The following is a 48893-nucleotide window of genomic DNA, read 5'->3' as shown; positions in this document are numbered from 1 at the left end:
CTCACTGCATCAGCCGGGATGCGCATCCCGGCTGATGCAAGCAGTAAAGCAAAAATCATCCACACAAGCCCGAGGGCAGCAAAGTGCTTGTGTGGGCAACAAATATCGATCCAGGAAGGTCCAAAGTAAACACTCCCCCTCAAGGGGGAGGGAGCGCCGATCGCCGCTTCCGTCAAAATCTGAAGGCCTCCAGTCTGGACGCTCCTGGTTTGATCGTTGTTGTCCACACCAACGTTGCCCGTGTGGGGATAAATTGAGCCGAGAGCCCTAATGAGCGCTTCGCTTCAAGTGCCTGCGCTCGGGAGCATGCAAGCGCTGCCCGAGTGGGAGGGGAACAAAACGGTGCCCTTTACGCGGTCCGTCGCAGCCGCCGGTCACATCAGCTTCAGCGCGCGCAGCGAGGCGTGGCCGGACCGGCCCACGATCAGATGGTCGTGCAGGGTGATGCCCATGGGCCGGGCGATCTCGGCGATCTCGCGGGTCATGCGCACATCGGCGGCGGAGGGGGTCGGGTCGCCCGAAGGATGGTTGTGCACGAGGATCAGCGCGGTGGCCGAGAGCTCGAGCGCCCGCCGGATCACCTCGCGCGGATAGACCGGCGTGTGGTCGACCGTGCCGGTCTGCTGCACCTCGTCGGCGATCAGGCGGTTCTTCTTGTCGAGGAACAGGACGCGGAACTGCTCGATCTGCTCATAGGCGAGGCGGCTGCGGCAATAGTCGATCAACTGCGTCCATGACGACAGGATGGGCTGTTCGGTGTCGATCCGGTCGCGGCCATAGCGCTGGGCGGCGGCCTGCATCACCTTGAGATGGGTGATGGAGGTGGCGCCCAGGCCCTTGACCTCGGCCAGCCGGGCGGGCGGCGCCCCCAGCACCTGCGAAAAGGACCCGAACCGGGCCAGCAGATCCTTGGCCAGCGCCTTGGTATCGCGCTGCGGCAGGACGATATGCAGCAGCAATTCGAGCAGCTCGTAATCGGCGAGGGCGTCCCCGCCGACGGTGTTGAAGCGTTCCCGGGCCCGCTCGCGATGGCCCAGATAATGCGGCTTGGCCGCCTCGGACAGACCTTTGGCCCTGCGCTTTTCGCTCACGTCGCGGCCCGGCTCGCCAATGGGTTGAACAGGCCCGCGGGCGAGAGCGTGAAAATCTCGCATCCGGTTTCGGTGATGCCGATGGCGTGCTCGCACTGGGCCGACAGGGTACGGTCCCGCGTCACCGCGGTCCAGCCATCCGAGAGGATCTTGACGTGCGGACGGCCCAGATTGATCATTGGCTCGATGGTGAAGATCATGCCCGGCTTGAGCGGCACGCCGGTGCCGGCGGTGCCGAAATGCAGGATATTGGGCTCGTCGTGGAACAGGCGCCCCAGCCCGTGGCCGACGAAATCGCGCACCACGCTCATGCGCTCGGCCTCGGCGACGGCCTGGATGGCGGCGCCGATATCGCCGGTGGCGTTACCGGGCCTGGCGGCCGCGATGCCGGCCTCGAGCCCGGCATAGGTCACCTCGATCAGCCGCTCGGCCTTGCGCGAGATTTCGCCCACCGGATACATGCGGCTCGAATCGCCGTGCCAGCCATCGACGACCAGGGTGAGGTCGATATTGACGATGTCGCCCTCGCGCAGGGGCCGCTCGTCGGGGATGCCGTGGCACACCACATGGTTGATGGAGGTGCAGACGGAGTGGCGGAAGCCCTTGTAGAAGATGGTCGCGGGCACGGCGCCATGATCGCGGGCGAATTCGTAGGCAACCCTGTCTATGGTGGAGGTGGGCACGCCGGGCTCGACATATTCGGTCAGCACGTCGAGGGCCCGGGCCGTCAGCGCGCCGGCCCGGCGCATACCCGCAAAACCGTCCTCGCCATGCAGCGGGATGATGCCGGGGGTGCGGCGGGTCCTGGTGGCGGCATCGACATAGGTAATCATGTGTTTTCGTCTCCTGCCGGCAAAATAGGGCCATGGCGGCGTGATTGGAAGGGCGGCCGGCCCTTCCGGCGCATCGCCGCATAACCCGAAGGGGCCCCTTGACTCGGCGGCGCCCGCAAGGGCATCCAGAACAGTCTACGGAACCGGAACATGACCCAGCAAGAAAACCGCGTAACCGCCGGAATGGTCGTCATCGGCGACGAGATTCTTTCCGGGCGGACCAAGGACGTCAATATCGGCGCCGTCGCCGATTTCTGCACCGATCTGGGCATCGACCTCATCGAGGTTCGCGTGGTCCCGGACGAAATGGACACCATCGTCGAGGCGGTGAACGCGCTGCGGGCGCGCTGCACCTATGTGTTCACCTCGGGCGGCATCGGCCCTACCCATGACGACATCACCGCCGATGCCATCGCCCGGGCCTTCGGGGTGAACCTGCCGATCAACGCCCAGGCCCGCGCCATGCTGGAAACGCGCTGGAAACAGGCCGGCACCGAGGTCAACGAGGCGCGCCTGCGCATGGCGCGTATCCCGGAAGGGGCCGACCTCATCGTCAATTCGGTCAGCGCCGCGCCGGGCTTCCGCATCGGCAATGTGCATGTCATGGCCGGCGTGCCGATCATCATGCGCGCCATGCTCGAAGCGCTGGCCCCCACCCTCAAGGGCGGCAGGAAGGTCATGTCGGTCACCGTCAGGGCCGGGGTGGGGGAAGGCACGATCGGCGGCCCGCTGGCGGCGCTGCAGGCCGAATATCCCGATGTGAAGATGGGCAGCTATCCCCAGATGGGGAACGAAAAGGTGATGACGGAGCTGGTGCTGCGCTCGGCCGACCAAGCGCTTTTGCACGAAGCGGCGGAAAAGGTCCGGGCCATGGTCGCCGCCGCCCACGAAAAGGCCGGCATCGGGCCGCCCGAATCGGCCTGACCGGCACCATAATCCGCCCCAACCGCCCGCCAGGAGAGCAGCGTTGAGCATTTCGAGCCAGAAGTCGTTTCCCGTCACCTGGGACCAGTTCCACCGCGACAGCCGGGCGTTGGCCTGGCGGCTGACGGGGCTGGGCAATTTCGATGCCGTGGTGGCCATCGCCCGCGGGGGGCTGGTGCCTGCCGCGATCGTGGCGCGCGAGCTCAATATCCGCACGGTGGAAACCGTCGCCGTCAAGAGCTACGACCACCAGAACCAGGGCGGCATCAAGGTGCTCAAGGAGGTCAGCGGGCCGCTGCTGGAGCTGGCGCGCAATGGCGGCAAGGTGCTGATCGTCGACGACCTGGTGGACACGGGCAATACGGCGCGAGTGGTGCGCGACATGCTGCCGGGCGCCCATTTCGCCACCGTCTATGCCAAGCCCAAGGGGCGCGAGATGGTGGACACCTTCATCACCGAGGTCAGCCAGGACACGTGGATCTTCTTCCCCTGGGACCTCGACGTCGCCTATGTGGCGCCGATTTCCGGCGGCACCGACTGAGGCACGATCGCGGGCGTGGTGGAATGGTAGACACACCGGATTTAAAATCCGGAGGGGGTATCCCCGTGCGGGTTCGAGTCCCGCCGCCCGCACCATGAATTTTCTAATAAAATATTGAAATCATTGATCTTTTTTACTTAGATCTGAAAAGTTTGTTGCGGTCTGCGAAGATGTGTGACACAAAATAACCCCCTGAATGCGACACAGCGGGGCGGTTCTGGTCGAACGTCTCGGAGCCGGAGCCGAAATTGCGCGAGCGGCTGCAAAAGATCTACGACAATTCCGAATCCGAATTCGTCAAGGAAATGTCGCTCCCTTCATCGCCATGACGCCTGAAACATTCTCCGGCCTCTAGGCCAATGCGGTCAAGGAGACCCATTGGCTGAGCTATCCAAACTATGCCATCGCCGAGGGCAAGACCGACATTTTCGTCAATCTCGATCTCAAGGCGCTGGAGACGCATCCGGGCTTGGCGCGCACGATCATCGGCGCGTTGCTGAACGCGGTCTACAACCGGAATGGACAAATGAAGGGCGGATCCTGCTCGATGAGGTGGCGCGGCGCGGCTATCTGCGGATCCTCGAAACCGCCCGCGATGCCGGGCGCAAATTTGGCATCAGCCTGGTGCTGCTGTTCCAGTCTATCGGCCAGATGCGCGAAGCTTATGGTGGGCGCGACGCGGCAAGCAAGTGGTTCGAAAGCGCATCCTGGGTCTCGTTCGCCGCGATCAACGATCCCGAAACAGCCGACTACATCTCACGCCGATGCGGCAACACCACCGTCGAAGTCGATCAGTTGAGCCGGTCTTCGGCTATGTCCGGATCGTCCCGAACGCGGTCGAAGCAATTGGCGTCGCGACCGCTGATCTTTCCCGAGGAGATCCTGCGCATGCGCGGTGATAAGCAGATCGTCTTCACGGTCGGAAATGCACCACTGCGGTGGGACGTGCGATCTGGTTCCGGCGAAACGATATGAAGTCGGTCGTCGGCGAAAACCGATTTCACCGGTAGTAGGGATAGGCATGAGGCTAGGCGCGCTACTAACGGGCGCCGGGGATGTCGGCGGGCTGGCTTTCGGCGATGCGGTTGCCGCAGATATAGCCCCAGGTGAGGCAGGGGCCGATGGTGGTGCCGGGGCCGACGGCGCGGGTGCCGATGGGGTTGGCCATGGTGAGGCCCGCCGCGAACAGCCCGGGAATGGTCGAGCCGTCGCCCCTGAGGACCTGCCCGTGCGCATTCGTGCGGGCGCCGCCTTTGGTGCCCAGGATCGAGCGATTGAAGGGCACCGCGTAGAACGGGGCGGCATCGATGCCGCCAAGCGCCGGGTTGCCGGCGAGGCCACGCCGCGCCCCGGATTTGTGGCGCTCCCACAGGCCTTCGCCGCGCTGGAAATCTTCATCCTTGCCGTTTCGGCAGAGGGCGTTGAAGCGTTCGATGGTTTGCGCGAGCGCAGGTGCCGGTATGCCCATCCGGCCGGCAAGCGCCTCGATGGATGGGGCCTTGATCAGCCAGCCTTGCTGCTGCCGGGCGAAGTAGCGGAAGACGGGCAGGGTGGCGAAAGAGCGGGAATCCGCCACCAGCCACACCGGCAGGTTGACGGGCGCGCCCGTGGCCGGGTCGCGGGCATCGAGCGCCTCGAAGAAGTTGAAGTCGTATTCGCTCGCGAAGCGCTTGCCCTCGGCATTGACCGCAATGGCATGCGGGTCGGCCTGGATCGTCATCGGCAAGCCCTGCAGGCGGCCTTCATAGGTGGTGGGAATGGTTGGGTAGACATTGGCCTGGTCCATCCGCGCCAGCGCCGCGCCCGCCTCCTGAGCGATCCGCTGGCCGTCGCCGACATTGCCGTTGGGGCTGCCGGAGCGGTCATAGGGGCCGGGAAAATATTGTTCGCGCCAGGCGGTGTTCCACTCAAAACCGCCGCTGGCCAGCACCACACCCAGCCGGGCGCCGAGGCGAAGCGGCTTGCCGCCCTGGCTGGCCCGCACGCCCACGACGCGGTCCGTCGCATCGAGGATCGGCGCTTCCGCCGGCGTTTCCCGGTAAAAGCGGCAGCCGGCCGCCTGGCATCCGGCCAATAGGCCGGCAATCAGCGCATTGCCCTGGGCCCGCTCGTCGAGCAGGTAGCGCCGGACGAAACGCGGGGCGAAGGCGATGGCCGACCGCAGCGGCTGGCGGAAGAAATTGAGGCTTTGCGCTTCCTTATAGGAGAAAATCTGCGGCCAGGGCGGGCGGCGGATATGGCGCCGCAGCCCCGCGGCCACACCCCGCCGGATTGGCTTTGTCGACAGCATGCGGCCATATTCGATGCCGCCCTCGCGCTCGGCGAAAATGTCGGGCTCGTCGATCATCTCGAATTCGAGCGGCGTGTTGGCCTCGAGAAATGCGAGCATCTTTGGGGCATGGTCGGCGAACGCCTTCCAGAGCGTGTCTTCGTCCTCTCGCCAGCCGTCGCGCGCGGTGGCCCGCAGATAGCGCCAGGCGTTGTCCGGAGAATCCTCGATGCCGGCGGCCAGCATGTGGTGATTGGCGGGTACCCAGGTGCCGGCGCCGGACATGGCGCTGGTGCCGCCTAGATAAGCGGTTTTTTCAAGCACCAGAACGCGCTTGCCGCGCCGGGCCGCAGTCAGCGCCGCGGAAAGCGCCGCGCTGCCCGAGCCGACCACGATCACGTCCACGATTTCGTCGAAGCTGGTCATCGATAAAAATTCCGAAGGCAAAATCTGAGGCGCCGGCCGCAGCGGCCGCGCCAGGGGTATGAGGCGGGCTCAGGCCGAAAGGGGCATGGTCCGCTCGATCAGCCGCGCCCAGAGCGACACGCCATAGGGCACGGCCTCGTCGTTGAACTTGTATCTGGGGTGATGGTGGGGGGCGGAGGGGCCGATGCCGAGGAAGATGTAGGCGCCCTGGCGCTCCTGGAGCATATAGGCGAAGTCCTCGGCGCCCATTACCGGGGTGAGGTCGGTATCGACGCTGTGCATCCCGCCCACGTCCCGCGCGGTATCGGCCAGGATTTCGGTCGCTTCCGGCTCGTTGACGACCACCGGATAGCCGCGCTCATAGCTGATATCAGCCGTGGCGCCGTACGCCGCGCAAAGCTGATGAGTCATGGTTTCGATCCGCTGCTGACAAAGATCCCGCACCGCCGCGTCGAGGGCACGCGTCGTTCCCACCAGCCGGGCCGTTTCGGGGATGACGTTGAAGGCTTCTCCGCCCTCAATCGCGCCCACGGTGACCACCGCCGATTGCAGGGGGTCGACATTGCGGGCGGCGATGGTCTGCAGGTTCATGACGAGGCTGGCCGCGACCACGACCGGGTCGATGGCTTCGTGCGGCCGTGCCGCGTGCCCCCCACGGCCGGAAATGGTGATGGTGAACTTGTCGGTCGAGGCCATCATGGCGCCGGGGCGCAGGGCGAACTGCCCCACCGGCAGGTTGACCATGTTGTGCAGGCCATAGACCTGCTGGATGCCGAAGCGGTCGAGCAGGCCGTCCTCGATCATGGCGCGCGCCCCCGCTCCACCTTCCTCGGCGGGCTGGAAGATGATCACCGCCGTACCGTCGAAATTGCGCGTTTCGGCGAGGTGGCGGGCCGCGCCCAGCAGGATGGCGGTATGCGCGTCATGGCCGCAGGCGTGCATGCGCCCGGGAACGAGCGAGGGAAACTCGACATCGGCCTCCTCGTGGATCGGCAGGGCGTCCATGTCGGCGCGAATGCCGATAACCTTGCCCGAGGCGGTGCTGCGCCCCTCGATCACCGCCACGACGCCGGTCCTGCCGATCGCCTCGACCACCTCGTCGCAGCCGAAGCCCCGCAGCTTTTCCGCCACGAAGGCCGCGGTTTGCGGCAGGTCGTACATCAGTTCGGGATGCTGGTGCAGGTGCTGGCGCCAGGCGACGACGTCCTTGCTGATCTCGGCGACGCGATTGATGATCGGCATGTTATTTCTTCCTTCTACCGGCGCGCTTCGAAGCAGAGGTTGACGCCATTGGCGTGGGCGGCAGCGACGAGGAGCCGCCCTTCCGCGCGTGTGGCCAGATCGCCGATGGCCGCCTGGGCCTGCTCGAGGCTGGCGGTCACGAGGCGGACGACGCAATCGTGGATTTCGAGCCCCGGCCGCACGGTGACATCGGGATAAAGCGCGGCGAAGGACTGCATGCCGATAAAGACCAGGTCGGCGCGCTCGCCACCGGGGCGGACGATCCAGCGGTCCCCGGCTTCGCGCCCGAGCTCGGCATCGGCCAGAGCAGCCAGGCGGCGCGCCTCGCCTTCCGGATCGGCGCTGGGAATGTCGAGGGCGGCAATCGCCTCGGCACCGTTGGCGTGCGTCAGCAGTTCGGGCAGCCACACCATTTGCGGCGTCAGGTGCTGGCAGGCGAAGAGGCGCATGCCTTCGGGGCGGCTATCGTTGTCCCAGTCGACGACGTTGAACGACACCATGCCGGTGCTGCCGTCGGGGCGGGTAACCGGTCTTTCGATGAATTTGGGGCCGTGCGTCAGCAGGTCCTGGCCGGACCAGAAGGCCGCCGACGCCTGCGCGTCGCTGGTGCCCAGGGCCACCCGTTGCAGGCCCTCGCCCACGGTTTCGAGGAAGGCGCGGCCGGCGGCGTTGTTCGGGGTCGGGCGCAGATTGCCCAAAAGTTCGAGATAATCCCGCTCGAACATCATGGTGTAATTGGCGGTGCCGCTTTCGCCGCTGTGAAAACCCTTGGGCGACAGCGTGAAGCCGAGCCGGCGCCATTGCGCGGCGGCGGCGTCCAGATCGTTGACCATGAAGACGAGGTGTTCGAGGCCGGTAAAGGCAGGCATTGGTTCCTCCTGGGCGCGAAGCCCTTATTTTTCCCAGTCGTCGGTCCAGTCATGGACCAGGTGATCGTCGCCCACGACGCGATAGCGCCGTTCCGGCGGCTGGAAGTTCAACGGGCGGATGGGGCTGCGCAATTCGAAACTGGCCATCTTCCGGCGCCGATGACGCTGGCTGGGGTCGGGCACCGGAACGGTGGAGAGCAGCCGGCGGGTATAGGGATGCTGGGGATTGCCGAAAATGGCGGCACGCGTGCCGATCTCAACGATCTCGCCCAGATACATGACCGCGACGCGGTGGCTGAAGCGCTCGACCACCGCCATGTCGTGCGAGATGAACAGATAGGCCAGGCCCAGCTCCTGCTGCAAATCCAGCATCAGGTTGATCACCTGCGCCTTGATGGAGACGTCGAGCGCCGAGACCGCCTCGTCCGCCACCAGGAGCTTCGGATTGAGAGCCAGGGCCCGCGCGATGCAGATGCGCTGGCGCTGGCCGCCCGAAAATTCATGCGGCAGGCGGTCGGCCATGTCGCGGTTGAGCCCGACCTTGTCGAGCAGGTCGAGCGCCTTTTCCCGTGCCCCGGCGCGGGTAGCCAGGCGGTGCGTCAGCAGCGGCTCGGCGATGGTGTCGCCGATTTTCCGCCGCGGATTGAGACTGGCGAAGGGGTCCTGAAACACCATCTGGATGTCGCCGCGCCGCTTGTGCAGTTGCGCCCCGTCGATGCGGGCGATGTCCTCGCCTTCCAGCAGCACCGCGCCCGATTGCGGCTGGTTGAGGCGCATGATCGTGCGCCCGAGCGTGGACTTGCCGCAGCCTGATTCCCCGACGAGGGACAGGGTTTCGCCGGCCCTGAGGTCGAGCGACACCTTTTCCACGGCGTGAACGCGCCCGCCGACCCGGCGCAGCAGGCCCGACCGGACGTTGAACCGCACCACCAGGTCGCGAACGCTCAGGAGCGGCGTATCGGCAGCCGGTTTTCGCGCCGGGTGGTCGGCAGCCAGCGGGGCGGCGTCTTGCTCGGCCTCGTCGCCCAGGTTGAAACGCTGCGGCTGGGTGACGCCCGCCATGGAGCCGATCCGCGGCACGGCGTTGAGCAGGCGGCGCGTATAGGCCTCGCGGGGCGCCGCGAAAATCTGCGCCGTCGGACCCTGCTCCACGACATTGCCGTGATACATCACCACCGTGCGGTCGGCCATCTCGGCCACCACGCCCATGTCGTGGGTGATGAACAGGACCGCCATGCCCTCGTCGGCCTGCAATTCCTTGATCAGCTCGAGAACCTGGGCCTGGATGGTCACGTCGAGCGCCGTGGTCGGCTCGTCGGCGATGAGCAGCTTGGGCTTCAGCGCCAGCGCCATGGCGATCACCACGCGCTGGCGCATGCCGCCCGACAATTGATGCGGAAACTCGTCGAGCCGCCGCCGCGCGGCCGGAATGCGGACTTTTTCCAAGAGCCGCAGGGCTTCGGCACGGGCCTGCCGCTGCCCCATCGCGTGGTGGGCGGTGAGCACCTCGGCCACCTGATCCCCGATCTTGAAGACGGGATTGAGGCTGGTCATCGGCTCCTGGAACACCATGGCGATGTCGCGCCCGCGCAGCGGCCGCATCCGCGATTCGGTGAGGCCCACCAACTCCCGGCCATCGAACTGCACCGAGCCGGCAATGGCGGATTGTCCCCTGGGCAACAGACCCATGGCCGCCAGCGAGGTGACGCTCTTGCCCGAGCCCGACTCTCCCACCAGCGCCACGGTTTCGTTGCGTGCCACGTCGAACGAAACCTTGTGCAGCACCTGGCGCCAGGCGTCGCCGTTCCAGAAAGCGACCTCGAGGTCGCTGACCTTGAGCACGGGCGGCGGGGTGGCGGGTGCAGGGGAGTCAGGGCCGCCCGTCATGACTGGTTCTGCCGCGCAACGAGATTGCCGTAAAGGTCGACGGTGCAATGCCAGCCGGGCAGGATCCAGATGGTGGTATCGTTCTGCTCGACCAGCGCCGGGCCGGTGAAGAACTGGCCGGCCAGCAATTCCGGCCGGCGATAGACCGGCACATCGGCGAGGCGCCCGTCATTGAAGACCCGGCGGCTGCCGCTCGCCGTCGCCGGGCCGTCGCTCCGGGCCGTGCGGGGCATGGGCACGGAGGGAACGGTTCCGACGACGCGGACGCGTTCGGCATTGACGATGATGGCGCTGTCATCGTCGCTATAGCCGTATTTGGCCAGGTGCGCCGCCTCGAACACCTCGCGCACGCGCGCGGTATCGAGCGCCTGGCGCAGGCTGGCAGGCAGGGTAACGGACAGGTCGAAACCCTGGCCCACATAGCGCATGTCCAGAATGTACTCGTAGGCGACCGTTTCGAGGAAGTCGCCTTCACCGGCGATCCAGTCGCCGGCTTCGCTTTCGAGGCCGGTAAAGATGGCATCCAGCTCGGCCAGGGCGCCCGGCTCGCTTTCCAGCTGCAGCCGGCGCGACACGACATAGTCGCGCTTGACGTCCGCGAGGATGGCGCCCAGCGCGCAGAAGGTCGCCGGTAGGGCCGGGACGATGAGGGTGCGGATGCCGGCTTCGTCCGCCACCAGATTGGCAGTGGTCGGCCCGGCGCCGCCAAAGGCGAGCAGCGAATAGTCCCGGACGTCGCCGCCATGCTGGGCGAGCTCGCGCGACATTTCGGAAGCCATGACGGCGGCGGCGACCCGTAATGCCGCCTCGGCGACGCGCTCGGGCGCGGCCTCGCCTTCATAGCCCAATTTGGCGGCGATCCCGGCCAGCGCCGCGCGCGCCAGGTCGCGCTGCAGCTTGACGCGGCCACCCAGGAAATTGTCGGCGTCGAGATAGCCGGCGACGAGGAAGCAGTCGGTGATGGTGACGTCGGTGCCGCCATTGCCGTAGCAAATCGGCCCGGGATGGGCGCCGGCGCTGTGCGGGCCGATCTTGAGCATGCCGTGCTCGTCGACCCAGACCACCGAGCCGCCGCCGGCGCCGATGGCGTTGACGCCGATAATGGGCATGACGAGGGGGAAGTCCCCCACCCGGGCATGGGTGGTATTGGCCGAGCGGCCGTCGTGCACCATGGCCATATCGGCGCTGGTGCCGCCCATGTCGACGGTGATGATGTGGCCCTCGCCGGTCTGCTGGGCGATGGTCATCGCCGCGACGACGCCGGAGGCGGGGCCGGAAAGAATGGTGTCGATGGGGCGCTGCCTTGCCGTTTCGAGGCTGAGGATGCCGCCATTGTTGGAGGTGATGTAGATGGGCGCGGCAACGCCCAGCGTGGCGACGCGCTGCGCCAGCCGGTCGAAATACTGGTTCATCAGCGGTTGGGTGTAGCTGTTGAGCAGCGCCACCATGGCCCGCTCGAATTCGCGCTGTTCGGGCCAGATATCGGAGGACGCCGATACCGCGATGCCGGGCAGGCGCGCCTGCAGTTCCGCCACCACCTCGTGCTCCAGCGCCGGGTTGGCGAAGGAATGCATGAGCATGACGGTGATGGCCTCGACCCCCGCCCCGGCATAGGCGGCGGCCAGCGTGTCAAGCTCGGCGGCGTCGATGGGGATGAGCACATTGCCGTCCCGGTCGGAACGGGCGCCGATCTCGCGGACCAGGCTGCGCGGCACCAGCGGCTCCTCGCGGTCCATCATGAAATCGAAGGCGGTCGGCATCTGCGAGCGGGCGATCTCCAGCACGCCGCGCAGCCCGCGGCTCACCACCAGCCCGAGCCGCGAGCCCTTGCGCTGGATGGTAGCATTGAGCGCCAGGGTGGTGCCGTGCACGATGAGCTCGACATCGCCGGCGGTGACGCCGGCCATTTCGAGCAGTTTGGGCACGCCGCGCTCGATCGACATGGAGGGGTCGGCGGGAACGCTGGGTTCCTTATGGCGCAGAATCTGGCCGGTGGCCTGGTTGGCCAACACGAAATCGGTGAAGGTGCCGCCGACGTCGATGCCGATGCGGCATGATGCTGAAGAAGAATGGGTCATAAGAACGGGTCCTGATCAGGCAACGGCGCGGCCGGGCAGGCCGGCTTCGGAAAGAATGGTGTCAAGGGCGTGGCGCAGGCGCAGCCGCGCGGCCGCCACGTCGCCGATCAACCGGTCGAGCGGCGTCATGGTGTCGTGGCTGATGCCCGGCACGACCGCGTCGAAAAATGCCCGGCGCACGCCGTAGCGGCGCGGCTGCGGCAGCAGATAGAGCCGGCGGTTGATTTCCAGCATGGTCGCGTCGTCGAACACCGCTTCCCAGGCGTCGCGCTGCGCGCCGAAAGCGAACAGGGCTGGCGCCAGATGCGGACGGGCGCGCAGCGTCGCCGTCGCCTCGGCGTCGACGGCGCCGTCGATGATGACGACGCCGTAGTCGCGAGCCGCGCCCGCCACGGAGATGAAGCCCTGCTCGGCGTCGTGCAGCACGGCCTGTTCATCGCGCATGAGCGGGTCGCCAAAGCCGCCGCCGCCCGGCATGCGCAGCGTCACCGTATCGCCCCTGGCCAGGTTGAGCGGCAGGCCCTTGGTGACGGGGCGCTCATCGGCGCGGCCTTCGTTGATGATTGCCGCGACCAGCGCGCCGGGACGACCGCCCTCGAAGCCCCAGGGCGCCATGCGGGAGCGTTCGAGGCCGCTGATCAGGATCTCGCCGCCATTCTCGCCCACCAGCTCCACCGTCAGGGCCTGGCCGACGCCGCCGCGCCACTGGCCGGGGCCGCCGGAATCGGGATTGATGTCGTAGTTGAGCACCCGCAGGCCCAGCTCGCGCTCGACCAGCTCGGCTGGGCGGTTGCGCATGTTGTTGACGCTGTTGTCGCGCGCATCCACGCCGTCGCGGCCACGAATGGCGCCCATGCCGGAACGCAGCGGCTCGACCACCTCCACTTTGAGCTGGCCATGCGCATCGGTCTCGGCGAACTGGAACGTCGCCATCGACCCGCCCATGGCGGCGGTCATCATCTCGGGATTGGCCTTGAGGATGGCGCCGCTGACGCAGTCGAACAGGCGGAACGGCGCGCTGTGGCGCATGCCGACTGCGGTATGGCCGCGCGCGTCGAACACGCAACCCGGCTGGTTCTTCACCTCGATATGGCGATAAAAGCCGGCATTGCGCGGGATTAGCGGATCGAAAGTAGTGAGGAACCCGGTGAGGCGGAAGGAGAGCCAGTACATGCGGCGCCCGAGCGAGGCCAGATTGAACGAGGAGTCCGAGAGCGGATCGGTGCCGGTCAGGTCCAGCAGCACCTGGCCATCATTCACCTCCAGTCGCAGGCGGACGCGCAGCGGAATGCCGCTGACCACGTCGTCGTCCAGATAGTCCCAGAAATCGTAGCTGCCGTCGGGAATGCGGCGGAAGACCTCACGGGCCCGGTCGGCGGTATAGTCCTGGATATCCTGCGTCGCCTGCACCATGGTATCGGTGCCATAGCGGGCCACGATCTCCTGCAGGCGGCGATTGCCGATTTCCAGGGCGCCCATCATCGCCTTGAAATCGGCGATGGTGACGTCCGGCACGCGCGTGTTGAGGCGGATGAGGGTGAGCAGTTCCTCGTTGAACTTGCCGGCCTTCATCAGCTTCATCGGCGGAATGCGCAGGCCTTCCTGGAAGATCTCGGTGTTGATCGCGGAGACGCTGCCGGAGACGGCGCCGCCGAAATCGAGCGAGTGAATAAAGGCCCAGCCGTAACCGATGAGCCGGTCGCCGTCGAAATAGGGCTGGATGAGGTGCACGTCCGGCAGGTGCGTCGACAGCCCGTTGGAGGTGTAGGGGTCATTGGTGATGATGATGTCGCCGGGCACCAGGTCCGGCACGGCCTCGATGGTCGAATAGAAATTCGTATCCATGAGGAAGTTGAAGCTGGCCGAGGGCGGATAGGCGAAGACGTCTCCCTTGACGTCAAGGAAGGCCACGGCGAAGTCGGCAACTTCATTGACGAAGCTGGAGCGCGCCGTGCGCTGGACGGTGAAATACACCTCGTCGGTGATCGCCACCATCTTGCGGCTGAGAATCTCAAGGGTAATGGGGTCGAGTTTCATGAGGTCTGCCTTGAAGAAGGAGTGGACTGGAAGGCGTTCTTGATGGCCTTGCGGGAGGCCTTGCGCGTCACTTGGCCGGGATCGAGATAGTCGCGGATGCCGTCGCCCAGAAGGTTGAAGGCGAGGACCGCGAAGGTGATAGCGAGGCCCGCCGCCGTGGACATCCACGGCTCGGCGCGCAGGTATTTGAGGCCATAGGCCAGCGACCAGCCCCAGGTCGGGGTGGGCGGCTGCACGCCGAGGCCGAGAAAGCTCATGCCGCTTTCCGCGACGATGGCGGTGCCCATGCCGAAAGTGGCCAGCACCACCAGTGGCCCAGAGATATTGGGCAGAATGTGCACCAGCAGGATCTTGAGGGGCGACACGCCGATGGAGCGCACCGCAAGAATGTAGTCCTTGTGTCGCTCGGTCATGGTCATGGCACGGCTGACGCGGGCATATTGCGTCCAGGATACGGCGGCCAGCGCCACGATGAGGTTGACGGGGCCGGGCCCGAGCACGGCGATGATCGCCAGGGCCAGGATGAAGGCGGGGAAGGCGAGGAAGATATCGGCAAAACGCATCAGCACGGCATCGAGCCAGCCGCCGAAATAGCCCGCGAGCATGCCGACACCGATGCCCAGGACCGACGACACCAGGACGGTGCCGAAGCTGATGAACAAGGAAATCTGTGCCCCGGAAGCGAGCCGCGTCAGCAGGTCGCGGCCGAAATTGTCGGTGCCGAACCAATGCTGTGGCCCGGGCAGGGCGAAGCGGTTGGGCATGTCCATCTGCTCGACGCCATAGGGGGAGAGGGCGGGCACGAAGCAGGCGAGGCCGACCAGCAGCAGCACCATGACGGCGCCCAGCACCAGATAGGTGTTCTTGTAGAAGCGTTTCATTCGTCACGGACCCGCGGATCGATGGCGCCGTGGATGAGGTCGGTCACCAGGGTAATGAGGCCGAACAGGACGGCGAAGCACAGTGCCAGCCCCTGCACCAGCGGAAAGTCGCGCTGCGAGATGGCGGCAACCGTCAACTGACCCAGCCCGGGCCAGCCGAATATGCCTTCCACCAGCACGGCGCCGCTCAGCAGCCCGCCGAACTGCAGCCCGACAATGGTGACGGTGGGCACCAGCGCATTGCGCAGCGCATGGTGCCAGACGACGCGGCGTTCGGAGACGCCCTTGGCGCGGGCGGTGCGCACATAGGGCTGGTCGAGCACTTCGAGCATCGAGGCGCGCACCATGCGGCAGATCATGGCGGCCCCCTGCAGGCCCATGGCGACGGCGGGCATGATGAGATGGGAAAGGGATTTAAGCAGCGGCTGCGGATTGCCGGTCAGCAGCAGCCCGAAGGCCTCGAGCAGCGGCGTGCCCCGGCCGATGGCTGGCAGCCAGTTCAGCTGCACGGCAAAGACGTACATGAAGACGATGGCGAGCCAGAACACTGTCAGCGCCACGCCGAGCTGGGAGAAGACCAGGGCCGCGGCGTCGATCCAGGTGCCGCGGAACCAGGCGGCGACGACGCCCAGCGGCAGGCCGATTACGATCGATACCAGGATGGCGCCGAACGCCAGCTCCAGCGTCGCCGGCAGGCGGATCATGATCAGCTCGAACACGCCCTGTTTCTGGAAATAGGACTGACCGAGATCGCCGTGGAACAGGCCCACGACGTAGTTGTAGAACTGCACCCAGGGCGGGTTGTCGAGCCCCAGGGCCTGGCGCACGGCCGCGATCTGCTCGGGCGTGGCGCTCTGGCCGATCAGGGCTCGTGCCGGATCGCCCGGCACGAGCTGCACGAGCAGAAAGGCGACCACGACCACGCCCGCCAGCATGGGAATAAACTGCGCTATTCTCTTGGCGACAAAGCCGATCATGGTCAGCCTCCCTGATGACGCGGTTAGTCTTTGGTCAGGCTGCGCAGATTGCCCAACACGTCCGGGTCGAAGCCGGTGACATCGGCCGCCGCGAAGGCGTCGAAGCCGGCATTGGTGAGGACGTAGTAAGGCATGTCCTCGACGAGCAGGCGGGCAGCGGCCTTGTAGGCCTCGCCGCGCTCCTGCTGCGTCTGGGCGGTGCGGGCGAGTTCGAGCTGGGCGTCGGTTTCGGGGTTGGAATAGGCGCCCCAGTTGCGCGATTCGCCGGTATGCAGGGTGACGTACATGAGCACGTCCGGATCGACCAGATTGTCCCAGCCGAGCAGGGCCGCGTCATAGGAGCCGCCGATGACCTCGCCGATAAAGGCGGGGAAGTCGGAAATGGAGACGTTCGCCTGCACGCCGGCCGCCATCATCAGGTTCTGGATATATTCGACTGACTGGATGCGGGCGGAGTCCTCGCTGTGGGTGGCGAGCGTGAAGGCCAGCTTGACGCCGTCCTTTTCCCGGATGCCGTCGGCACCCACGACCCAGCCCAGTTCGTCGAGCGCGGCCGATGCCGCGGCGATGTCGAAGGCGGGCTGGGTGATCGAGGCGTCGTAGGCCCATTCGAAGACCGGCATCAGGATCGAGGTGGCGGGGGTCTCGACGCCGCCGAAGATGTCGTTGCCGATGGTCTGATTGTCGATCAGCATGGAGAGCGCGCGGCGCAGCGCCGGATCGGACAGCAGCGGGCTCCTGGTGTTGAAGTTGACATAGGTGATCTTGATGCCGGGCTTGGAAACGGACTGGAAGCGGTCGTCGGCGCGCAGGCGGATCGTGTCGTCGGCGTTGAGCGGCGCCATGATGATGTCGAGGCTGCCGGCCTCGAGGGCCTGGGCGCGGGCGCTGTTGTCGGCCAGTGGCACGAACACGACCTGCGCGGTCGCCGAAACGCCGCCGTAATAGTCGGCATTGGCGTTGAGAACGATCTGCGAGCCGCGATCCCACTGGCCGAAGGTGAACGGGCCGCTGCCGACCGGCTGGGTGGAAAGGTCATTGCCGGCTTCGGCCAGGTGCTTGGGCACGATGCCCAGGTCCATATAGCTCAGCAGCGGCGCGAAGGGCACCTTGAGCTTGAAGACCACGGTGTTGTCGTCCCCGGCAGTGACGCTTTCGATGGCGTTGAGGTTGGAGGCGTGGTTGGAGGCGAGGGCCGGATCGACGACGGTTTCGTACGTGTAGATCACGTCGTCCACGGTGACGGGCGTGCCGTCGTGGAACTTGGCATCGGTGCGGATGTCGAAGATCAGTGTCGTCGCGTCCGGCTGCTCCCAGGACAGCGCCAGGTTGGGTTGCGGGGTGAGGCTCTGGTCGAGCGAGACGAGACCGTCATAGAGAAGGTCGAGGACGCGCACGTCGGTGGTGTTGCGCTGGGTGCGCGGATCGAGCGACTGGGCGTCGACGTCCATGCCGACGCGTACCACGTCGTTGGCCGCATAGGAGGGGACCACGGCAGCCACCATGGCCGCCGCAACCAGCCCATGGTTGATGAGTTGATTGATCTTCACTGTTTTTCCTTCCTTTTATGAGTGATGGTCAGCCGACCACCAACAGCTCCCGGGGCAGGGTGCTGAAGCTCTCGCATCCCTTGTCAGTAATCAGCACATCGTCCTCGATGCGCACGCCCACGCGGCCCGGCCGGTAAAGGCCCGGCTCGATGGTGAAATAGTGGCCCGGCGCCAGCGGGGTATGGTTGCCGCGCATGATCTGGGGGGCCTCGTGCACGTCGAGGCCGAGGCCGTGGCCGGTCTTGTGCACCACGAAATCCGCGTAGGGGCTGGCTTCGAGATGACCGCGCACGGCATCGTCCAGCGCATGCGCGGTAAGGCCGGGTCGCGCAGTGTCGCGGCCGAGCGCATTGGCCGCCAGGACGACGTCGTAGAGCGCCCGGTCCTCATCGGCGACGCCGCCGACAAAAACCGTGCGGGTGATGTCGGAAGAGTAGCCGTGATGGGTCACGCCGAAATCGAACAGCAGGGCATCGCCCTGCTGGATGGCGTAGTCGCCCGAATGGCCGTGCGGCAGGGCGGAATTGAGGCCGGCCAGCACCAGCGGGGCCCCGATGGGCCCGACCACGGGCTGCTCGAGGAAGGCCTGCATCATGCGGCGCTGAACCTCGAGCTCGGTCATCCCCACGCGGACCTGGGCGAGGGTCTGGTTGAAGGCGGCCTCGGCGTAGTGGACCGCCTCGCGCAGCCGGCCCAGTTCGTCGGCTTCCTTAATCGCCCGCATGGCATTGGTGTGCTGCTGGACATTGGCGAAGGTGGCGGCGGGGAAGGCCGTTTCGAGGGCGCTAAACTCGGCGTAGCGCATGGCAAAGCCCTCGACGCCAAGGCGCCGCGCCGATACGGCTCGTGCCGCGGCGGCGAAGGCGTCGGCAAAGCCTTCCTCATCCTTCCAGCGGCAGATTTCGGCGTCGATGCCAAGCGCCTGCCAGGACTGGAATTCCAGGTCCGGCAGCACGATGGCGGGGCGCCCCTCGACCGGCACGATGAGGACCGTGGGGCGCTCCATCAGGTGGAACTGCGCCCCGGTAACGTAAAGGAAGGTGCTGCCGGGGATGATGGCGATGGCATCCACGCCAGCCCGGCTGGCGACGCCGCGCAGGCGGTTAAGACGAAGTGCTGGGGTCACGGGGGGAAACTTCTTGGTGTTGGAAACTAGGCCGCCTCGTCGGCGAGCGCGAAATCGAAGGCCGCATCGGCATGCAGCAGGGTGGAATCGAAGGGCGGTACGGCCGTCGGCAGATTGCCGATAAGCAGGCCAATCTCGGTGCAGCCCAGGATGACGCAATCGGCGCCCTGCGCCGCGCCCTTCTCGATAATCCGCTGGTATGTCGCCTGCGATTGGGGCGAGATGGTGCCTTGGCAGATCTCGTCGAAGATCACGTCGTGGACGATGGTGCGATCCGCCTCGTCGGGCACGAGCGCGTCGAGACCGTATTTCTGCTTGAGGCGGCCCTTGTAGAAATCCTGCTCCATGGTGTAGCGGGTGGCCAGCAGCAGCGGGCGGCCATAGCCGGCCGCGACGATCTTTTCAGCAGTCGCATCGACGATGTGCAATAGGGGTATGGTGGTGGCCGACGCGACCTGACCGGCCAGCCGGTGCATGGTATTGGTGCAGATGATGATGACCTTGGCCCCGGCCGCCTCGAGGCCGCAGGCCGCCTCCGCCAGGGTTTCGCCCGCCTCGTCCCAGGCACCCTTTTTCTGCAGGGCCACGATCCTGGCAAAGTCGAACGAGCGCACTACCAGTTCGGCGGAGGCCAGGCCGCCGCGCAGGTCACGCATCCGTTCGTTCAGGTGCCGGTAATAGACCGCCGTGCTCTCCCAACTCATGCCACCCAGCAAACCAATAGGCTTCATCGACCTTGTCCTCAGCGATAGCACGCCCATTTCGGAGGAACAGATTGCCTGTTCATGGCGACAATGAGCAAAACCGTGCCATTTTGTTGCGTAGACAGAGAACATGATGCTCAAAACTTGAGCAATACGACAAAATGACTATCGCGTATGACATTGCCGTGACCAACAGTCGGAGTCAATCTGTCTAATGAAGGCAAAAATGCTCAATTAGTATACAAAGATAGCATATTTTTCTAATAAATGATTATGATGCGCGATGTTGTGCTTATTATTGCCTTATATGTGGAATCGTGCAACTTGGCCGTTCGTGCTCGAAAGGCGGGCCGCCCGTCTGTTAGCAGGTGGGCCGCATACTGGAGATAAAATGACCGTTACCGTGGAAATCGAAACCGAGCTCGGCACCTTCGTGCTGGCCGTCGAAGAAGACGCGGCGCCCGTGACGGCCGCCAATTTCCTGGCCTATGTGGATGGCGGCTTCGTGCGGGAGATGTCGGCCTATCGCATCGTCACCCACGCCAACCAGCCGGCGGAGACGGTACATCGCATCGAGGTCATCCAGTGGGGCTGGCGTCCATCGAACTCGGCGCTGCCCGCCCCGTTTCCGGCGATCGCGCACGAGCCGACCTCGAAAACGGGACTATTGCACCAGCACCTTACCCTGTCGATGGCGCGCGACGCGCCGGGAACGGCCACGGGCGGCTTTTTCATCTGCATCGGCGAGCAGCCGGAACTTGATGAAGGAGGACGCCGAAATCCGGACGGCGCCGGGTTCGCGGCATTTGGCCGGGTGGTTGCGGGAGAGGACGTCATTGCCGCCATTTTCGCGCGCGCCGAGGCCAAGGAATATGTCGCTCGCCCGGTACAATTTTTGGCTGCGCGGCGCCTGAGCCCGACTTCCTGCGCCTAGTTGTTCAGTCCCGGCATCTGGTGGATTGGATCGATGATGAATCTGTCGGACCTGTCTCAGCGCGTCGACGATACTAGTTTGCGCGGCTTATCCCCTCCGCTTCCCATGGCTTATCTCGGCTGATAGACGAGTCTGCGAGCCATTCGACGCGCATGAACGTCCTCAAGCTGGCGCATTGCATCGTCGGAAAGAAGCGGTCTCATTTCCCTGTCCTGTATTTTGCATTTTCTTACCTTACTTATTTGCTGTGTCGAGGGCCTGCCGAATGCGGTTTTGCTTGACGCGTTGCTCAATCCACTCATCAATGTCGGATTCTACCCAGGTAATTCGTTTTCTACCTAAGCAAATAGCCAGTGAAAATTGGCCAGAAATACGAAAATTGAATATCGCACTTCGAGATAATCTCGTTCGCTTGCAAATTTCTCTTATGGGCAGCAGAGTTTTTTGATTGATCATAAATGTTCACGTCAATTTTTGCTAATGTTATTGAGCTAATCATCAAGATTTATGTGTTTCAACCCCGATAAAATCGGCAGACAAGCGATGTGAACGCGTTTTAATTTGCTTTAAATAATGTAATTCAGGGCGTATTATTTATGAATGAAGCAAGGTGTTTAAAAGAAAGGGGAAAATAGAAATGGGTGCGTTTGGTGAAAAATCTTGCTAATCACGAAATGCGCTTCGCATTTTGTGGCATTTACGGGCCACAAACTGTGACGCAAATTCTGATTTTTTCTTTTTTTAAGATAATATAATCAGTGTATTAGGAAAAAGTTTGCGGTACGCACCTTGAACAACGAGGCCAGGACATGCTGCTGAAACGCGATCTGCTCGAGGACATCAAGGCGGGCAAGGTGGACCTCATCTTCCGCCGCTGGAGCCGGCCGACGGTGAAGGAAGGCGGCACGCTCAAGACCAGGGTGGGGCTCCTGGCCATCAAGGCCATCACCGATATGAGCCCGGACGCGGTCACCGGGGACGAGGCACGGCGCGCCGGCTTCGAGGACGTCGCCGATTTCCGCCGCTGGCTCGATACGATGAAACAGGGAAGCCTCTTCCAGCGCATCGAGGTCGGCTATATCGGCGAGGCGGAGTAGGGTGGGCGCATCGGCGCTCAGAACGGCACGGGGGCTTCGAAGGTGGTGAACGCGCCCGTAGTGGGATGGGTGAAGCCGAGCGAGGCGGCATGGAGCTGCAGGCGGTCGGCGGCGCGAAGGTCCTCGCCCTCGGCATAAAACGCATCTCCCAGAATCACATGGCCGATGGCCTTCATGTGAACCCTGAGCTGGTGGGTGCGGCCGGTGAGCGGAATGAGACGCAGGCGCGTGGCGTTGGGCTCGCGCGCGATGACCTGCCATTGGGTCTGGGCGGGACGGCCATGGTCGTGATCCACCTTCTGGCGCGGCTTGTTGAGCCAGTCGGTGGCCAGCGGCAGGTCGACGAGGCCGCTATCGGCTTCGACCACGCCGGCGACGCGGGCGATATAGCTCTTGGTGGTCTGGCGATGCTCGAACTGGCGGCCGATAAAGCCGTGGGCCCGCTTGTTGAGCGCCAGCACCAGCACGCCGGAGGTATCCTTGTCGAGCCGGTGGCACATGCCGGCAGTGGGCCAGGTGCGGCGGGCGCGGTATTCGATGCAGTCCCACAGGCCGGGGTCCTTGCCCGGAACGCTCAAAAGGCCGCTCTGCTTGTTCACCACCAGGATATCGTCATCGACATGGATGACGTCGAGATAGGGATCCTGGGGCGGAAAGTAATCGATGAGGGTGGGCATGGGGCCGGGCATGCGGCCCTGTAGCAGACCCGCCCGGTTTGACCAAGACTTTGCCGCGACAAACCAGAGGGGCGTGCTATGGTTGCGCCATGGACCCCAGACGCTTTCATGTTTTGACGGAAGCAGCGACCAGCGTCCCCTCAAGGGGGAGGGGAGCAAAGGCAACGTTCCACCTGACAATGAAAGACCACAGGCGCGACGCCAGACTTATGGAAACGACGATTTTTTCCACCGCCCTGGGCGAATTCGGCATCGGCTGGACCGGGATGGGGATCGCGCGTGTGCATTTGCCGGGGCTGGAACGGGACGAGCTGGAGCGGGAGCTCGGCCGGGCCGGGGCACAGCCGGGCGAACCGACGCGGGCGGTGGCGGCAGTCATCGACCGCATCGAGGATTATGCCGAGGGCGAGCGGGTGGATTTTTCCGGGGTGAGGCTGGACCTGACCGGCATTCCGGATTTTCATCGCCGCGCCTATGCGCTGCTGGCGCAGGTCGGCTGGGGCGAAACCCTGACCTATGGCGAGCTGGCGCGCCGGCTGGGCGATGTCGGCCTCGCCCGAGCAGTCGGGCAGGCCATGGGCGCCAATCCCATCCCGCTGCTGCTGCCCTGCCATCGCGTGCTGGCGAGCGATGGAAAACCGGGCGGTTTTTCGGCGCCGGGCGGAAAACTGTCGAAAGTGCGGATGCTGGCGCTGGAAGGGGTCAGCGTCGGGGCACCGGCCGGGCAGCTAAGTTTCGGGTTCTGACGGCATGGCCATCGAGATCGAGCGCAAATTCCTGGTGAAGGACGATGGCTGGCGCCGGGACGCGGTCGCGCAAACGTCGCTGCGGCAGGGTTATCTCTCGACCAGCGCCAAGGCGACGGTCCGCATCCGCATCATCGACGACGCCAGGGCGTTCCTGACGCTCAAGGGGCCCATGGAGGGCATCAGCCGCGCCGAATTCGAATATGAGGTGCCGCTGGAGGACGGCAGGGCGCTTCTCGAAATGGCGCGGCCCCATGTGGTGGAAAAGCGCCGCCATATCGTGCCCCATGCCGGGCTCGACTGGGAGGTGGACGTTTTCGAGGGCGCGCATAAGGGGCTGATGATGGCCGAGGTGGAGCTGGCGAGCGCGGACCAGACGGTCGCCATCCCCGACTGGGCCGGCCGGGAGGTGACCCATGACGACCGCTACGCCAATGCCAGCCTGTCGCGCCGGCCGGGGGTTCCCGAACCCGCGGGCTGAACGGTCCGTTCATCGTCGTGTTTGTCCTCGATCATGGCAAAGGGGCAGGGGTGCGCCCATATTGGGGAGACAAACATAGGAGATTGAAATGGCAAAGGATTTTACGGGTAAAGTCGCTTTCGTCACCGGTGCCGCCTCCGGCATCGGCGAGGCCGTCGCCACGCAGCTCGCCGAGCGGGGCGCCAAAGTCGTCGTGGCCGATCTCAAGCTCGACGCCGCCAACAGAGTGGTCGAAGCGATCAAGGCCAAGGGGGGCGAAGCGGCTGCGGTCGCCGTCGATGTGGGGGATGCCGCGCAGGTGGAAAAGGCGGTGCAATTCGCCACCGACACGTTCGGCAAGCTCGATCTTGCGGTCAACAATGCCGGGATCGGCGGGGCGGCCGCACCCCTTGGCGACTATACGCTCGAGGACTGGCACAAGGTCATCGACGTCAATCTCAATTCCGTTTTCTATTCGATGAAATACGAAATCGCCGCCATGCTGAAATCGGGCGGCGGCGCCATCGTCAACATGGCCTCGATCCTGGGTTCGGTGGCCTTCCCCAATGCTCCGGCCTATGTCGCGGCCAAGCATGGCGTGGTGGGCATGACCAAATCGGCCGCCATCGACTACGCCAAGAAGGGCATCCGCGTCACCGCGGTGGGGCCGGGCTTCATCGACACGCCGCTGCTCCAGGGGATGCCCCAGGAGGCCTATGACGGTCTCGTCGCCATCCATCCGGTCGGGCGGCTGGGCAAGGCCGAGGAAGTGGCGGCGCTGACCCTGTTCCTGCTCTCGGATGCGGCGTCCAACATCACCGGGTCCTATCACCTGGTGGATGGCGGCTACGTCGCCCAATAGGACCGGGCCTATTGCCAGCGCTTGAAGGTCTTCAAATGGTCGAGCGCGCCGGTGACGGTGCGCACGATCCTGTCGACGCTGTCGGTGACCGGAACGGCCATGGCGTGCTCGGTCTGCGGATCGGGCACTTCCAGCGTGGCGAACTGGCTGTCGAGCAGGCTGCGGGGCATGTATTCATGGCTGCGCCGGGACATACGCTCGCCGATCACCTCCTTGCTGCCCTCCAGATAGACGAACAGCACCGGCTCGTCCGCCCGCTCGGTGATGAAATCGCGATAGGCGCGCCGCAGCGCCGAACAGGCGCCCACCGCCACGCCCTTTTTCTCCGCCGCCTCCTTGAGCGCCGCGGTCAGCGCCTCCAGCCAGGGCCAGCGGTCCTCGTCGGTCAGGGGCGTTCCGGAGCGCATCTTCTCGACGTTTTCAGGCGGATGGTACTGGTCGCCATCGAGGAAGGGGGCATGCAGGGCCCGGCCGAGCGCCGCGCCGACGGTGGATTTTCCCGATGAGCTGACGCCCATGACGATGATGATGCGGGGTTCAGACCGTAGCGGTGAAGGCGCCGTCGACATAAAGAATGTGTCCATTGACAAAGCGGGAGGCCTCGGAGGCCAGGAAGATCGCGGCGCCGCCCAGTTCCTCGGGCCGGCCCCAGCGGGCCATCGGCGTGCGGGCCTCGATCCAGGCGTTGAATTTCTCGTCCTTGAGCAGGGCATCGTTCATTTCGGTGGCGAAATAGCCCGGCGCGATGCCGTTGACGTTAAGGCCGTGGCGCGCCCAGTCAACCGCCATGCCGCGCGTCAGATTGGCGACGGCGCCCTTCGTGGCGGCATAGGGGGCGATGGAGGGACGCGAGAGCGCCGCCAGCAGCGAGCAGATATTGACGATCTTGCCCGAGCCGCGGGCGATCATGTGGCGCGCCACCGCCTGGCTGACAGTGAACACCGAGGTGAGATTGGTGGCGACGATCTGGTCGAATTTTTCCGGGGGAAAGGCTTCGAGCGCGCTGCGGAACTGCATGCCGGCATTGTTGACGAGGATATCGATGGGGCCGATCTCGCCCTCGATATGGGCGACGGCGTGCTCGACGCTGTCGCGGCTGGTGACGTCGAAGGCGAGGGCGGTGACATCGGCACCGCTCTCGGCCAGATCAGCCGCCGCGGCGCCCAGCGCCACCTCGTCCCGGCCGTTGAGCACCAGCGCCGCGCCGGCGCCCGCCAGCGCCCGGGCCATGGCCAGCCCCAGGCCGCGACTCGAGCCGGTGACGAGAGCCCGGCGGCCGGCGAGGCTGAAAGCGGAAAGCTGCGTGCTCATGATCGTCCTCGATTTTCGCATGGGCGCCAGTAGAGGGCCACGAGACGCGGCGGCGCAAGCCTATTCTTCCATACAAGCGGCGCGGCAGGGCGGGAATTTGCATATCCAGCCCGTCCTTCCGGCGATAGAGTGTAGTCAGTTTCGCCGCCAGCGGACCTGTGCTAGGCGTGGCGGCACCAAGAAGACCTGGAAGGATCGTGTGTATGTCGACTGCGGATATCGGCCTGATCGGCCTGGCGGTGATGGGTTCCAATCTTGCGCTCAACATCGCGGAGAAAGGCTATACTATTGCCGTTCACAACCGCTCTTCGGGCCGGATCGACGATTTCATGGCCGAAGCCAAGGCGCAGGGACTGGATGGCAAGGCCGTGCCCAAATACGACCTGGCCGATTTCGTCAAGGCAGTGAAGGCGCCGCGCTCGATCATCATCATGGTCAAGGCCGGCAAGCCGGTGGACGACATGATCGAGCAGCTCCTGCCGCATCTGGAGCCGGGCGACGCCATCATCGAATGCGGCAATTCGCTCTTTACCGATACGCAGCGCCGCTTCGATTACCTCAAACCCAAGAATATCGGCTATCTGGGCGTCGGCGTTTCGGGCGGCGAGGAGGGCGCGCGCCACGGGCCCTCGATCATGGTCGGCGGCTCCAAGGAGCAGTGGCACAATGCCGAGGCGGTGCTGACCGCCATCGCCGCCAAGTTCAACGGCGAGAGCTGCTGCGCCTATCTGGGCGAAGGCGGGGCAGGGCATTTCGTCAAGACCATCCATAACGGCATCGAATATGGCGACATGCAGATGATCGCCGAGGTCTATGGGGTAATGCGCGACGGGCTGGGCATGTCGCCCAAGGCCTGCGCCGAAGTGTTCCGCAAATGGAACGAGGGGCCGCTCAATTCCTATCTCATCGAAATCACCGGCCATGTGCTGGACGCGGTGGACGAGGAGACCGGCAAGCCGCTGGTCGAGCTGATCCTGGACAAGGCCGGCCAGAAGGGCACCGGCGTCTGGTCCGCCATCGTCGCCCAGCAGATGGGCGTGCCCGCCACCGCCATCGAAGGAGCCGTGGCCGCCCGCTCGATCTCCTCGCGCAAGGACGAGCGCGTCGCCGCCGAAGCCATCTATGGCAAGCCGGACCGGGCCCGCACCGAAGCGACGCTGGACGAACTCGAAAAGGCGCTGCTGGCCGGCAAGATCGTTTCCTATGCGCAGGGTTTCGCCGTCATCGCCAAGGCCTCGGAGGAAAACGGCTGGGCGCTGCCGCTGGCCACTATCGCCAAGATCTGGCGCGCCGGCTGCATCATCCGCTCGCGCTTCCTCGACCAGATGGCCTCCGCCTACAGCAAGGGAGAGGCCACCAATCTGCTGGTGGTGCCCGATTTCGTCGCCATCATGAAAGACGCCCATCCGAGCCTGAGGAAAGTGGTCGCGGCGGCGGCCATGGGCGAATTCCCCATGATCTGCCTGTCGGCGGCGCTGAGCTATTTCGACAGCTACCGCCAGGCGCAGGGCACCGCCAATCTCATCCAGGGCCAGCGCGACTTCTTCGGTGCGCACGGCTTCGAAATCGAGGGCCGCGGCAGCGATTTGCACGGCACATGGCCCTCGACGCTGGGCAATTGAGGCGGAATAGAAACGAATTTGGAAAGGCCGGGCGGATGTCCCGGCCTTTTTTCATGGCGGGGCGGGTGGATGACGAAACGCTACAGCGCCCGGAACATCACATAGGCATCCACATAGCCGTGGAGAGGGTGGTGGAAGGCTTCGGGGAGGGTGCCGACGATGGAAAAGCCGAGCTTCTGCCACAGCGCCACGGCGCCCCGGTTGGTCGAGACGACATGGTTGAACTGCATGGCGCGGAAGCCGCGCCGGCGGGCGCGGTCGAGCGAGTGCAGGCACATGGCGCGGGCGACGCCCCGGCCGCGCGCTTCGGGCGCGGTGATGTAGCCGCAATTGGCGACATGGGCGCCGCCGCCGCCCTGGTTGGGCTGCAGATAATAGGTGCCCACGATGCGGCCGCCGATCTCGGCCACGAACACTTCGTGGCGGGGCATGAACCAGAAACCGGCGATGCCGGCCGCGTCCAGATCGCGGTCGATGGCGTAGGTTTCGCCGGCAGCCAGTACCGGCGCGACGATGGCGAGGATCGCCGCGCGGTCGACATCGGCGGCGGGGCGGATCACGAGGGTCATTCGTCGAGCGGAGGCACCCGGACCTGGCCGGGCGGGGGCATTTCGGGAACCTGGGGATGATCGGCGATGCTCGGCCGGCGGCTGAGCTCGAAGCGCCAGGCGGCGAAGGCGAAGATCAGGAGGGCGATGGCCACGCTGGCGCTGGCGGCGACGAAGGGGGCGCCGGGAAAATAGCCCGGGGAACCGGGGGTGGTGGTGTAGAAGGAAAAGATCTGCGTCGCCGCCAGCGGCCCGATAATGGTGGCCAGCGAACTTGCGGCGTTGACCGCGCCCTGCAATTCGCCCTGGCCGTTGTCCGGCACCTGCCGGGACAGGACGCCATTGATGGCGGGCGGGGCCAGCCCGCTGACGGTGCCGACGAGGATGAAGAGGTAAAGCTGGAACACGTCCGCCGCCAGCGCCACGCCGGCGAAGGCGGCCACGGCGGCGAGCAGCCCGATCATGGCGACGGCCGGCTCGCCGATGCCGCGCGAGAGGGGGCCGGCGAGCAGGGCCTGGCTGATGGCGAAGCCGAGCCCGAAGGCGCCCAGCGTGCGGCCGATGGCCGAGGAGGTGAAATCGAACATCTCGACGGTGAAATAGCTGAACACCGTCGGCAGCGCCTGCGCCGAGAGCTGGAAGAAGAACAGCACGCTCAGCAGCCAGAGCACCGAAGGATATTTCTTCAGCGCCAGCACGGCGCCGAGCGGATTGGCGCGGCGGATATCGAATTTGCGGCGCGACGATTTGGGCAGGCTTTCGGGCAGGATGAACAGGCCGAACAGGAAATTGGCGAAGGCCAGCCCGGCGGCGGCGAAGAAGGGTACACGCGGGCCGATCTCCCCCAGCTCGCCGCCAATGACCGGCCCGATGATGAAGCCCAGGCCGAAGGCGGCGCCGATGAGGCCGAAACGATGGGTGCGCTTATGGGGCGGGGTGATGTCGGCCATATAGGCGGTGGCGGTGGCCAGGGCGGCGCCGGCGATGCCGGCGATGATGCGGCCGACGAACAGATACCAGACGAAGGGCGCGATCGACATCATCAGGTAGTCGAAGGTCAGGCCCAGCAGCGACAGCAGCAGCACCGGGCGGCGCCCGAACCGGTCCGACAGATTGCCCAGCACCGGCGAGAAGACGAATTGCATGAAGGCATAGGCGAAGACCAGATAGCCGCCGATGACGGCCGCTTCCGCCACGCTGCCGCCGGTCAGCTCATCGAGCAGTTCGGGCAGGACGGGCACGATGATGCCAACGCCGATCATGTCGAGCAGGACGGTGATGAGGATGCAGGTCAGGGTCAGGCGGGAGCGTATCGCAGCTTGCATGAAGTGGTCCTGAACCTTCCTGTTGTCCTCTGCCGCCAGTGCCGCAATTGACACGGCCCTTTGTGTCAACGCAAGGGCGGGCGGCCAGGAACGGCGTCAGCCTGTGGAACCTTCGCCCGGACGATAGCCATAGACCCAGCCGAGCCGGCGCAGATGCGCCCGCGGTCCCTGCAGCTTCATGACCGTGTCGCGGGCCAGATTGGCCGGCCAGCCCAGATGGAAGATCCGGCCATTGCGGGCCGAAAGGGTGGCGACGCGGCGGACGCGCTGCTGGCGAAGGGCGGCGTAGCGGGCGAAGGCCCGTTCGGCGGTGTCCGAGCCGGCCAGCAGGGGCGCCAGCGCCTCGGCATCCTCGATGCCCATGGCGGCGCCCTGCGCCTGGAACGGCACCATGGCGTGCGCCGCATCGCCGATCAGCCCCACATTGCCGCGATGCCAATCGGGCGTCTCGACGGTAAAGAGCGGCCATGGCGTCCACTCCTGACCGGCGGCGGCCATGATGACGTCGACCCGCGGGCCGGGCCGCACCGGGCGCGGCTGGCCGCCGGTCTCGGGGGAGCGGCCCGGCATGAACAGCGCCAGATTGACCTGGCCGCGATGGGGCAGGGGATAGCAGACCAGATGAAAGCCGGAGCCGAAGAACACCGAAACCCGATCCGGCGCGATCTGGCCCAGGACCAGATCGGCCGGCACCAGGCTGCGCCAGGCGATGCGGTGGCCGAAGACGGCCTCCGGCCCGCCCAGAATCGCCCGCCGGGTCGTGGAATGCACGCCATCGGCGCCGACAAAGGCATGGGCCCTGGCGGTGCGGCTGGAGCCATCGGCTTCACCGATGGTGACGGTGACGCCCTTTTCATGCGAGGCCACGGTCCAGTTGCCGACGCCGAACAGGATGTCGATATTGGCGAAGCGGCGGCAGGCCTTGTAGAGCACGTCCGCGAGATCGGCGCGGTGCATGACGGCATAGGGGGCGCCGAAGCGCTCGCGCATGATGGCGCCCAGTTCCATGCTGACGCCGGGGGCCTGGCTGCCCTGCGGATAGGTGTCGAGCGCCGCCGGCTCGAGGCTGGCGCGGGCGATGGCCTCGCCCAGCCCCAGCCGGTCGAGCGCATGCCGCGCATTGGGACTGATCTGCAGGCCGGCGCCGAATTCATGCGGAACCGGGCTGCGCTCGAGCACTGTCACCGACGCGCCGAACTTGGCCAGCGCTAGGGCCAGCGTCATCCCTGCAATGCCGGCTCCGGCGACGATATAGCTGCGGCCCGTGGCGGGCATGGCGTCACTCAGGCAGCGTTGGCCCGGTAGATGGTGGAGGCGGGGTTGGCGTTGCCCGCACCCAGCTCGGCCTTGTAGACATAAAGGGTCGAGCAATAGGGGCAGACGATTTCCTCGTCCTTGCCCATGTCGAGAAACACGTGCGGATGGTCGAAGGGCGGCAGGGCGCCGATGCACTGGAATTCGCGGGAACCCACCTCGATGCTGCGCAGACCTTCGGTGTTGTGGAAATGCGGGATCGCGCCTTGAGCCATGATCGGAGCCTGGGTGGTGTTGGAATTGGCGGGACCATAGCCAAACGCTCCGGCCAAGAAAAGGGTCCAGAATGACCGATCGGCCTTGCTTTTGTGTCGTGAAACCGCGAAAGGCCCGGCAAGCCGCTGAAGGGGACCGATATGCCTGAATTCATCTCCCACGATCTCTCCCTCGCCTATGAGGTGCACGGCGCCGGCACGCCGGTGCTGTGCGTGCACGGCTTCGGCTCGAACGGCAAGGTGAACTGGATCGATACGGGCTGGGTCGAAACGCTCACCGGGGCGGGCTACCAGGCCATCACCTTCGACAATCGCGGCCACGGCCAGACGGACAAGCCGCACGATCCCGAGCTCTATTATCCCGGGCTCATGGCCGAGGACTGCGTGGCGCTGCTCGACCATCTGGGCATCGGGCGGGCGGCGGTGCTGGGCTATTCCATGGGCGCGCGGATCGCCGCCTTCCTGGCCTTCGCGCACCCCGAACGCGTGGCGGCGGCCATTTTCGGCGGCATGGGGATGAACCTCGTCAACGGCCTGACCGACGGCAACGACATCATCGCCGGGCTGCGCGCCCCGAAACTGTCCGATCTCACCCACCCCACGGCGCGCCAGTTCCGCATCTTCGCCGATCACACCGGCTCGGACCGGGAGGCGCTGGCCGCCTGCATGGAAACCTCGCGCCAGCCCATGGCCCGCGCCGATGTACGCCGCATCGAAGTGCCGGTGCTCGTGGCCGTGGGAGAGGCCGACGACATGGCCGGGCGCCCCGAAGCGCTGGCCGAATTGCTGCCGCGGGCCGAGGCCGTGCTGGTGCCCCGGCGCGACCATATGCGCACCACGGGCGACAAGGTGTTCAAGGAAGCGGCGCTGGCGTTTCTGGCTAAAAATTTTCCCGCCGCGACGATTTCGTGAACCGAATCGGCGCATGAGGCTTTGTCTTGAGAAGAAAACGGCTTATATCGTCAAATCTCGATGAAGCGGAGAATGTCATGAGCGGCGGTGCCAAGAAAGCGGCCCAAATCCAGTCTGTCGATCCGGTCTGGGACGCCGTGCGCTCGGGGGCGCAGCAGATATTGGACAGCGAACCATCGCTGGCCAATCTGGTGCTGTCGAGCATTCTCAACCATGAAAGTTTCGAGGATGCGCTGGCCCACAGGCTGGCGGCGCGGCTCGATCACGAAGAGCTGTCCGCCGACATGATCCGGCAGGCCTTTGCCGAAACGCTGCGCGACAATCCCGATATCGGCGCGGCGGCGCGCGCGGATCTGGCCGCGACGCTGGAGCGCGATCCGGCGTGCCACCGGGCCATCGAGCCGCTGCTGTATTTCAAGGGCTATCAGGCCATCCAGACGCACCGCTTCGCCCACGCCATGAACAGGGCGGGCCGCCGCGACTTCGCGCTTTATCTGCAAAGCCGGTCCAGCCAGGTGTTCCAGGCAGATATCCATCCCGCCGTGCCCATGGGCAAGGGCATCATGCTCGACCACGGCACCGGCCTCGTCATCGGGGAAACGGCGGTGGTCGGCGACAATGTCTCGATGCTGCAAAACGTCACGCTGGGCGGAACCGGCAAATCCGACCAGGACCGGCATCCCAAGATCGGCAATGGCGTCCTGATCGGCGCCGGCGCCAAGGTGCTGGGCAATATCAGGGTGGGCGACTGCTCGCGCATCGGCGCCGGGTCGGTGGTGCTCAAGGAGGTTCCCGAGCGGACCACGGTGGCCGGCGTGCCGGCCCGGGTGATCGGGGAAGCGGGCTGCGCCCAGCCGGCGCTGGTCATGGACCAGATGGTGCTGGTGCACGATACGAGCAAGTAGACGCAGGGCCACAGGCGCGGCGGCGTTGTCCCCGCTAAAATGCGGGGGCCGGGGGTTGTCAGCGCCGGGACAGAGACTAGATTGCGCCCCGAAACCCAACCAGCAGGACATGCCCCCGTGAACCATCCGGAAATCATCAAGCTGCAGAAATTCCTGCAGCGCACCTTCAACAACCGCAATATCGACGTGCGGCCGCGCGCCAAGCTCAACGATTCCGTGGAAGTGTTCATCGGCGAGGAGTCGATCGGGCTGATCCATGTCGACGATGAGGACGGCGACAAGTCCTATATGTTCTCCATGTCGATCCTCGATATCGACCTGGACGATATCGACTGAGGCGGAAACTGAACTGCTTTATAGCGCGCCGATGCGGCCCAGCCAGCGGGCCAGTTCCGCGTCGAAGCGTTTCCAGAAGGGCAGGGCGGTGGCGTCGAAGCCGATGATGGCGGCGAGGCCGCTGGGCAGGTGGACGGTGCGCAGGCAGCGTTCCGGCCCGTCCTCGCCGACCGGGGCGGCGCATTTGGCGACGAAGGGATGGGACGAGAGCGCGTCGTACCAGACGGTTTCGCCCGAATAGCCTTCGCCCGGCAGCAGCGGCTTGCCGACGAGGCCGGGCACGCCCCCCACTGTCCCCTCCGCGAACTGATGCAGATAGACCGCGTCGAGCAGCGTGCTGCTGGCGCGCGCGCGGCTGCGCGGAACCAGCGTGACTTCCACGGGAACCGGCGCCGCGTCCTCCGCCAGCTCGAGGACGAAGGCCAGATCCGCCTGGGTGGCGAAGCCAGTCTTCATCTGCTCGCCATAGCGGAACCAGGACGCCGGAATGGTCAGCTCGCGCCCGGCTATGGTCTGGACCAGCGGGTTTTCATCCGCGAGCGAGGGCATGGCCGGCTGGTCCGGGCGGCCCGCCCGATCGATGGCATAGGCCAGCGCCACCGCCGCGAGCAGCACCAGAACGGCGATCCCGGCAAGGTTATAGGCCAGCGAAGCGTGGCCGGAATCGGATGCATCGGCGCGGGCTCGCGAAGTCGACATGGCCGGCGTTAACCAGAATTCTCGCAGGGGGGTGACAGCTTATTGGGCAGACAATATGCTTAACAAAGGGTAAAGATTTCACCCGGCGACGCCGAGGGTATGGAGACGGCAGGCCATGGCAAGGGAACTTCTGCTGGCGGCGTTCATCATGGGCGTCGGGATTTGCATCTCGGGCGCGGCGACGCATCTTTATCAATGGCTGACGCGCCAGCGCGCCATGCTGCGCATGGACGGCAGCACCTATCTCGCCTCGATGGGTCATGTGGCGATCAGCTTCGTATGCGGGCCCTATATCATGCTGCAGGTGGGCTGGCGGCATGAGGAGGATGGGACCATATCCATGACTTCGGTGCTGATCTCGGCGCTGGTGGCGTTCGGCTGGGCCTTCATCACTGGGCTGCTGTTCATGGGCGCCTATGTGGCGCTGAGATTTTAGGCGGAGCCCATATTCAGCCGTCGGCTTGCGGGGCTCGTTCGCCTCCCTCCCTTCAAGGTGGAGGGGGACGTATCGAGTGGTTCAGTGACGGTTGGCGGCGACGACGGTGACGCGGTCGTCGATCATGTCGACCCACTGGCCGGCATGGGCCTGGGACTGGCGCTTGATGTATTTGTAGGGGGTTTCGTTCCAGACGCGGATGGCGCCGTCCTGGTTGTCGAGGACGAGGTCGCCCCGGTCGGTGCGCACCAGCAGCACGGCGTGGCCATTGCCATTGGCCTCGCGGACCACGGCGATCATCAGCGTGCTGGGATGCCAGCCGGCCTCGATGAGGTCGCGGCGCTTGGCCAGGGCGAAATCCTCGCAGTCGCCATAGCCGTTCGGATAGGTCCAGAATTCGTCGACCTGGTAGAGGTCCCGGTCGCTGACCGGCACCACGGTCTGATTGTAGTGGGCATTCACCGCCACCAGTTGCTGCCAGTTGGCTTCGGTCAGCGCCGCCGCGGCCACCACGGTGTCGTGGGCCTGGCATTCGGCCGGGCGGGACTGGCAGAATTCGAGATGGCCCACCGGGATGGAGGTGGTGCCGCCGGCGGTCTGGACGAAGGCGACATTGGTAAGGTCGAGCGCGGCGGCAGGATTTGCCAAGGCGAGGAAGGCCCCGATCAGTCCGGCGAGCAAGCCCTTGTCGTTGAATGCCATTTTGCAGTCTCCCTGATGGAGACCACGTTAGGCGGGGCGAATTGCGCCGATCCGAAAAGTGCCACGCAGTTTTTATGCGTGTTTTATCGAGTGGCGAAGGGACCTGTTTACCATGAAGGGTAGCGCGAGGGCGGGGTCAGTTCATCCGCAGGTTCTGCTGCACGACGGTCAGCATTTCCTGGGCGGCGGCGAATTCCACCGCCACGCCATTCTGGAAATGCCGGATGACGCGGGCGCGCATGCGCCCCAGCGTGATCGGGGTGCCCATGGCCGGGCGGACGTCGAGTTCGATGGCGGCGCCCGACAGGGAAATGTCGATGATCTTGCAATTATAGCGGCGACCATCGTCGAGCACGACGGTGGAATGGCGGATATCGGGCACGACGCGCTCATGGCGCCGGTCCTCGGGCAGGTCGAGAAGATCCTTGTTGGCCAGCCAGGTGAGCTGGGCGGCCATCTTGTCGCGCTTGCGGGGGGAGGCGGCGATATCCATGACGAAGCCGCCGTCGACCTGTGCGAGGATGGTGCCCTCGACACGGCCCAAATGATCGAGATAGGCGATGATGCGCTCGCCCACGATCCCCGGCACGGGCGCGATCACCACCGCGTCGCCGGGGGACATGGCCAGGACCTGGCAGGGAAACTCGCGCCGGTCGGCCAGCATGTAGCGGCCCAGAATCGACACCTTCACGCGCTGAAAGCGCTGCTCCGCGCTCTCCGAGCGCAAGGCGGCGGCGGCCGGCGGCGCGGCAATGTCTTCACTCAGCATGGTCAACCTGTGCCAGGAACCGGGGGTTTTCCACCGCAAGTTAGCCGGTCTTGGTTAACGGTTGATGAGAAAGCCGCTGTCAAGATACGGCAAAAGCCGTATATCGGTCCGGCGCTTTACCGGTCCGGGCCGAAAGCTCCGAATAGAGCTCAGTCGCGGCCGCCGTCGATGACGGCGAGATGGGCGTAGCGGCGCGCCGAACGGCCATAGACGGTGGTGGGCAGGGCCATGGGGGCGGCGGGATAGGCAGTGTCGTTGACGACGCTGGACATCACCTCCCGCGCCGTTTCCTCGGCCGAAATCTCGTCCGGCCAGATCAGCCGCAGGCCGGTGATGCGCTGCTCGAGAATCGGCTGCACGCCGAGCCAGTAGGGCTCTTCGAGGGCGGACATGGCGCCCAGGATCCGCGTATGGGTGGAGCCGTTGTGGCGCAGCGGCATGAGGATGATCTCGAAGCTCACCCGCGTCTGCAGGGCGGTGGCGCCCTGGAAGGTGGCGAGCGCGACCGCATGATCTTCGGTGACCGCCCGGATCAGGGTCTCCATGGCGTCATTGTCACGGTCGTGCCAGAGGGCCGAGAAGGACCGTCCCTTCAATTCGCGGCAATAGCTGGTGCACAGGTGCGAGCCGGCCAGGCGGAAGGAGAATTTGTCCGCATCGGCCATTTCCAGGATGAAGGTATTGGCCAGCGCCTCGCGGATGCGCGTGGGGTCGATGTCGCGGCGGTCGGGCGCGCTGCGCGATCCCCGAATCGCGTTCCAATAGGTATAGAGCGTCTTGGTGCTCGGCATCTGCATCGTCGGAATCCGCTTTGGAGGCGAGGAAAGATCCCGGTCTGGATCGAATCCGTCACTGACCGACAATTGCAAAATGCAGCCGCCAAGGCGCGCTTAAAGAATAGTTAAGGTTAACGCCGGCGGCCCCGTGTGGAAAAGTTAACGCAGGGCCGCAGGCCAGCAGCAGCGCAGGACGCTTCCGATGAGTGAACAAGGCCAGACGCCCGCAACGCCGGAGCCTGCAGGACGCGAGCCGGTCTTTCTCCTGCCGGGCGCGGTGACCGCGCTGGTGGGCGTGCTGATCGCCATTCACCTGGCGTCAACCCTGGTTCTTAACCCGGACGGGCAGGGCCTCGTGCTGTTCTGGTTCGCCTTCCAGCCCTATCGGATCGTGCTGGCAGGGGTGGAGCCCAGCCTCGCCATTCCATTGATCTGGACGCCCTTCTCCCATGCCTTCCTGCATGCGGGATGGGAGCATCTGCTGATCAACGTGGCGTGGCTGGCGATCTTCGCCACTCCGGTGACGCGGCGCTACGGGGCCGGGCCGATGCTGGCCCTGTTCCTGGTCTCGGCGGCGGCGGGTGCGGGGTTTTTCGCGGCGACGACGCTTCACGACCAAATTTACCTGATAGGCGCTTCGGGAGGCGTCGCCGGGCTGACCGGTGCGGCCATGCGGTTCATCTTCCAGCCGGTGCTGATGGCCCGGCACCCCGAAACCGGCCAGCCCGTGGTGCTGGGGCGGCGGCTGGCCAGCCTCGCGGAAGTCTTCGTCAATCCGCGCTCGCGCTATTTCACCCTGATCTGGCTGGCCCTCAATGCCGCCGTGCCGCTGGTGCCGGTGCTGACCGGCTCCTCGCTCAACATCGCCTGGCAGGCGCATCTGGGGGGCTTCGCCGCCGGGTTCCTGCTGGTGGGGCTGTTCGAGCGCAAGGCGGCGGGGGAATAGGGCTGCCGGTCGGGCGGCATGGAACGCCGCACCGGCGGTTGCGTCAGTTCCCGTAAACCGCCTCGGGGTCGAAGAGGCGGGGGAGGCCGATATCCTCGAGCCGCGCTTCGCCATCGGCGAAGACGACGCGGCGATAGAAGCAGGATTGCCGGCCGGTATGGCAGGCGGCGCCGCGGCCGGTCTGGCGCACGGCCATGACCAGGCAGTCCTGGTCGCAATCGGTGCGCAATTCGACCACTTCCTGCACCTCGCCGGAGGTTTCGCCCTTCTTCCACACCGACTGGCGCGAGCGCGACCAATAGTGCGCGATGCCGGTCTCGAGGGTAAGGGCGAGGGTTTGAGCGTTCATATGGGCGACCATGAGCACGGCATTGGTCGCCGCGTCCACGGTGACGACGGTGACGAGGCCGCCGGCGTCGAAACGCGGGGCGAAGGCGCCGCCTTCTTCGAGGGTGGCGTGATCGAGGGTTTTGGGGTCGGTGAAGGTCAGGGGCATGGCCAGAACTGAAACCGGGAAGGGGCGGGCGCGCAGGGAGGGCTAACGGTGCCCGACCATGGCGAAGAAGCGGTCCTGTTCGCGGCGGTCCTCGGCGAAGACGCCGGTGAAGCGATGGGTGACGGTCTTGACGTCATGAGCTTTGACGCCGCGCATGGTCATGCACATATGTTCGGCCTCGAGCAGGACGGCGGCGCCGCGCGGGCCGAGATTTTCGTTGATGGCGTCGACGATCTGCGCCGTCATGGTCTCCTGGGTCTGGAGGCGCCGCGCGAACACTTCCACCAAGCGGGCGAGCTTGGACAGGCCCACCACGCCGTCATGGGGCAGATAGGCGATGTGCGCCTTGCCGTAAAAGGGCACCATGTGGTGCTCGCAATGGGCGTAGAAGGGGATGTCCTTGACCAGGACGAGGTCGTCATAGCCGCCCACGTCGCGGAAGGTTTTGGACAGCACCTCCCGGGCGTCCTGGCCGTAGCCGGAGAACAGTTCCCCATAGGCCTTGACGACGCGCGAGGGGGTTTCGCGCAGGCCTTCGCGGTCCGGGTCGTCGCCGGCCCAGGCGATCAACGTGCGCACGGCCGCCTCGGCCTCCTCCCGGCTCGGGCGGGCCGAAGGTTCGGCCGGGGCGGGCAGGGGCTTGAGCGACTTGATTTGAGCATCCATTCGGTCCGGCTCCTTGCATTGCGACCGCGTCCATAACGCCGCGGCGGGCGCGTCGGGTCATGGCAGGCGTATTTCCCCTGACTCTCGGACGGAGACCTCCTATATAGAAGCGGAACGGGACCGGAACAAGAAACAGAATTGCCTCCAGCATGGAACTGAGCGATCTCTATTCCGAAAAGATCCTCGATCTGGCGGGAAATGCCCTGCAACCGCCGCGGCTGGCCGATGCGGACGCCTCGGCCCGCAAGGTGAGCCGCATCTGCGGCTCGGTGATCGAGGTCGACCTCAAGGTGCGCGACGGGGTCATCACCGGATACGGGCACGAGATTTCGGCCTGCGCGCTGGGGCAGACCTCGGCGGCGGTGGTGGCGCGGGAGATCGTGGGCACGCGGGTGGACGATTTTTGCGCGGTGCGGCAGGTCATGCACGACATGCTCAAGGCCGATGGCGCCCCACCGGACGGGAAGTGGAGCGACCTCAAATATCTCGAACCGGTGCGAGACTATCCGGCGCGGCATATGTCGACGCTGCTGGTGTTCGACGCGGTGGCGGCAGCGCTGGGAAAACTCGAATCTTCACAACAGCTTGCCGCGCAAGATTGATGAACAGAATCATGGCGCTGATTGGCCGGGCAGTGGATTTCCCCTTCAAGCTGGCCGCCGTTTTCCTGATCACGCTCTACCGCTACACACTGTCGGCCTTCATGGGGCGGAATTGCCGGCACCTGCCGACCTGTTCGGAATATACGCGCGACGCCATCTGGCGGTTCGGCTTCTGGCCGGGCGGCTGGATGGGGCTGGCGCGGCTGTGGCGCTGCCGACCCGGCGGCACGCATGGCTACGACCCGGTGCCGGAGGAGGTGCCGGGGGAGGGGCGGTGGTACCTGCCCTGGAGATATGGGCGTTGGGGGGCAGGGTGACGCGTCTCCAGCGCTAACGCTCCACCCCTCGAAGGGGAGGGTTCATTCAGGACTCTTGGCTCAATTTATCCCCCACACCGGGCTTCCCTCGGGCTTGACCCGAGGGTCGCTGTCCACGTGCAAGAAACCTGATTTGGGGCTCACAAGCCGGCCCCGAGGGCAGCACAGCGTTGGTGTGAGCAACAACGATCAATCCAGGAGCGTCCAAAGTAAACATTCCCCCTGGAGGAGGAGGAAGGCGAAGGAGCCTGCCTCACGGATTTATTCATAGGCGAGTTTTTGGCGGGCTCGGCTGGAATTGCCCCGAATTCATGCTATTCAGGCCGCCTTGCAGCGGTGAATGCTGCGATCAACCCGATTTCTGGAGACTTCAAATGTCGATCAAGGTGACGTTCCCCGATGGTGCTGCTCGCGACTATTCGCGCGGCACCACCGGCACCGAGATCGTGGAGGGGATTTCCAAGAGCCTCGCCAAGAAGACCGTGGCGATGCGCTGGAACGGCGTTCTGTCCGACCTTTCGGACCGGCTCGAAGGCGATGGCAGCATCGAGTTCGTGACGCGCGACAGCGGCTCTAAGGACGTGCTGGAGCTGATCCGGCACGATGCCGCGCACGTACTGGCCGAGGCGGTGCAGGAATTGTGGCCCGATACGCAGGTGACGATCGGACCGGTGATCGAGAACGGCTTTTACTACGATTTCTATCGTCCGCAGGGGCCGTTTTCGGAAGAAGAGCTGCGCATCATCGAAAAGAAGATGAGCGAGATCATCGAGCGCGGCGCCGCCTTCACCAAGGAAGTGTGGACGCGCGACCAGGCCAGGGACTGGTTCGAGGCCAGGGGCGAGGCGTTCAAGGTCGAGCTGGTGGACGCCATTCCGGCGGACCAGTCGATCAAGATGTACAAACAGGGCCAGTGGATGGATCTGTGCCGCGGCCCGCATATGCGCACGGTCAAGGATGTGGGGCAGGCCTTCAAGCTGACCAAGGTGGCGGGCGCCTATTGGCGCGGCGACAGCAATCGCGACATGCTGAGCCGTATCTATGGCACGGCGTTCCCGACCAGGGAGGAGCTGGACGCCTATCTCACCATGATGGAAGAGGCGGAAAAGCGCGATCATCGCCGCATCGGGCGCGATCTGGACCTGTTCCATTTGCAGGAAGAGGCGCAGGGCTCGGTATTCTGGCATCCGCGCGGCTTCGTCATCTACAACCAGATGGAAGCCTATATTCGCCGCCGGCTCGACAAAGCGGGCTATGTCGAGGTGAAGACGCCCCAGCTCATGAACGCCAAATTCTGGGAGCAGTCGGGGCACTGGGGCAAATATCGCGAAAACATGTTCGTGGTGCCCGACCAGGTGCCCAATACCGAGGACGACAAGCCGATCTTCGAGGATGGCGGGGACCTGCTGGCGCTCAAGCCGATGAACTGCCCGGCCCATGTGCAGATCTTCAACCAGGGCATCAAGTCCTACCGCGATCTGCCTTTGCGTATGGCGGAATTCGGCTGCTGCCACCGCAACGAGGCCCATGGCGCACTGCACGGGCTGATGCGGGTGCGGCAGATGACGCAGGACGATGCGCATATCTTCTGCCGCGAAGACCAGATCCAGAGCGAGACCGAGCATTTCGTGCATCTGCTCTATTCGGTCTATGGGCATATGGGCTTCGAGAACGTCGTCATCAAGCTGGCGACGCGGCCGGAGAACTTTGGCGGCACCATCGAGCGCTGGGACGCGGCGGAAAAGGCGCTGGGCGATGCGCTGCGGGCCACCGGGTACGAATTCGAGATCGCCGAGGGCGAGGGGGCATTCTATGCGCCCAAGCTCGAATTCCATCTCAAGGACGCCATCGGGCGCTCCTGGCAGGTGGGGACGCTGCAGCTCGACTATGTGCTGCCCGAGCGGCTCGACGCCACCTATGTGGCCGAGGATGGAAGCCGCAAATATGCGGTGATGCTGCACCGGGCCATCCTGGGATCGCTGGAGCGGTTCATCGGCATATTGATCGAGAACTATGCCGGCAGGATGCCGATGTGGCTGGCGCCCACCCAGGTGGTGGTCGCGACCATCGTCTCGGAAGCGGACGATTATGCGGCCAAGCTGGTGAGCCGGCTGCGCGATGCCGGCATTCGCGCCGAACTCGATATCCGCAACGAGAAGATCAACTACAAGGTGCGCGAGCATTCGGTGCAGAAAGTGCCGCTGCTGTTCGTGGTGGGCAAGCGCGAGGCCGAGGAGGGCACGGTTTCGGTCAGGCGGCTGGGTACGGAGGGGCAGCAGGTGCGGCCCTTCGCCGAGGCGCTGGTCGAACTCGTCGCCGAAGCCACCCCGCCCGATTTGCGGGACGCCGCCGAAAAGGCCGCCTGATGGCCCAGCGTCCATCCAACAGGGAAATGAAGGCGCTTTATCATCTGGGCGAGGACAAGGTCCTCGGCCCGGGTGACATCAAGGACGTGGGGGAAAAGGTTTTCGCCCGCATGCTGGTGAAGAAATGGATCGAGGAAGCGGAGCCGGGCAAATACCGGACCACCGAGAGGGGCCGCATCGTCCACGACGAGGAAGTCTATTTCACCGGCCGCTGGAAGCGCTGAGCGGGGAGGTGGCATGGCCGATCCCATCGCGATCACCCGGACCATTTCGATCGAGCCCAGCGAAATCGAGGAAAGTTTCGTGCGGGCCTCGGGGCCGGGCGGGCAGAACGTCAACAAGGTCGCCAGCGCCGTGCAATTGCGCTTCGACCTGCAAAATTCCCCCAATATCCCCGAGCCGATGAAAAGGCGGGTGGCGGCACTGGCGGGCAGCCGGCTGACCAAGGAGGGGGTGATCGTCATCACCTCCAATTCGCATCGCGACCAGAAGCTCAACCGCGCCGAAGCCCAGGCGCGGCTGGTGGCGCTGCTGCGCGAAGGCGCCCATCCGCCCCGGCCGCGCATCGCCACGCGGCCCACGCTCGCCTCGAAGAAGCGGCGCCTCGAGGGCAAGGTGCGCCGGGGCGGCATCAAGCGGCTGCGCGAGCGGCCGGACCTGGACGATTGACCGGGCGGCGAATACGGGACGGAAGACCATGGACACCAGCAGCCTGAAATTCGGCACCAGCGGTTTGCGCGGGCTGGCGGCGGACCTTGAGGGACAGGCGGCGCGGCGCCACGTGACCGCCTTCCTGCGCCATCTGGGCACGGAAGGGGCCGGCCGCGTCTATCTGGGACGGGACCATCGGGCCTCGAGCCCGACCATCATGCGCGACTGCGCCATCGCCATCGCGGCGGAAGGGCTGGAGCCGGTGGATTGCGGGGCGCTGCCCACGCCGGCGCTGGCGCTCCACGCCATGGCGACGGGATGCCCGGCGATCATGGTCACGGGAAGCCATATTCCGGCGGATCGCAACGGGCTCAAATTCTACCGGCCCGATGGCGAGATCGGCAAGGCGGACGAGGCGGGCATCCTCGCCATGCTGAGCGACGCGGCGGTGGCGGCTCGGCCGGTCCGCATGCCCGACGAGAGCGCGGCGGCCATGGAGCGCTATGTCGGACGCTTTCGCGGCCTGCTGCCGGACGGGGCCCTGCGAGGCAGGCGCATCGGCATCTTCGAGCACTCGACGGTGGCGCGGGATGTCCTGGGACGCGTCTTGCGTCATTTCGGCGCCGAGACGATTGGGCTGGGACGGCTCGAAGGCTTCGTTCCGGTCGATACCGAGGCGTTCGGCGACGGGGTATTTTCGCCGCTTCCGGGCTGGGTGGCGCAGCATGGGCTGGACGCCATCGTTTCGGCCGATGGCGACGGCGACCGGCCGCTGCTGATGGACGGGACGGGCGAGTTCGTGCGCGGCGACGTGTTGGGATTGCTCTCGGCGCGCTATCTGGGCGCCGATATCGTGGTGACGCCGGTGACGTCGAATTCCGCCATCGAGCGCACTGGCCTGTTCGGGCAGGTGATCCGGACGAAAGTGGGTTCGCCCCATGTGGTCGCGGAACTGGCGAGGATGACCGGACCGGCCATCGGCTTCGAGGCCAATGGCGGCACGCTGGTGGGACGCGGGATCACGGTGCGCGGGGAGACGCTGGCGCCGCTGGAAACCCGCGACGCAATCCTGCCGCTGCTGTGCACGCTGGGGCTGGCGGCGGCGGCGGGCGTCGCCCTTGGCGCCCTGGTGGCCACGCTGCCCTTGCAGCACGCCCTTTCCGACCGCTTGCAGGATGTGCCCGGGGAGCGCAGCGCCGCCTTTCTGGCCCGGCTGGCGGAGGACCCGGCCTATGCCGGAGCACTGTTCGGGGCACGGGGGATCGCCGCGATGTCGCGGATCGACGGGGTGCAAATCCGTACGTCCGGCGGCGACATGGTGCATTTCCGCGCCTCGGGAAATGCGCCGGAACTGCGCTGCTATGTCGAGGGCGGCACGGAGGCTGGTGCGCGGGAACTGCTCGCCTGGGGCCTGGGCGTGGCGGCGCGGGAATTGGGGCTGTAGAACCGCCTCAGGCGGACGGTTCCATTTCCGGGCCGGCGGCGCGGCGATCGGGAAAGAGGGGGACGACATTGTCGGTATAGCGGCGCGCCGGCTTGGGCCGGGGCGTGCGCATGGGAACGCGGTTGCGCCGGTCGGGGCCGCGATAGCCTGACCCCAGAGCGCCCACCACGCTGCGATTGAGCAGGCGGGCCTGCACCCGTTGCAGCAGGTGGCCGGGCGACATGGGTTTGACCACCACCTCATCGATGCCGGCGCTGATCGCCTGCTGGCGCATGGGCGGGGTGATGGCGCGGGTGAGGGCGATGACCGGCAGGTCGCGCGAGACGAAGCCAGGATCGAGCCGGATGGCCTCGACCATTTCATAGGCCGGACGCCCCTCGCGGTCGAAATCCACCACCAGCATGTCGAGCGGGGCGATGCGCATATAGGCGAACAGCTCGGCCTCGCTGGCGAAGGGGCGGACGCGCAGCCGCGAATCGCCGGCCAGCACCATGGCGAGCACGGCGTTAAGGGCCGGATTGGCGGCCAGAATGGCGATTGTCTTGCCCGTCGCGGTCACGAAGCACCCTCGTTTGGTAAAGGTTTCGTTAACACGATCAAACGGGAGAATGAAGCGGCGAGTTCCGGTTCCGCGCAAGACTTTCCGGCAAAGGGGGATCGGGCGGAGTGGTTTCAGTGTTGCGCCCAAGCGTCGACCAGCGCTCCTACCCCTCGAGGAGAGGCGCCGATCCTGCTTGGGGGGAAAGGCCTCAGGCCATCGCTTCCTCGAACATGTGCTCGACATGTTCCCAGTTCACCAGATGGTCGAACCAGGCCTCGAGATACTTCGGCCGGGCGTTGCGGTAGTCGATATAGTAGGAATGCTCCCACACATCGACGCCCAGGATCGGGTGGCCGCCATGGATGAGCGGGGATTCGCCGTTGGGGGTCTTGCTGATCTCGAGCTTGCCGCCCTTGACCGCGAGCCAGGCCCAGCCGGAACCGAACTGGGTGGCGCCGGCATCGAGGAAATCGGCACGGAACTTGTCGAAGCCGCCCAGATCGGCATCGATGGCGGCCTGCAACCGGCCCGGCAACCGGCTGCCGCCACCATTGGGCTTCATCCAGTTCCAGAAATGCACGTGATTGTAGTGCTGGCCGGCATTGTTGAACAGGCCCGGATTCTTGCCGTGGCTCTCCCGCACGATGTCTTCGAGCTCGAGGATTTCGAGGCCCGAGCCCTCCAGCAACTTCTCGCCATTGGTCACATAGGCCTGATGGTGCTTGTCGTGATGATATTCCAGCGTCTCGGCCGACATGTGCGGGACGAGCGCGTCATAGGCATAGGGCAGGGGCGGCAGGGTGAATTTGGTGGGCATGCAGTCCTCCTTCGGTGTGAACGGGACCAAGCTGGCGCGCCCTCCGGCTTCGGATCACTCCTCCAATCCTGCCGATCTTATGGCGAAGGCGTAGCACTGGGCGGTTTCCTTGAGACGATCGAAGCGGCCCGAAGCGCCGGCATGGCCCGCGCCCATATTGGTCTTGAGGTATAAAGGCGCGTCGCCCGTCTTGGTTGCGCGCAGTTTCGCCACCCATTTGGCCGGCTCCCAATAGGTGACGCGCGGATCGGTGAGCCCGGCCAGTGCGAAGATGGGTGGATAGGCCTGGGCCACGATCGCCTCATAGGGCGCATAGGCGGCGATGCGCGCATAATCTTGGGCGGAGGCGAGCGGATTGCCCCATTCGGGCCATTCGGGCGGGGTGAGCGGCAGGGTGTCGTCGAGCATGGTGTTGAGCACGTCGACAAAGGGCACCTGGGCGATGATGCCGCCCCACAGGTCGGGGCGCATATTGGCGACGGCGCCCATCAGCATGCCGCCGGCCGAGCCGCCCTGCGCAATGATGCGGCCCTTGCGGGTGTAGCCCCGGTCGATGAGCATTTCGGCGGCGGCGATGAAATCGGTGAAGGTATTGGCCTTGTGCTCGCGCCGGCCCAGCCGATACCAGCGATAGCCCTTTTCCATGCCGCCGCGGATATGGGCGGTGGCGTGGACGAAGCCGCGATCGACCAGCGAGAGCACCGAGACCGAGAAGGCGGCGGGCATGGACATGCCATAGGAGCCATAGCCATAGAGCAGGGCGGGATTGGAGCCGTCGAGCTCGAGGCCCCGGCGATGCAGCAGGGTGACCGGCACTTTCTCGCCATCGGGAGCGGTGGCGAACAGCCGGCGCGTCACGTAATTGGCGGGATCGTGGCCGGAGGGCACTTCCTGGGTCTTGAGCAGGGTGCGGGAGCCGGTTTCCAGGTCGATGTCGAAAACCCGGCCGGGCGTGGTGGGCGAGGAATAGGTGAGTCGGAAGACGGCGGTGTCGAATTCATAGCCGGTCGCCATGCCCAGCGAATAGGCTTCCTCCTCGAAATCGACGGTTTCCTCCTCGCCGGTGCGGAGGTCGCGGGCGACGATGCGCGGCAGTCCATCCTCGCGCTCGAGCCGCAGCAGGTGATTGCGGAGCAGGGCGATATCGAGGATGAGGACGCCCTGGCGATGCGGCACCAGGTCCTGCCAGTGTTCAGCCCCGGGCGCCTCGGCGGCGACGGTGACGATCTTGTAGTCCTCGGCGCCTCCGGCATTGGTGCGGATGTAGAGGACGCCACCGCGTTCATCGACTTCATATTCGCGGTCGGCAAGGCGGGGGGCGACGAGACGCGGCTCGCCACCGGTCTCGGCGTCGATCAGCCAGACCTCGCTGGTCTGGTGGTCATGGGCGTCGATGACGATGAAGCGGCTCGAAAGCGTCTTGCCGACGCCGACGAAAAAGCCGGGGTCCCGTTCCTCATAGACGATGGGGTCGTCCTCCTGCGCCGTGCCCAAATCGTGGCGACGGATGCGGAACGGGCGGTGGTTGTCGTCATATTCGGTATAGTAGATGGAGCGGCTGTCGTTGGACCAGACATAGGAGCCGGCAGTCTCGCGGATGACCTCGTCGCCGTCCTTGCCGGTCTCCATGTCGCGCAGCGCGATATCGTAATATTCCGAGCCGGCGCGGTCTGCGGCCCAGGCGAGGATGCGGTGGGAGGGGTCGTGGATGGCGCCGGCGAAGCCGAAATATTCCTCCCCCGCCTCGACATTGCAATCGAGCAGCACCTGCTCCTCGCCGCCATCGCGCGGGGTGCGGACGATGAGCGGATATTGCTTGCCTTCGAGCATGCGCGAATTATAGGCCCAGGGCCCGTCGGCGGAGGGAACGCCGCTGTCGTCTTCCTTGATGCGGCCGCGAATCTCCCTGTAGATCCGCTCCTGCAGCGCCTCGGTGGGCTTGCCGAATTCCTGTTCATACCAGGCGTTCTCGGCCTCGAGATAGGCGCGGATTTCCTCGTCCAGCGTCTCGGGCCGCTGCATCACCTCCTGCCAGTTGCCGGCGCGCAGCCACGCATAGGGGTCCTGACGGACGATGCCATGGTGGGTGTGCTCATGCGGGATGCGCTTGGCGAGAGGGGGCGTGGCCTTGGTCATGATGTCTCCGGGGGCAGGCGATAGCAAGGACATAGAGCGCCGGACGATCCGATGGAATCGGATCGAGCGCTCTATCTGTTTATTATTGCATCGGATGCGTCCGAAAACCGCTTTGCACTTTTCGGTCCGATGCTCCGGGCCCCATGTGAGCAGTTTGCCACCCCTCGAAACGGTTGAAAACGCCTAAGCCCAAAGTCGCAATCGGTCCGTTATGACTTGTGGCGCGGCCTTCATCCGGTAAGGTCGCAGACCTCATCCCGGAATGGAATCATCGAACGGCGGAAGGAGTGGCAGCTTGGGGCCGACCCTCGATGCAAATATCGGTCTTTTGGCCGTCGCGCCCTTTGCCGCCGCCGTCCTGGCTCCGTTCATCCATCGCCTGGCCGGAGGGCTGGCCAGTTGGATACTGGCGGCGGTGCCGGCGGGTATCTTCGTTTTCCTGCTGGGCCTGATCCCCGTGGTGGCGGACGGCGGAACCATGGCGGCAAGGCTCGTATGGGTTCCGGCCTACGGGCTCGATCTCGCCTTCTACATCGACGGGTTGAGCCTCGTCTTCGCGCTGACCATTGCCGGCATCGGCACGCTGATCATGCTCTATTCGGGCGCTTATCTGGCCGGTCATGTCCACCGGGGGCGGTTCCTGGGGTTCATGCTCGCCTTCATGGGCGCCATGCTGGGGGTGGTGCTGTCCGACAGCCTCCTGGCGCTGTTCATGTTCTGGGAGCTGACCACCATCACCTCCTTCCTGCTGATCGGCTTCGACCATCGGCGGCAGGCGGCGCGGCGCGGCGCCATCCAGGCATTGGTGCTCACCAATATCGGCGGCATGTTCCTGCTCGCCGGCGCCATCGTCATCAGCCAGCAGACCGGCACCTGGGAAATGAGCGCGCTGCGCGGCATGGGCGCGGTGCTGCACGACAGCGGGTTCTACGGATTGCTGCTGACTTGCTTCCTCGTCGCAGCCTTCACCAAATCGGCGCAGTTCCCGCTGCATTTCTGGCTGCCCAACGCCATGGAAGCGCCAACGCCGGTATCGGCCTTCCTGCATTCGGCCACCATGGTACAGGCGGGAGTCTATCTGCTGGCGCGCATGAGCCCCTCGCTGGGCGGCACGGCGATCTGGACCGGCATGCTGGTGGGCTTCGGCGGCGTCACCCTCGTCTGGGGGGCGCTGGGGGCGCTGAGGCAGACCGATCTCAAGCAGATATTGGCGCAAACCACCATCGCCTCGCTGGGCCTGCTGGTGCTGCTGATCGGATTGGGCGGCAGCTACGGCATCGCTGCCATGGTGCTCTATTTCGTCGCCCACGCGCTCTACAAGGCCGGGCTGTTCATGGCGGTGGGCGCCGTCGACCACGGGGCCGGGACGCGGGAAATCACCGTGCTGGGAGGGCTGGCCGACCGGATGCCGGTGACCTTCATCGCCACGGCGCTCGCAGCGCTCTCCATGATCGGCCTGCCGCTGACCATCGGCTTTTTCGCCAAGGAGGAGATGTATGCGGGGCTGGCCGGAGGCGACTGGCGCGGGCTGCTCACCTTGATCGTCCTGGTGGCGGGCAACGGAATGCTCGTGGGCGTGGCGCTGCTGGTGATGATCCGGCCCTTTCTGGGGGAAACCGTGCCGACGCCGAAAAAACCGCAAGAGGCGCCCATCGCCATGCTGGCCGGGCCGCTGCTGCTGGGCGCGGGCGGGATCGTTGCGGGGCTGCTGCCGGAATGGCTGGGCCACGATCTGGTGGCGCCCGCTTCCGCCGCGATCCTGGGCCGGCCGGTCGAAAGCCATCTGACGCTGGCGCTGGACGTCACCGGTCCGCTGCTCTGGCTCTCGGC

At 65.4% G+C, this 48893-nt stretch carries 50 protein-coding genes, 1 tRNA gene and 1 pseudogene (1 of these 52 cut by a window edge); 22 read left to right on the top strand and 30 right to left on the bottom strand.

Annotation, left to right across the window (positions count from 1 at the left end; translation table 11 throughout):
* Nucleotides 1-374: 374 nt before the first annotated feature.
* Together radC and map are read right to left on the bottom strand one after the other, a co-directional pair.
* The gene (radC, locus tag ACFOOL_RS15815) at nucleotides 375-1154 is read right to left on the bottom strand and encodes a RadC family protein (protein ID WP_380098300.1); all 780 of its coding nucleotides are present in this window, start codon (nucleotides 1152-1154) and stop codon (nucleotides 375-377) included.
* Complete coding sequence (gene map, locus ACFOOL_RS15810; RefSeq protein ID WP_380098299.1) at nucleotides 1088-1924, bottom strand: type I methionyl aminopeptidase; 837 nt, start codon at nucleotides 1922-1924, stop codon at nucleotides 1088-1090. Before map ends, radC begins: the two co-directional genes overlap by 67 nt.
* 150 nt (nucleotides 1925-2074) lie before the next feature.
* Between map and ACFOOL_RS15805 the strand changes: the two genes are divergently transcribed.
* The 4 genes and pseudogenes from ACFOOL_RS15805 to ACFOOL_RS15790 all read left to right on the top strand — a co-directional run.
* Nucleotides 2075-2848, top strand: coding sequence for a competence/damage-inducible protein A (locus ACFOOL_RS15805; protein ID WP_380098297.1), 774 nt, complete (start codon nucleotides 2075-2077; stop codon nucleotides 2846-2848).
* 43 nt (nucleotides 2849-2891) lie between these two features.
* A complete protein-coding gene (gene gpt / locus ACFOOL_RS15800; protein ID WP_380098296.1) occupies nucleotides 2892-3389 on the top strand; it encodes a xanthine phosphoribosyltransferase in 498 nt (165 codons plus the stop codon).
* Between the two features lie 9 nt (nucleotides 3390-3398).
* A tRNA-Leu gene (locus ACFOOL_RS15795) sits at nucleotides 3399-3484 on the top strand.
* Between the two features lie 126 nt (nucleotides 3485-3610).
* Nucleotides 3611-4399: pseudogene (locus tag ACFOOL_RS15790) on the top strand (type IV secretory system conjugative DNA transfer family protein); the annotation flags it as partial.
* 29 nt (nucleotides 4400-4428) lie between these two features.
* On the opposite strand, the gene ACFOOL_RS15785 reads toward ACFOOL_RS15790, so the two are convergent.
* The 11 genes from ACFOOL_RS15785 to ACFOOL_RS15735 all read right to left on the bottom strand — a co-directional run bounded on the left by ACFOOL_RS15785 (nucleotide 4429) and on the right by ACFOOL_RS15735 (nucleotide 19462).
* Complete coding sequence (locus ACFOOL_RS15785) at nucleotides 4429-6084, bottom strand: FAD-dependent oxidoreductase (RefSeq protein WP_380098295.1); 1656 nt, start codon at nucleotides 6082-6084, stop codon at nucleotides 4429-4431.
* 69 nt (nucleotides 6085-6153) lie between these two features.
* The gene (locus tag ACFOOL_RS15780) at nucleotides 6154-7326 is read right to left on the bottom strand and encodes a M20 aminoacylase family protein (protein WP_380098294.1); all 1173 of its coding nucleotides are present in this window, start codon (nucleotides 7324-7326) and stop codon (nucleotides 6154-6156) included.
* A 14-nt stretch (nucleotides 7327-7340) separates the two neighbouring features.
* On the bottom strand, nucleotides 7341-8195 hold the full coding sequence (locus ACFOOL_RS15775) for a VOC family protein (protein ID WP_380098293.1): 855 nt from the start codon (nucleotides 8193-8195) through the stop codon (nucleotides 7341-7343).
* 24 nt (nucleotides 8196-8219) lie between these two features.
* A complete protein-coding gene (locus ACFOOL_RS15770; protein ID WP_380098292.1) occupies nucleotides 8220-10082 on the bottom strand; it encodes an ABC transporter ATP-binding protein in 1863 nt (620 codons plus the stop codon).
* The gene (locus ACFOOL_RS15765) at nucleotides 10079-12160 is read right to left on the bottom strand and encodes a hydantoinase/oxoprolinase family protein (RefSeq protein WP_380098290.1); all 2082 of its coding nucleotides are present in this window, start codon (nucleotides 12158-12160) and stop codon (nucleotides 10079-10081) included. The genes ACFOOL_RS15770 and ACFOOL_RS15765 overlap by 4 nt, the downstream gene beginning before the upstream one ends.
* 15 nt (nucleotides 12161-12175) lie before the next feature.
* Complete coding sequence (locus ACFOOL_RS15760) at nucleotides 12176-14197, bottom strand: hydantoinase B/oxoprolinase family protein (protein WP_380098289.1); 2022 nt, start codon at nucleotides 14195-14197, stop codon at nucleotides 12176-12178.
* The gene (locus ACFOOL_RS15755) at nucleotides 14194-15078 is read right to left on the bottom strand and encodes an ABC transporter permease (protein WP_380098288.1); all 885 of its coding nucleotides are present in this window, start codon (nucleotides 15076-15078) and stop codon (nucleotides 14194-14196) included. Before ACFOOL_RS15755 ends, ACFOOL_RS15760 begins: the two co-directional genes overlap by 4 nt.
* Nucleotides 15075-16055 (bottom strand): ABC transporter permease, encoded by a 981-nt coding sequence (locus ACFOOL_RS15750; protein WP_380098287.1) that lies wholly within the window; start codon nucleotides 16053-16055, stop codon nucleotides 15075-15077. The genes ACFOOL_RS15755 and ACFOOL_RS15750 overlap by 4 nt, the downstream gene beginning before the upstream one ends.
* Before the next feature lie 23 nt (nucleotides 16056-16078).
* Nucleotides 16079-17605 carry an ABC transporter substrate-binding protein gene (locus tag ACFOOL_RS15745; protein WP_380098286.1) on the bottom strand — a complete coding sequence of 509 codons (1527 nt, stop codon included), beginning with the start codon at nucleotides 17603-17605 and terminating at the stop codon, nucleotides 16079-16081.
* A 28-nt stretch (nucleotides 17606-17633) separates the two neighbouring features.
* Nucleotides 17634-18731, bottom strand: a complete 1098-nt coding sequence (locus ACFOOL_RS15740; RefSeq protein WP_380098285.1) for a M24 family metallopeptidase — start codon at nucleotides 18729-18731, stop codon at nucleotides 17634-17636.
* 26 nt (nucleotides 18732-18757) lie between these two features.
* Nucleotides 18758-19462 (bottom strand): aspartate/glutamate racemase family protein, encoded by a 705-nt coding sequence (locus tag ACFOOL_RS15735; protein WP_380098284.1) that lies wholly within the window; start codon nucleotides 19460-19462, stop codon nucleotides 18758-18760.
* 364 nt (nucleotides 19463-19826) lie between these two features.
* On the opposite strand from ACFOOL_RS15735, the gene ACFOOL_RS15730 reads away from it, so the two are divergent.
* Entirely contained in the window at nucleotides 19827-20369 is a 543-nt protein-coding gene (locus ACFOOL_RS15730; RefSeq protein ID WP_380098283.1) for a peptidylprolyl isomerase, read from the top strand.
* A gap of 234 nt (nucleotides 20370-20603) precedes the next feature.
* Here ACFOOL_RS15730 and ACFOOL_RS15725 read toward each other — a convergent pair whose 3' ends face one another.
* A complete protein-coding gene (locus ACFOOL_RS15725; RefSeq protein ID WP_380098282.1) occupies nucleotides 20604-20825 on the bottom strand; it encodes a helix-turn-helix transcriptional regulator in 222 nt (73 codons plus the stop codon).
* Between the two features lie 353 nt (nucleotides 20826-21178).
* Between ACFOOL_RS15725 and ACFOOL_RS15720 the strand changes: the two genes are divergently transcribed.
* Nucleotides 21179-21466, top strand: coding sequence for a hypothetical protein (locus ACFOOL_RS15720; protein WP_380098281.1), 288 nt, complete (start codon nucleotides 21179-21181; stop codon nucleotides 21464-21466).
* Nucleotides 21467-21483: 17 nt separating this feature from the next.
* On the opposite strand, the gene ACFOOL_RS15715 is transcribed toward ACFOOL_RS15720, so the two are convergent.
* Entirely contained in the window at nucleotides 21484-22143 is a 660-nt protein-coding gene (locus ACFOOL_RS15715; RefSeq protein ID WP_380098279.1) for a pseudouridine synthase, read from the bottom strand.
* Between the two features lie 209 nt (nucleotides 22144-22352).
* Between ACFOOL_RS15715 and ACFOOL_RS15710 the strand changes: the two genes are divergently transcribed.
* The 3 genes from ACFOOL_RS15710 to ACFOOL_RS15700 all read left to right on the top strand — a co-directional run bounded on the left by ACFOOL_RS15710 (nucleotide 22353) and on the right by ACFOOL_RS15700 (nucleotide 24211).
* Complete coding sequence (locus ACFOOL_RS15710) at nucleotides 22353-22889, top strand: methylated-DNA--[protein]-cysteine S-methyltransferase (RefSeq protein ID WP_380098277.1); 537 nt, start codon at nucleotides 22353-22355, stop codon at nucleotides 22887-22889.
* A 4-nt stretch (nucleotides 22890-22893) separates the two neighbouring features.
* Entirely contained in the window at nucleotides 22894-23370 is a 477-nt protein-coding gene (locus ACFOOL_RS15705) for a CYTH domain-containing protein (RefSeq protein ID WP_380098276.1), read from the top strand.
* A gap of 88 nt (nucleotides 23371-23458) precedes the next feature.
* Nucleotides 23459-24211, top strand: coding sequence for an SDR family NAD(P)-dependent oxidoreductase (locus tag ACFOOL_RS15700; RefSeq protein ID WP_380098275.1), 753 nt, complete (start codon nucleotides 23459-23461; stop codon nucleotides 24209-24211).
* A gap of 8 nt (nucleotides 24212-24219) precedes the next feature.
* On the opposite strand, the gene ACFOOL_RS15695 is transcribed toward ACFOOL_RS15700, so the two are convergent.
* Both ACFOOL_RS15695 and ACFOOL_RS15690 read right to left on the bottom strand, forming a co-directional pair.
* Nucleotides 24220-24780, bottom strand: coding sequence for a gluconokinase (locus ACFOOL_RS15695; protein ID WP_380098274.1), 561 nt, complete (start codon nucleotides 24778-24780; stop codon nucleotides 24220-24222).
* Nucleotides 24749-25522 (bottom strand): SDR family oxidoreductase, encoded by a 774-nt coding sequence (locus tag ACFOOL_RS15690; protein WP_380098273.1) that lies wholly within the window; start codon nucleotides 25520-25522, stop codon nucleotides 24749-24751. The genes ACFOOL_RS15695 and ACFOOL_RS15690 overlap by 32 nt, the downstream gene beginning before the upstream one ends.
* A 203-nt stretch (nucleotides 25523-25725) precedes the next feature.
* Here ACFOOL_RS15690 and gndA point away from each other — a divergent pair, with 203 nt between their 5' ends.
* Nucleotides 25726-27144 (top strand): NADP-dependent phosphogluconate dehydrogenase, encoded by a 1419-nt coding sequence (gene gndA, locus ACFOOL_RS15685; RefSeq protein WP_380098271.1) that lies wholly within the window; start codon nucleotides 25726-25728, stop codon nucleotides 27142-27144.
* 80 nt (nucleotides 27145-27224) lie between these two features.
* On the opposite strand, the gene ACFOOL_RS15680 is transcribed toward gndA, so the two are convergent.
* The 4 genes from ACFOOL_RS15680 to ACFOOL_RS15665 form a co-directional block, all read right to left on the bottom strand.
* Nucleotides 27225-27713 (bottom strand): GNAT family N-acetyltransferase, encoded by a 489-nt coding sequence (locus ACFOOL_RS15680; RefSeq protein ID WP_380098270.1) that lies wholly within the window; start codon nucleotides 27711-27713, stop codon nucleotides 27225-27227.
* Nucleotides 27710-29017, bottom strand: a complete 1308-nt coding sequence (locus ACFOOL_RS15675; protein WP_380098269.1) for an MFS transporter — start codon at nucleotides 29015-29017, stop codon at nucleotides 27710-27712. The genes ACFOOL_RS15680 and ACFOOL_RS15675 overlap by 4 nt, the downstream gene beginning before the upstream one ends.
* 96 nt (nucleotides 29018-29113) lie before the next feature.
* Nucleotides 29114-30292: an FAD-dependent monooxygenase gene (locus ACFOOL_RS15670; protein ID WP_380098267.1), complete on the bottom strand. Its 1179-nt coding sequence runs from the start codon at nucleotides 30290-30292 to the stop codon at nucleotides 29114-29116.
* Between the two features lie 8 nt (nucleotides 30293-30300).
* Nucleotides 30301-30546, bottom strand: coding sequence for a zinc-finger domain-containing protein (locus tag ACFOOL_RS15665; protein WP_380098313.1), 246 nt, complete (start codon nucleotides 30544-30546; stop codon nucleotides 30301-30303).
* 141 nt (nucleotides 30547-30687) lie between these two features.
* On the opposite strand from ACFOOL_RS15665, the gene ACFOOL_RS15660 reads away from it, so the two are divergent.
* From ACFOOL_RS15660 to ACFOOL_RS15650, 3 genes are all read left to right on the top strand, one after another.
* The gene (locus ACFOOL_RS15660) at nucleotides 30688-31458 is read left to right on the top strand and encodes an alpha/beta fold hydrolase (RefSeq protein ID WP_380098266.1); all 771 of its coding nucleotides are present in this window, start codon (nucleotides 30688-30690) and stop codon (nucleotides 31456-31458) included.
* A gap of 77 nt (nucleotides 31459-31535) precedes the next feature.
* A complete protein-coding gene (cysE, locus tag ACFOOL_RS15655; RefSeq protein WP_380098265.1) occupies nucleotides 31536-32363 on the top strand; it encodes a serine O-acetyltransferase in 828 nt (275 codons plus the stop codon).
* 117 nt (nucleotides 32364-32480) lie between these two features.
* Nucleotides 32481-32699 carry a DUF3126 family protein gene (locus ACFOOL_RS15650; RefSeq protein ID WP_198875254.1) on the top strand — a complete coding sequence of 73 codons (219 nt, stop codon included), beginning with the start codon at nucleotides 32481-32483 and terminating at the stop codon, nucleotides 32697-32699.
* Nucleotides 32700-32717: 18 nt separating this feature from the next.
* Here ACFOOL_RS15650 and ACFOOL_RS15645 read toward each other — a convergent pair whose 3' ends face one another.
* The gene (locus ACFOOL_RS15645) at nucleotides 32718-33398 is read right to left on the bottom strand and encodes a hypothetical protein (RefSeq protein ID WP_380098264.1); all 681 of its coding nucleotides are present in this window, start codon (nucleotides 33396-33398) and stop codon (nucleotides 32718-32720) included.
* A 115-nt stretch (nucleotides 33399-33513) separates the two neighbouring features.
* On the opposite strand from ACFOOL_RS15645, the gene ACFOOL_RS15640 reads away from it, so the two are divergent.
* Nucleotides 33514-33834, top strand: coding sequence for a DUF6949 family protein (locus ACFOOL_RS15640; RefSeq protein ID WP_380098263.1), 321 nt, complete (start codon nucleotides 33514-33516; stop codon nucleotides 33832-33834).
* Between the two features lie 81 nt (nucleotides 33835-33915).
* On the opposite strand, the gene ACFOOL_RS15635 is transcribed toward ACFOOL_RS15640, so the two are convergent.
* The 3 genes from ACFOOL_RS15635 to ACFOOL_RS15625 form a co-directional block, all read right to left on the bottom strand.
* The gene (locus ACFOOL_RS15635) at nucleotides 33916-34536 is read right to left on the bottom strand and encodes a transglutaminase-like cysteine peptidase (RefSeq protein ID WP_380098261.1); all 621 of its coding nucleotides are present in this window, start codon (nucleotides 34534-34536) and stop codon (nucleotides 33916-33918) included.
* Nucleotides 34537-34672: 136 nt separating this feature from the next.
* A complete protein-coding gene (locus ACFOOL_RS15630; RefSeq protein WP_380098259.1) occupies nucleotides 34673-35305 on the bottom strand; it encodes a PilZ domain-containing protein in 633 nt (210 codons plus the stop codon).
* 149 nt (nucleotides 35306-35454) lie between these two features.
* Nucleotides 35455-36102 carry a PAS domain-containing protein gene (locus ACFOOL_RS15625; protein ID WP_380098257.1) on the bottom strand — a complete coding sequence of 216 codons (648 nt, stop codon included), beginning with the start codon at nucleotides 36100-36102 and terminating at the stop codon, nucleotides 35455-35457.
* Between the two features lie 181 nt (nucleotides 36103-36283).
* Between ACFOOL_RS15625 and ACFOOL_RS15620 the strand changes: the two genes are divergently transcribed.
* Nucleotides 36284-37027, top strand: a complete 744-nt coding sequence (locus tag ACFOOL_RS15620) for a rhomboid family intramembrane serine protease (protein WP_380098256.1) — start codon at nucleotides 36284-36286, stop codon at nucleotides 37025-37027.
* A gap of 43 nt (nucleotides 37028-37070) precedes the next feature.
* Here ACFOOL_RS15620 and hisI read toward each other — a convergent pair whose 3' ends face one another.
* Nucleotides 37071-37523: a phosphoribosyl-AMP cyclohydrolase gene (gene hisI / locus ACFOOL_RS15615; RefSeq protein ID WP_380098255.1), complete on the bottom strand. Its 453-nt coding sequence runs from the start codon at nucleotides 37521-37523 to the stop codon at nucleotides 37071-37073.
* A gap of 42 nt (nucleotides 37524-37565) precedes the next feature.
* Nucleotides 37566-38189, bottom strand: a complete 624-nt coding sequence (gene folE, locus ACFOOL_RS15610) for a GTP cyclohydrolase I FolE (RefSeq protein WP_380098254.1) — start codon at nucleotides 38187-38189, stop codon at nucleotides 37566-37568.
* 149 nt (nucleotides 38190-38338) lie between these two features.
* Here folE and ACFOOL_RS15605 point away from each other — a divergent pair, with 149 nt between their 5' ends.
* From ACFOOL_RS15605 to ACFOOL_RS15580, 6 genes are all read left to right on the top strand, one after another.
* Nucleotides 38339-38791 (top strand): iron-sulfur cluster assembly scaffold protein, encoded by a 453-nt coding sequence (locus ACFOOL_RS15605; protein ID WP_380098253.1) that lies wholly within the window; start codon nucleotides 38339-38341, stop codon nucleotides 38789-38791.
* 11 nt (nucleotides 38792-38802) lie between these two features.
* A complete protein-coding gene (gene yidD / locus ACFOOL_RS15600) occupies nucleotides 38803-39108 on the top strand; it encodes a membrane protein insertion efficiency factor YidD (protein WP_380098252.1) in 306 nt (101 codons plus the stop codon).
* Between the two features lie 374 nt (nucleotides 39109-39482).
* Nucleotides 39483-41474 carry a threonine--tRNA ligase gene (thrS, locus tag ACFOOL_RS15595; protein ID WP_380098251.1) on the top strand — a complete coding sequence of 664 codons (1992 nt, stop codon included), beginning with the start codon at nucleotides 39483-39485 and terminating at the stop codon, nucleotides 41472-41474.
* Entirely contained in the window at nucleotides 41474-41698 is a 225-nt protein-coding gene (locus tag ACFOOL_RS15590) for a hypothetical protein (protein ID WP_380098249.1), read from the top strand. The genes thrS and ACFOOL_RS15590 overlap by 1 nt, the downstream gene beginning before the upstream one ends.
* 13 nt (nucleotides 41699-41711) lie before the next feature.
* Nucleotides 41712-42143, top strand: a complete 432-nt coding sequence (gene arfB, locus ACFOOL_RS15585) for an alternative ribosome rescue aminoacyl-tRNA hydrolase ArfB (protein WP_380098248.1) — start codon at nucleotides 41712-41714, stop codon at nucleotides 42141-42143.
* A gap of 28 nt (nucleotides 42144-42171) precedes the next feature.
* Nucleotides 42172-43569 carry a phosphomannomutase gene (locus tag ACFOOL_RS15580; RefSeq protein ID WP_380098246.1) on the top strand — a complete coding sequence of 466 codons (1398 nt, stop codon included), beginning with the start codon at nucleotides 42172-42174 and terminating at the stop codon, nucleotides 43567-43569.
* Nucleotides 43570-43576: 7 nt separating this feature from the next.
* On the opposite strand, the gene ACFOOL_RS15575 is transcribed toward ACFOOL_RS15580, so the two are convergent.
* The 3 genes from ACFOOL_RS15575 to ACFOOL_RS15565 form a co-directional block, all read right to left on the bottom strand.
* Nucleotides 43577-44128: a response regulator gene (locus ACFOOL_RS15575; RefSeq protein WP_380098244.1), complete on the bottom strand. Its 552-nt coding sequence runs from the start codon at nucleotides 44126-44128 to the stop codon at nucleotides 43577-43579.
* A 190-nt stretch (nucleotides 44129-44318) separates the two neighbouring features.
* The gene (locus ACFOOL_RS15570; protein WP_380098243.1) at nucleotides 44319-44927 is read right to left on the bottom strand and encodes a superoxide dismutase; all 609 of its coding nucleotides are present in this window, start codon (nucleotides 44925-44927) and stop codon (nucleotides 44319-44321) included.
* Between the two features lie 54 nt (nucleotides 44928-44981).
* The gene (locus ACFOOL_RS15565; protein WP_380098242.1) at nucleotides 44982-47063 is read right to left on the bottom strand and encodes a S9 family peptidase; all 2082 of its coding nucleotides are present in this window, start codon (nucleotides 47061-47063) and stop codon (nucleotides 44982-44984) included.
* A gap of 295 nt (nucleotides 47064-47358) precedes the next feature.
* Between ACFOOL_RS15565 and mbhE the strand changes: the two genes are divergently transcribed.
* Nucleotides 47359-48893: the 5' portion of a hydrogen gas-evolving membrane-bound hydrogenase subunit E gene (gene mbhE, locus ACFOOL_RS15560; RefSeq protein WP_380098241.1), read on the top strand. Its footprint extends 859 nt past the window's final position; the window shows 1535 of its 2394 coding nt (coding positions 1-1535); its start codon is at nucleotides 47359-47361; the stop codon falls past the right edge of the window.

It is taken from the genome of Devosia honganensis, assembly GCF_042648785.1.
GTDB classification, from domain to species: Bacteria; Pseudomonadota; Alphaproteobacteria; order Rhizobiales; family Devosiaceae; genus Devosia; species Devosia honganensis.
Note: the sequence above shows the minus strand (reverse complement) of the source record. Positions and strands in the feature narration are given on the sequence as shown.

Bases quoted from the DNA above. Each gene is read 5' to 3' on its own strand.
- radC (WP_380098300.1), bottom strand. From the start codon at position 1,154: ATGCGAGATTTTCACGCTCTCGCCCGCGGGCCTGTTCAACCCATTGGC.
- map (WP_380098299.1), bottom strand. From the start codon at position 1,924: ATGATTACCTATGTCGATGCCGCCACCAGGACCCGCCGCACCCCCGGC.
- ACFOOL_RS15805 (WP_380098297.1), top strand. From the start codon at position 2,075: ATGACCCAGCAAGAAAACCGCGTAACCGCCGGAATGGTCGTCATCGGC.
- ACFOOL_RS15785 (WP_380098295.1), bottom strand. From the start codon at position 6,084: ATGACCAGCTTCGACGAAATCGTGGACGTGATCGTGGTCGGCTCGGGC.
- ACFOOL_RS15780 (WP_380098294.1), bottom strand. From the start codon at position 7,326: ATGCCGATCATCAATCGCGTCGCCGAGATCAGCAAGGACGTCGTCGCC.
- ACFOOL_RS15775 (WP_380098293.1), bottom strand. From the start codon at position 8,195: ATGCCTGCCTTTACCGGCCTCGAACACCTCGTCTTCATGGTCAACGAT.
- ACFOOL_RS15770 (WP_380098292.1), bottom strand. From the start codon at position 10,082: ATGACGGGCGGCCCTGACTCCCCTGCACCCGCCACCCCGCCGCCCGTG.
- ACFOOL_RS15765 (WP_380098290.1), bottom strand. From the start codon at position 12,160: ATGACCCATTCTTCTTCAGCATCATGCCGCATCGGCATCGACGTCGGC.
- ACFOOL_RS15760 (WP_380098289.1), bottom strand. From the start codon at position 14,197: ATGAAACTCGACCCCATTACCCTTGAGATTCTCAGCCGCAAGATGGTG.
- ACFOOL_RS15755 (WP_380098288.1), bottom strand. From the start codon at position 15,078: ATGAAACGCTTCTACAAGAACACCTATCTGGTGCTGGGCGCCGTCATG.
- ACFOOL_RS15750 (WP_380098287.1), bottom strand. From the start codon at position 16,055: ATGATCGGCTTTGTCGCCAAGAGAATAGCGCAGTTTATTCCCATGCTG.
- ACFOOL_RS15735 (WP_380098284.1), bottom strand. From the start codon at position 19,462: ATGAAGCCTATTGGTTTGCTGGGTGGCATGAGTTGGGAGAGCACGGCG.
- ACFOOL_RS15730 (WP_380098283.1), top strand. From the start codon at position 19,827: ATGACCGTTACCGTGGAAATCGAAACCGAGCTCGGCACCTTCGTGCTG.
- ACFOOL_RS15725 (WP_380098282.1), bottom strand. From the start codon at position 20,825: ATGATCAATCAAAAAACTCTGCTGCCCATAAGAGAAATTTGCAAGCGA.
- ACFOOL_RS15720 (WP_380098281.1), top strand. From the start codon at position 21,179: ATGCTGCTGAAACGCGATCTGCTCGAGGACATCAAGGCGGGCAAGGTG.
- ACFOOL_RS15715 (WP_380098279.1), bottom strand. From the start codon at position 22,143: ATGCCCACCCTCATCGATTACTTTCCGCCCCAGGATCCCTATCTCGAC.
- ACFOOL_RS15710 (WP_380098277.1), top strand. From the start codon at position 22,353: ATGGAAACGACGATTTTTTCCACCGCCCTGGGCGAATTCGGCATCGGC.
- ACFOOL_RS15705 (WP_380098276.1), top strand. From the start codon at position 22,894: ATGGCCATCGAGATCGAGCGCAAATTCCTGGTGAAGGACGATGGCTGG.
- ACFOOL_RS15700 (WP_380098275.1), top strand. From the start codon at position 23,459: ATGGCAAAGGATTTTACGGGTAAAGTCGCTTTCGTCACCGGTGCCGCC.
- ACFOOL_RS15695 (WP_380098274.1), bottom strand. From the start codon at position 24,780: ATGTCGACGGCGCCTTCACCGCTACGGTCTGAACCCCGCATCATCATC.
- ACFOOL_RS15690 (WP_380098273.1), bottom strand. From the start codon at position 25,522: ATGAGCACGCAGCTTTCCGCTTTCAGCCTCGCCGGCCGCCGGGCTCTC.
- gndA (WP_380098271.1), top strand. From the start codon at position 25,726: ATGTCGACTGCGGATATCGGCCTGATCGGCCTGGCGGTGATGGGTTCC.
- ACFOOL_RS15680 (WP_380098270.1), bottom strand. From the start codon at position 27,713: ATGACCCTCGTGATCCGCCCCGCCGCCGATGTCGACCGCGCGGCGATC.
- ACFOOL_RS15675 (WP_380098269.1), bottom strand. From the start codon at position 29,017: ATGCAAGCTGCGATACGCTCCCGCCTGACCCTGACCTGCATCCTCATC.
- ACFOOL_RS15670 (WP_380098267.1), bottom strand. From the start codon at position 30,292: ATGCCCGCCACGGGCCGCAGCTATATCGTCGCCGGAGCCGGCATTGCA.
- ACFOOL_RS15665 (WP_380098313.1), bottom strand. From the start codon at position 30,546: ATGGCTCAAGGCGCGATCCCGCATTTCCACAACACCGAAGGTCTGCGC.
- ACFOOL_RS15660 (WP_380098266.1), top strand. From the start codon at position 30,688: ATGCCTGAATTCATCTCCCACGATCTCTCCCTCGCCTATGAGGTGCAC.
- cysE (WP_380098265.1), top strand. From the start codon at position 31,536: ATGAGCGGCGGTGCCAAGAAAGCGGCCCAAATCCAGTCTGTCGATCCG.
- ACFOOL_RS15645 (WP_380098264.1), bottom strand. From the start codon at position 33,398: ATGTCGACTTCGCGAGCCCGCGCCGATGCATCCGATTCCGGCCACGCT.
- ACFOOL_RS15640 (WP_380098263.1), top strand. From the start codon at position 33,514: ATGGCAAGGGAACTTCTGCTGGCGGCGTTCATCATGGGCGTCGGGATT.
- ACFOOL_RS15635 (WP_380098261.1), bottom strand. From the start codon at position 34,536: ATGGCATTCAACGACAAGGGCTTGCTCGCCGGACTGATCGGGGCCTTC.
- ACFOOL_RS15630 (WP_380098259.1), bottom strand. From the start codon at position 35,305: ATGCTGAGTGAAGACATTGCCGCGCCGCCGGCCGCCGCCGCCTTGCGC.
- ACFOOL_RS15625 (WP_380098257.1), bottom strand. From the start codon at position 36,102: ATGCAGATGCCGAGCACCAAGACGCTCTATACCTATTGGAACGCGATT.
- ACFOOL_RS15620 (WP_380098256.1), top strand. From the start codon at position 36,284: ATGAGTGAACAAGGCCAGACGCCCGCAACGCCGGAGCCTGCAGGACGC.
- hisI (WP_380098255.1), bottom strand. From the start codon at position 37,523: ATGCCCCTGACCTTCACCGACCCCAAAACCCTCGATCACGCCACCCTC.
- folE (WP_380098254.1), bottom strand. From the start codon at position 38,189: ATGGATGCTCAAATCAAGTCGCTCAAGCCCCTGCCCGCCCCGGCCGAA.
- ACFOOL_RS15605 (WP_380098253.1), top strand. From the start codon at position 38,339: ATGGAACTGAGCGATCTCTATTCCGAAAAGATCCTCGATCTGGCGGGA.
- yidD (WP_380098252.1), top strand. From the start codon at position 38,803: ATGGCGCTGATTGGCCGGGCAGTGGATTTCCCCTTCAAGCTGGCCGCC.
- thrS (WP_380098251.1), top strand. From the start codon at position 39,483: ATGTCGATCAAGGTGACGTTCCCCGATGGTGCTGCTCGCGACTATTCG.
- ACFOOL_RS15590 (WP_380098249.1), top strand. From the start codon at position 41,474: ATGGCCCAGCGTCCATCCAACAGGGAAATGAAGGCGCTTTATCATCTG.
- arfB (WP_380098248.1), top strand. From the start codon at position 41,712: ATGGCCGATCCCATCGCGATCACCCGGACCATTTCGATCGAGCCCAGC.
- ACFOOL_RS15580 (WP_380098246.1), top strand. From the start codon at position 42,172: ATGGACACCAGCAGCCTGAAATTCGGCACCAGCGGTTTGCGCGGGCTG.
- ACFOOL_RS15570 (WP_380098243.1), bottom strand. From the start codon at position 44,927: ATGCCCACCAAATTCACCCTGCCGCCCCTGCCCTATGCCTATGACGCG.
- ACFOOL_RS15565 (WP_380098242.1), bottom strand. From the start codon at position 47,063: ATGACCAAGGCCACGCCCCCTCTCGCCAAGCGCATCCCGCATGAGCAC.